Source organism: Nostoc sp. UHCC 0252 (assembly GCF_034931145.1).
In the GTDB taxonomy this organism is placed as follows: Bacteria; Cyanobacteriota; Cyanobacteriia; order Cyanobacteriales; family Nostocaceae; genus Nostoc.
The window spans coordinates 1-57,671 of record NZ_JAYGHE010000049.1 but is presented as its reverse complement, the minus strand read 5'-3'; the positions used below and the strand labels follow the sequence as shown (position 1 = coordinate 57,671).

Annotated in this window: 52 protein-coding genes and 2 pseudogenes; 15 read left to right on the top strand and 39 right to left on the bottom strand. The window is 41.5% G+C overall.

All coding sequences use genetic code 11. The features are described from left to right. The first annotated feature begins 565 nt into the window (after positions 1-565). Both VB732_RS23715 and rsmG read left to right on the top strand, forming a co-directional pair. Entirely contained in the window at positions 566-1,240 is a 675-nt protein-coding gene (locus tag VB732_RS23715; RefSeq protein WP_323233352.1) for an energy-coupling factor ABC transporter ATP-binding protein, read from the top strand. A gap of 101 nt (positions 1,241-1,341) precedes the next feature. Beyond that, a complete protein-coding gene (rsmG, locus tag VB732_RS23710) occupies positions 1,342-2,079 on the top strand; it encodes a 16S rRNA (guanine(527)-N(7))-methyltransferase RsmG (RefSeq protein WP_323233351.1) in 738 nt (245 codons plus the stop codon). Between the two features lie 115 nt (positions 2,080-2,194). Here the strand turns inward: rsmG and VB732_RS23705 are convergent, their stop codons facing one another. Together VB732_RS23705 and VB732_RS23700 are read right to left on the bottom strand one after the other, a co-directional pair. Further along, entirely contained in the window at positions 2,195-2,962 is a 768-nt protein-coding gene (locus VB732_RS23705; RefSeq protein WP_323233350.1) for a superoxide dismutase, read from the bottom strand. Between the two features lie 283 nt (positions 2,963-3,245). After that, positions 3,246-3,869 carry a Uma2 family endonuclease gene (locus VB732_RS23700; RefSeq protein WP_323233349.1) on the bottom strand — a complete coding sequence of 208 codons (624 nt, stop codon included), beginning with the start codon at positions 3,867-3,869 and terminating at the stop codon, positions 3,246-3,248. 77 nt (positions 3,870-3,946) lie between these two features. Between VB732_RS23700 and VB732_RS23695 the strand changes: the two genes are divergently transcribed. Continuing rightward, on the top strand, positions 3,947-4,102 hold the full coding sequence (locus VB732_RS23695; RefSeq protein ID WP_323233348.1) for a hypothetical protein: 156 nt from the start codon (positions 3,947-3,949) through the stop codon (positions 4,100-4,102). A gap of 126 nt (positions 4,103-4,228) precedes the next feature. On the opposite strand, the gene VB732_RS23690 is transcribed toward VB732_RS23695, so the two are convergent. From VB732_RS23690 to VB732_RS23675, 4 genes are read right to left on the bottom strand one after another with little or no spacing between them, the layout of a single operon-like run. After that, a complete protein-coding gene (locus VB732_RS23690; protein ID WP_323233347.1) occupies positions 4,229-5,326 on the bottom strand; it encodes an ABC transporter ATP-binding protein in 1,098 nt (365 codons plus the stop codon). 51 nt (positions 5,327-5,377) lie between these two features. After that, a complete protein-coding gene (locus VB732_RS23685; protein WP_323233346.1) occupies positions 5,378-5,644 on the bottom strand; it encodes a hypothetical protein in 267 nt (88 codons plus the stop codon). Next, positions 5,631-5,903, bottom strand: a complete 273-nt coding sequence (locus VB732_RS23680; RefSeq protein WP_323233345.1) for a BrnT family toxin — start codon at positions 5,901-5,903, stop codon at positions 5,631-5,633. The genes VB732_RS23685 and VB732_RS23680 overlap by 14 nt, the downstream gene beginning before the upstream one ends. Positions 5,904-5,913: 10 nt before the next feature. Continuing rightward, positions 5,914-6,642, bottom strand: a complete 729-nt coding sequence (locus VB732_RS23675) for a GUN4 domain-containing protein (protein WP_323233344.1) — start codon at positions 6,640-6,642, stop codon at positions 5,914-5,916. A 274-nt stretch (positions 6,643-6,916) separates the two neighbouring features. Between VB732_RS23675 and VB732_RS23670 the strand changes: the two genes are divergently transcribed. Then, complete coding sequence (locus VB732_RS23670) at positions 6,917-8,338, top strand: NADP-dependent isocitrate dehydrogenase (RefSeq protein WP_323233343.1); 1,422 nt, start codon at positions 6,917-6,919, stop codon at positions 8,336-8,338. Positions 8,339-8,486: 148 nt separating this feature from the next. On the opposite strand, the gene VB732_RS23665 is transcribed toward VB732_RS23670, so the two are convergent. The 8 genes from VB732_RS23665 to VB732_RS23630 form a co-directional block, all read right to left on the bottom strand. Next, positions 8,487-8,969 carry a GNAT family N-acetyltransferase gene (locus VB732_RS23665; protein ID WP_323233342.1) on the bottom strand — a complete coding sequence of 161 codons (483 nt, stop codon included), beginning with the start codon at positions 8,967-8,969 and terminating at the stop codon, positions 8,487-8,489. A 124-nt stretch (positions 8,970-9,093) separates the two neighbouring features. Further along, positions 9,094-10,155: an S-methyl-5-thioribose-1-phosphate isomerase gene (gene mtnA / locus VB732_RS23660; RefSeq protein ID WP_323233341.1), complete on the bottom strand. Its 1,062-nt coding sequence runs from the start codon at positions 10,153-10,155 to the stop codon at positions 9,094-9,096. A gap of 104 nt (positions 10,156-10,259) precedes the next feature. Then, positions 10,260-12,269: a cation:proton antiporter gene (locus VB732_RS23655; RefSeq protein ID WP_323233340.1), complete on the bottom strand. Its 2,010-nt coding sequence runs from the start codon at positions 12,267-12,269 to the stop codon at positions 10,260-10,262. An 844-nt stretch (positions 12,270-13,113) separates the two neighbouring features. Continuing rightward, positions 13,114-14,502, bottom strand: a complete 1,389-nt coding sequence (locus VB732_RS23650; RefSeq protein ID WP_323233339.1) for a cytochrome P450 — start codon at positions 14,500-14,502, stop codon at positions 13,114-13,116. 316 nt (positions 14,503-14,818) lie between these two features. Beyond that, positions 14,819-15,367: an opioid growth factor receptor-related protein gene (locus tag VB732_RS23645; RefSeq protein ID WP_323233338.1), complete on the bottom strand. Its 549-nt coding sequence runs from the start codon at positions 15,365-15,367 to the stop codon at positions 14,819-14,821. Positions 15,368-15,538: 171 nt separating this feature from the next. Then, the gene (gene aroH, locus VB732_RS23640) at positions 15,539-15,949 is read right to left on the bottom strand and encodes a chorismate mutase (RefSeq protein ID WP_323233337.1); all 411 of its coding nucleotides are present in this window, start codon (positions 15,947-15,949) and stop codon (positions 15,539-15,541) included. A gap of 102 nt (positions 15,950-16,051) precedes the next feature. Beyond that, positions 16,052-16,873 (bottom strand): signal peptide peptidase SppA, encoded by an 822-nt coding sequence (gene sppA, locus VB732_RS23635; RefSeq protein WP_323233336.1) that lies wholly within the window; start codon positions 16,871-16,873, stop codon positions 16,052-16,054. A 663-nt stretch (positions 16,874-17,536) separates the two neighbouring features. After that, entirely contained in the window at positions 17,537-17,833 is a 297-nt protein-coding gene (locus tag VB732_RS23630) for a hypothetical protein (protein ID WP_323233335.1), read from the bottom strand. Positions 17,834-18,255: 422 nt separating this feature from the next. On the opposite strand from VB732_RS23630, the gene VB732_RS23625 reads away from it, so the two are divergent. The 4 genes from VB732_RS23625 (at position 18,256) to plsY (ending at position 21,793) form a co-directional block, all read left to right on the top strand. Next, positions 18,256-19,050, top strand: a complete 795-nt coding sequence (locus VB732_RS23625) for an MlaE family lipid ABC transporter permease subunit (protein WP_323233334.1) — start codon at positions 18,256-18,258, stop codon at positions 19,048-19,050. Positions 19,051-19,169: 119 nt separating this feature from the next. Further along, the gene (locus VB732_RS23620) at positions 19,170-19,556 is read left to right on the top strand and encodes a DUF3119 family protein (RefSeq protein ID WP_323233333.1); all 387 of its coding nucleotides are present in this window, start codon (positions 19,170-19,172) and stop codon (positions 19,554-19,556) included. A 217-nt stretch (positions 19,557-19,773) separates the two neighbouring features. Continuing rightward, the gene (locus VB732_RS23615) at positions 19,774-21,039 is read left to right on the top strand and encodes a DUF3086 domain-containing protein (RefSeq protein ID WP_323233332.1); all 1,266 of its coding nucleotides are present in this window, start codon (positions 19,774-19,776) and stop codon (positions 21,037-21,039) included. A gap of 76 nt (positions 21,040-21,115) precedes the next feature. Beyond that, positions 21,116-21,793: a glycerol-3-phosphate 1-O-acyltransferase PlsY gene (gene plsY / locus VB732_RS23610; protein ID WP_323233331.1), complete on the top strand. Its 678-nt coding sequence runs from the start codon at positions 21,116-21,118 to the stop codon at positions 21,791-21,793. 108 nt (positions 21,794-21,901) lie between these two features. Here the strand turns inward: plsY and VB732_RS23605 are convergent, their stop codons facing one another. The 11 genes from VB732_RS23605 to VB732_RS23555 all read right to left on the bottom strand — a co-directional run bounded on the left by VB732_RS23605 (position 21,902) and on the right by VB732_RS23555 (position 32,700). Then, positions 21,902-22,159 (bottom strand): hypothetical protein, encoded by a 258-nt coding sequence (locus tag VB732_RS23605; protein WP_323233330.1) that lies wholly within the window; start codon positions 22,157-22,159, stop codon positions 21,902-21,904. Positions 22,160-22,218: 59 nt separating this feature from the next. Beyond that, a complete protein-coding gene (locus VB732_RS23600; RefSeq protein WP_323233329.1) occupies positions 22,219-22,458 on the bottom strand; it encodes a hypothetical protein in 240 nt (79 codons plus the stop codon). Positions 22,459-22,651: 193 nt separating this feature from the next. Then, a complete protein-coding gene (locus VB732_RS23595) occupies positions 22,652-23,221 on the bottom strand; it encodes a hypothetical protein (protein WP_323233328.1) in 570 nt (189 codons plus the stop codon). Positions 23,222-23,635: 414 nt separating this feature from the next. After that, positions 23,636-25,252, bottom strand: a complete 1,617-nt coding sequence (locus tag VB732_RS23590) for a hypothetical protein (RefSeq protein WP_323233327.1) — start codon at positions 25,250-25,252, stop codon at positions 23,636-23,638. Beyond that, on the bottom strand, positions 25,249-25,953 hold the full coding sequence (locus VB732_RS23585) for a hypothetical protein (protein WP_323233326.1): 705 nt from the start codon (positions 25,951-25,953) through the stop codon (positions 25,249-25,251). The genes VB732_RS23590 and VB732_RS23585 overlap by 4 nt, the downstream gene beginning before the upstream one ends. A 52-nt stretch (positions 25,954-26,005) precedes the next feature. Beyond that, on the bottom strand, positions 26,006-26,827 hold the full coding sequence (locus VB732_RS23580; protein ID WP_323233325.1) for a hypothetical protein: 822 nt from the start codon (positions 26,825-26,827) through the stop codon (positions 26,006-26,008). Between the two features lie 57 nt (positions 26,828-26,884). Next, complete coding sequence (locus VB732_RS23575; RefSeq protein WP_323233324.1) at positions 26,885-27,934, bottom strand: hypothetical protein; 1,050 nt, start codon at positions 27,932-27,934, stop codon at positions 26,885-26,887. A gap of 159 nt (positions 27,935-28,093) precedes the next feature. Continuing rightward, on the bottom strand, positions 28,094-28,903 hold the full coding sequence (locus VB732_RS23570; protein WP_323233323.1) for a hypothetical protein: 810 nt from the start codon (positions 28,901-28,903) through the stop codon (positions 28,094-28,096). Between the two features lie 88 nt (positions 28,904-28,991). After that, on the bottom strand, positions 28,992-31,739 hold the full coding sequence (locus tag VB732_RS23565) for a hypothetical protein (RefSeq protein WP_323233322.1): 2,748 nt from the start codon (positions 31,737-31,739) through the stop codon (positions 28,992-28,994). Next, positions 31,687-32,064: a hypothetical protein gene (locus tag VB732_RS23560; protein ID WP_323233321.1), complete on the bottom strand. Its 378-nt coding sequence runs from the start codon at positions 32,062-32,064 to the stop codon at positions 31,687-31,689. The genes VB732_RS23565 and VB732_RS23560 overlap by 53 nt, the downstream gene beginning before the upstream one ends. A gap of 18 nt (positions 32,065-32,082) precedes the next feature. Continuing rightward, a complete protein-coding gene (locus tag VB732_RS23555) occupies positions 32,083-32,700 on the bottom strand; it encodes a hypothetical protein (protein WP_323233320.1) in 618 nt (205 codons plus the stop codon). 916 nt (positions 32,701-33,616) lie between these two features. Here VB732_RS23555 and VB732_RS23550 point away from each other — a divergent pair. Together VB732_RS23550 and VB732_RS23545 are read left to right on the top strand one after the other, a co-directional pair. Continuing rightward, complete coding sequence (locus VB732_RS23550; protein ID WP_323233319.1) at positions 33,617-34,045, top strand: hypothetical protein; 429 nt, start codon at positions 33,617-33,619, stop codon at positions 34,043-34,045. 202 nt (positions 34,046-34,247) lie between these two features. Further along, positions 34,248-34,481: a DUF3134 domain-containing protein gene (locus VB732_RS23545; protein ID WP_323233318.1), complete on the top strand. Its 234-nt coding sequence runs from the start codon at positions 34,248-34,250 to the stop codon at positions 34,479-34,481. A 166-nt stretch (positions 34,482-34,647) separates the two neighbouring features. Here the strand turns inward: VB732_RS23545 and VB732_RS23540 are convergent, their stop codons facing one another. Then, positions 34,648-35,937 (bottom strand): murein transglycosylase A, encoded by a 1,290-nt coding sequence (locus tag VB732_RS23540; RefSeq protein WP_323233317.1) that lies wholly within the window; start codon positions 35,935-35,937, stop codon positions 34,648-34,650. Positions 35,938-36,023: 86 nt separating this feature from the next. Continuing rightward, the gene (locus VB732_RS23535) at positions 36,024-37,367 is read right to left on the bottom strand and encodes a proton extrusion protein PcxA (protein ID WP_416235771.1); all 1,344 of its coding nucleotides are present in this window, start codon (positions 37,365-37,367) and stop codon (positions 36,024-36,026) included. 87 nt (positions 37,368-37,454) lie between these two features. Here VB732_RS23535 and VB732_RS23530 point away from each other — a divergent pair, with 87 nt between their 5' ends. Then, positions 37,455-39,659 (top strand): recombinase family protein, encoded by a 2,205-nt coding sequence (locus VB732_RS23530; protein ID WP_323233315.1) that lies wholly within the window; start codon positions 37,455-37,457, stop codon positions 39,657-39,659. Between the two features lie 270 nt (positions 39,660-39,929). Here VB732_RS23530 and VB732_RS23525 read toward each other — a convergent pair. Then, positions 39,930-40,364 (bottom strand): annotated as a pseudogene (locus VB732_RS23525) (YidH family protein); the annotation flags it as partial. A gap of 164 nt (positions 40,365-40,528) precedes the next feature. On the opposite strand from VB732_RS23525, the gene msrA reads away from it, so the two are divergent. Beyond that, positions 40,529-41,194, top strand: coding sequence for a peptide-methionine (S)-S-oxide reductase MsrA (msrA, locus tag VB732_RS23520; protein ID WP_323233314.1), 666 nt, complete (start codon positions 40,529-40,531; stop codon positions 41,192-41,194). Between the two features lie 277 nt (positions 41,195-41,471). Here msrA and VB732_RS23515 read toward each other — a convergent pair whose 3' ends face one another. After that, a complete protein-coding gene (locus tag VB732_RS23515) occupies positions 41,472-42,098 on the bottom strand; it encodes a type I restriction endonuclease (protein ID WP_323233313.1) in 627 nt (208 codons plus the stop codon). A 64-nt stretch (positions 42,099-42,162) separates the two neighbouring features. Then, a complete protein-coding gene (locus tag VB732_RS23510; protein WP_323233312.1) occupies positions 42,163-43,356 on the bottom strand; it encodes a serine/threonine-protein kinase in 1,194 nt (397 codons plus the stop codon). 342 nt (positions 43,357-43,698) lie between these two features. Here VB732_RS23510 and VB732_RS23505 point away from each other — a divergent pair, with 342 nt between their 5' ends. After that, positions 43,699-43,959 (top strand): hypothetical protein, encoded by a 261-nt coding sequence (locus VB732_RS23505; protein ID WP_323233311.1) that lies wholly within the window; start codon positions 43,699-43,701, stop codon positions 43,957-43,959. Between the two features lie 34 nt (positions 43,960-43,993). On the opposite strand, the gene rfbB is transcribed toward VB732_RS23505, so the two are convergent. The 4 genes from rfbB to VB732_RS23485 all read right to left on the bottom strand — a co-directional run bounded on the left by rfbB (position 43,994) and on the right by VB732_RS23485 (position 47,589). Continuing rightward, positions 43,994-45,055, bottom strand: a complete 1,062-nt coding sequence (gene rfbB / locus VB732_RS23500) for a dTDP-glucose 4,6-dehydratase (protein WP_323233310.1) — start codon at positions 45,053-45,055, stop codon at positions 43,994-43,996. A 49-nt stretch (positions 45,056-45,104) separates the two neighbouring features. Beyond that, positions 45,105-46,103: a glycosyltransferase gene (locus tag VB732_RS23495; RefSeq protein WP_323233309.1), complete on the bottom strand. Its 999-nt coding sequence runs from the start codon at positions 46,101-46,103 to the stop codon at positions 45,105-45,107. 122 nt (positions 46,104-46,225) lie between these two features. Continuing rightward, complete coding sequence (locus VB732_RS23490; RefSeq protein WP_323233308.1) at positions 46,226-46,927, bottom strand: DUF6391 domain-containing protein; 702 nt, start codon at positions 46,925-46,927, stop codon at positions 46,226-46,228. Between the two features lie 398 nt (positions 46,928-47,325). Then, positions 47,326-47,589 carry a helix-turn-helix domain-containing protein gene (locus VB732_RS23485; RefSeq protein WP_012410583.1) on the bottom strand — a complete coding sequence of 88 codons (264 nt, stop codon included), beginning with the start codon at positions 47,587-47,589 and terminating at the stop codon, positions 47,326-47,328. A 363-nt stretch (positions 47,590-47,952) separates the two neighbouring features. Here VB732_RS23485 and VB732_RS23480 point away from each other — a divergent pair, with 363 nt between their 5' ends. After that, positions 47,953-48,930, top strand: coding sequence for a carbohydrate kinase (locus VB732_RS23480; RefSeq protein WP_323233307.1), 978 nt, complete (start codon positions 47,953-47,955; stop codon positions 48,928-48,930). Between the two features lie 61 nt (positions 48,931-48,991). Here VB732_RS23480 and crtR read toward each other — a convergent pair whose 3' ends face one another. Beyond that, a complete protein-coding gene (crtR, locus tag VB732_RS23475) occupies positions 48,992-49,882 on the bottom strand; it encodes a beta-carotene hydroxylase (RefSeq protein WP_323233356.1) in 891 nt (296 codons plus the stop codon). Positions 49,883-50,261: 379 nt separating this feature from the next. On the opposite strand from crtR, the gene pyk reads away from it, so the two are divergent. Further along, the gene (gene pyk, locus VB732_RS23470; RefSeq protein ID WP_323233306.1) at positions 50,262-52,031 is read left to right on the top strand and encodes a pyruvate kinase; all 1,770 of its coding nucleotides are present in this window, start codon (positions 50,262-50,264) and stop codon (positions 52,029-52,031) included. 121 nt (positions 52,032-52,152) lie between these two features. Here the strand turns inward: pyk and VB732_RS23465 are convergent, their stop codons facing one another. The 4 genes and pseudogenes from VB732_RS23465 to VB732_RS23450 all read right to left on the bottom strand — a co-directional run. Further along, positions 52,153-53,931, bottom strand: coding sequence for a M61 family metallopeptidase (locus tag VB732_RS23465; protein WP_323233305.1), 1,779 nt, complete (start codon positions 53,929-53,931; stop codon positions 52,153-52,155). A gap of 326 nt (positions 53,932-54,257) precedes the next feature. Further along, on the bottom strand, positions 54,258-56,009 hold the full coding sequence (locus tag VB732_RS23460) for an ABC transporter ATP-binding protein (protein WP_323233304.1): 1,752 nt from the start codon (positions 56,007-56,009) through the stop codon (positions 54,258-54,260). A gap of 123 nt (positions 56,010-56,132) precedes the next feature. After that, on the bottom strand, positions 56,133-57,350 hold the full coding sequence (locus VB732_RS23455; protein WP_323233303.1) for a lipid-A-disaccharide synthase-related protein: 1,218 nt from the start codon (positions 57,348-57,350) through the stop codon (positions 56,133-56,135). A 114-nt stretch (positions 57,351-57,464) separates the two neighbouring features. After that, positions 57,465-57,671 (bottom strand): annotated as a pseudogene (locus tag VB732_RS23450) (Crp/Fnr family transcriptional regulator); the annotation flags it as partial.

The following is a 57,671-nucleotide window of genomic DNA, read 5'->3' as shown; positions in this document are numbered from 1 at the left end:
AACCCTCAGAATAATTGCCGATGAAATAGTTGTATGTGTTACTTAGAATGCAAGAATGCAAAAAATGATTAATTTTTACACTGAGCGTATCGCTAAAGCGAAAGCTCCGCTAACGCGCAGCGTCTCGTAAAGAAGTCGAAGTGTTAACTTGCCTTGCCTCTGCCTCAACCCAAATTTTCTTATATAAAGGTTCACTTTGGTAATTTTTCCATATTTCCAGGCTCTTCATAGCCATTGTTTAATGGTGAGTCTGCCACAATGGAGAAAAATTGGATGATTCTTGCTGCTAGATTAAGCTGTTAATCCAGGTAATGCATTTTGAAGAAGAATTCAGAAGTCAGAATTCAGGAGTCAGAATCAAGACGCGACACTCGTTCGCCCTTGGCGTGCCGTCGGCGCTATCTGCTAAATTGATTCAGAATTCAATTCTGTTAGCGGATAGCTAAGATTTAGCCCATTCTGGTTTCTGACTCCTGAATTTTGTTTTATAAATTTTTCCAGAATTTTCCAGATCCTCTCAGTGTAGCTAATCAGTAATTTGCTGACTTTTTGGTAATCTTAACAAATGCTCTATCTCCGAAATGTAAATTATCACCCCACAGCGTGCCCAACAGCGATTCTTAAATCGATCAACTTGGAATTAGCACCCCAGCAGCTAGGTTTGATTATTGGCCCTAGTGGTTCAGGAAAAAGTACCTTACTAGAAATTTTATCGGGATTAGCCGAACCCACTGCTGGCGCACTCTTTTGGCGGGAACAAGAACTCATAGCCGAACAGCTACAACAATTAGCTGGGTTGGTGTTTCAGTTTCCAGAACGGCACTTTTGCGGTGGTTCAATTTTAGAAGAATTGCGTTTAGGGCATCCTGAGTTAGGGTCAGAACGAGTTAGAGAGGCCCTAACTGAGGTGGGATTAGAACATTTATCGCTTTCCGCCGCCCCTCATGCTTTGAGTGGTGGTCAGCAACGACGTTTAGCTTTGGCGGTGCAATTGATTCGCCAGCCAAACTTACTATTATTGGATGAACCCACTGCTGGATTAGATTGGTCAATGCGTCGGCAACTGGTAAATTTATTAGCGAAACTAAAACAAGATTGGACATTATTGATAGTGACACACGATGCTGGGGATCTTTTAGCGATCGCAGATCATTGCTGGACACTCAACCACGGCGAACTACAATCAGTAGACCCAAAAACACTAGAATCCAAAATCAAAGAACCTTTACCATCGGTATAAAAGAAGATTGAGGAGCAGGGAGCAGGGAGCAGGGAGCAGGGGAGAATAACTATTAATTATTGATCAATGCCCAATGACAAATGACAAATGACAAATGACAAATGACAAACCTATTGCCTGAGATGGCAGAAATCTGGCAGCAAACTCTAAATTGGCAACCAACTGTCCAACAGCAAGAACAATTCCAAAGACTTTATGAGTTAATCCTAGAAGGTAATCGTCAACTAAATTTAACTCGTATTACTGACCCCCAAGAGTTTTGGGAAAAACATCTCTGGGATTCTCTACGAGGAATTGCGCCCCTGTTATCAGAAAATTTATCCCCAACTTTCCCTAATATCATCGATATTGGTACAGGTGCAGGTTTTCCGGGTGTTCCAGTGGCAATGACAGTACCTAATTGCACAATTACTCTTCTCGATTCCACTCAGAAAAAAATTACTTTTATCGACGATATATTATTATCTAAACTTGCCCTTACTAATGCCAAAACTCTTGTTGGTAGGGCTGAGGAAATCGGTCAGCATCCTCAGCATCGGCTAGCTTATGATATTGCATTGATTCGTGCTGTAGGGGCAGCCTCTGTCTGTGCAGAATATACTTTACCACTGCTCAAACAGGGAGGTTTAGCCATAATTTATCGCGGTAATTGGACAGACGATGAAACAACAGCTTTGCAGAATGCTGTGAAGCTGTTGGGTGGAGTTATTGAATCAATCGAACAATTTACAACACCCTTGAGTCACAGCATCCGGCACTGTGTTTATTTGCGTAAGGTAGCTATCACACCGATTGATTTTCCTCGTGCTATTGGTGTACCTACTCAAAAGCCTCTTTGACTAATTCGTAATTCGTAATTCGTAATTCGTAATTCGTAATCGGAAAGAGTGCAAGCTTCCACTGGTTGTAATTACGAATTACATTGACGGGAATGGAATATCAACATCTCAATGTTTAAGCTAATTTACTTCCTGCTGCAAATCGTTTATTAATCTCATCCCAATTAACCACATTCCACCAAGCATTTAAATAATCGGCGCGGCGATTCTGGTAATTGAGATAATATGCGTGTTCCCATACGTCATTACCTAAAATGGGATATTTACCTGCACTTAAGGGACTATCTTGGTTAGCTGTAGTTGTCACTTCTAACTTGCCGCCTTTATTACGCACCAGCCAAACCCAACCACTACCAAAACGACCAGCACCAGCTTCATTAAACTGTTTTTTGAAAGCTGCAAAACTGCCAAAACTTTGATTAATTGCGGAAGCTATATTTCCGGTTGGTTCTCCTCCACCTTTCGGCTTCATAATTTCCCAGAACATCGAGTGGTTAACATGACCGCCGCCATTATTGCGTACTGTTCTGCGAATATCTTGTGGTACACTATCAAGTTTTTGCAACAGTTCTTCAATAGTTTTTCCTTTAAGTTCTGGGTGTTTATCTAACGCTGCATTTAGGTTTTTTACATAAGTTGCGTGGTGTTTATCGTGGTGAAATTGCATCGTTTTAGCATCAATATGTGGTTCAAGCGCTTCGTAGGCGTAAGGTAAAGGCGGTAGTTGGATAGCCCCTGTTATATTTGGTGTTGTATTTGGTGTTGTGGCGGAATTTGCAGTATTTTCTTGAGGAAATTTCTCTGCCGATGCACAAGCATTTAATGCAAAAGCACCCGCGCTTGCTGTGAGTAAGAACAAGAAATTGCGTCGATTAATAGTCATATAATTTTTTGCAGCGAATCAATCAAGTCTCTATTGCAGTTTTATTTTCTTAGATTCTGGCTACAAAAAATTGGAAATTGGCGATTATTTCTGGCAGTTTAAGAAACTCTTTATAAGACTTGTAATATTAAGTACTAACATTCAAAACATTGTGTATTTTTACTTAAACTATCTTTTTACAACTAATCATAGGTTCGCACCCAACCACCAAAAATAAACCCCGTCGCTACAAGAGACACTACGGGGTGTTAAGGGAATTATCGGAAAGATAACGTCTAATTCATCAATAACGCACTGAAAAAATTTGTTCAACAGTTAGATTTAAATCTGGAAATGTTGGAGACTCTATACGATCGTCTCCTCTCAACTGTTTCCCACGATATTCACCCTCATCACTTAAAGAGTAAATTGTGATTGTTGGCTGTTTGGGATCGCCTATCAATTCTTTGCTACCCAAAGCAGCATAATCCACAATCCAATATTCTTGAATACCCATTTCTTCATAGTCAGCAAACTTTTTATGATAATCATCTCTCCAGTTAGTACTGACTACTTCAATCACTAATGGAATTGAAGCTGGTTTACTAAGAATAGATTGTTTCTCCCATAATGGTTCATTACCCAAGTTAGAAAAATTTATTAATAAAACATCAGGATAGTACCCTGACATTTTATTTTCTGGCTTCACTGTGGCGGTTTTAGGTATACCGTAATTAAGTTTAAGACGAAGACACTCATACCCTAATATCATTGTTAAAAATGCTACTATTTGCTCGTGTTTGCCTGATGGTAGCGGCATTTGAATAATATCTCCATCGTGTAATTCATAACGAATGTTTTCCGGTTGTGTTTCTAAAAAGCCTAAATATTCATCAAATGTAAATAGTTTTTGTAGTGATTGAATCATTATTTCATCCTGATTATGAATATAAACAGTTCACACTGCTGTAACCTGAAAATTAAGAGTTAGTGTAGCGGCCAAAGGTGAAAGTAAATCGGCATGGATGCGCCAAGATTTTTACTCAGCAAGAGATACAGCAAATTGTCGATATTGGGTTAACAAATGACCGCGATGGCTACGCCTGCCGCAGGCATCGCACGATGCAGGGGCAAGGTCATTACGGTCAAAAATTGGATTAACGGCGGTGTGGTGATGATTCTGGATGCGATCGCTAACCTATCCCTCGCCACCAATTACAGCGATTGCCCCTACACTCCATCACAGCGATCGCACACAAAACAATTATATTTTAAACTCCGAAGCGCTTATAATATTCTGTCCCCAGTTTTGGGATCAAATACAAACAAGTAATTTAAATCGAGTTGTAGAGAAAGGCGATCGCTTGGACGCAGACGCACATCCCCACCCACCTGAATATTCAACATCACCGCCGAACCAGGTAAACCAGCACGAATCAAAGTTTCCCTTCCCAAAGGTTCCACCACCTTAACTTCCACAATCAGCTGACTCTCATTTCCTTCTTGGCGATTTTGCGGTTCCTTAATAAAAATATGCTCTGGACGAATCCCCAAATCATAACTGTGTCCCTGACGCAACTGTAATTTTTCTTTCACATCTGCTGGAATCATTAATAACTGTCCACTCACATCAAAACCGTTATTTTCATAGATTGCAGGCAAAATATTCATTGGTGGACTGCCTAAAAAACTTGCCACCATTTGATTAGCAGGACTTGCATAAATACTTTGGGGATCGCCGATTTGTTGAATTCGCCCGCGATTTAGCACAACAATTTTATCAGCCAAAGTCATTGCTTCAACTTGATCATGGGTGACGTAAATTGTGGTAATTCCTAATTCTTGATGTAACTGTTTTAATTCTGCCCTTGTATCGTCGCGTAATTGGGCATCTAAATTAGATAAAGGTTCATCAAGTAAAAAAACTTGGGGTTCACGAGCGATCGCTCTTCCTAATGCTACTCGTTGTTGCTGTCCCCCGGAGAGTTGTTTAGGTTTACGATCCAGTAGATGATCCAGAGAAAGCGATCGCGCCACATTCATCACGCGTTCTTGAATGATTTTCCGGTCAACCTTCCGCATTTGCAAGCCAAAGCCAATGTTTTCCGCCACACTCATGTGAGGATAGAGAGCGTAATTTTGGAACACCATTGCTACATCCCGTTGTCTGGCTGGGATATTATTCACCAAGCGATCGCCAATATAGAGTTTGCCAGATGTAGCGCTTTCTAAACCTGCGATCGTTCGCAAAATTGTAGATTTACCACAACCCGATGGCCCAACTAAAACCCAAAATTCGCCATCAGGAATTTCAAAGGTGATGTCCTCAATAGCAGTGACATTATTAAACCTACGTTTAATATCTTCTAGACGAACGTTTGCCATTATCTAATTTGATATTTTCAGTTTGGGATCTGCGGCACTTCCAACTAAAGATTAGGAGCTTTTATCCGCACCTTCCGAGGAACTGTGAGGCTGCTTTGTAAATGCAGAAACTTGGTTATCCTGCACAACTTTAATCAGAAATCTTAGAGCCTCATTAACGGCATCGGCATTGGGGAAAACCTCTGCAACATCCGGTTCTAAACGAATTGTTGTTTTCCCAAAGCTTTTTCGTTCCGGGCCGAACTTTCTGACCCTTAAACTTTTTAAATCATACTCTGATCGCAGATCATCTTCCATTTCTGGCTTACCCTTCTTCATAAATTTCTCGCTCAGATCGCGTTACTTGTCTTGCACTAATGAGACGAATCGAATTTCCTCTCTCTGTATACGACATGATTAGTAAGCGTCCCCGACTTGATTCTCCAATAATAAGGTAACGCTCCTCATTATCAGAGTGGTCTGGATCGTAGAAGTCAACATAAAGCGGATCATCGAAAACAGTTTTGGCTTCTTCAAACGAAACCTGATGTTTTAAAAGATTTATTGCTGCTTTGTTTTCGTCCCACTCGAACTTCATGAAATTATAATCATTTGTCTGGATTCTTCGACCAAGCTGGGTGAGAGAGTAAAGAAGCAAATACTCTTACTCCCCGAAGTTGATTAGAAAGGGGTAAGTGACCTCTAGGCGCACTCAAATCCCAGGTAAAGCTGTTAGGGTATCGCGTCCAATTATTACCTTCTTTCCAGCCAATTTTTGGCCAGAAGTTCTCCCAGTTTTTACCCAAACTCAACCAGATTTCTCGCTGTACTGAAAAGCCAAATTTACCTTCGGAGTGGACTAACCAGAGATTGTTAATGGTTTGCAAGTCAACAGCCGAGGTCTTTTCTACCTCAGTAAAGTACAACCATTTTCGTTGTACAGCCGTTGGGCCTGATAGTTCACACATTTTTTCGATGGTGACGCGATCGGCTGCTTGAAAGTCTTGAGCAGCAAGTAGCTGTTGCAAAGAATTGTAGTTAATCCCGCACTCTGATTTTAGAGGTACAATTCCTTCAGGAAAACAAGTGCGTAGAAATTCTTTGACTTGAGGTGCATCAGAGTTATAGAGGACTTGGTAAGCTTTGCCATCAATCCAAGTCGCTGGGTTCTCACGTCGTTTCAGTAAAAATTCCATCAACACGTCTAATCCCTCATTACCCAACTCAGCTAATTGTAGGATTATCTGTTGTTGGACTTTTTCAGACCCGGCGATTAACGGTCGTCGGAGGGATTCGATGTCATTTGCAGGGCCTGATAAAATCATTGGGTCTGTCATGCCATTCTTGTTTTAGCGGTCAGTGAAAGAGCGGTAAGCTATCGGGCTTTACTTAAAAAAAGCATTGATAGCGAAAAGTAGTTTACTATTTTTAATCGTACAAAATTGCGATCGCTTCACTGAATCCCACACTTAATCCCCAAATAATGTACAAGGAGAATAGGGGGAAAATCTTTGCCTTATGGCTTGGTGAACAAAAGACATAGCAAAATATACAAGCCTGCCACATAAGGTTTTTTTGACTAGCAGCGTATCGATTAGGAGTGTGTGAACGATGTACGAAAAGATTACCCCCCCCGCAGCCGGAGCAAAGATCACCTTCAAGAATGGTGAACCAATTATACCGGACAATCCAATTATCCCCTTTATTCGTGGCGATGGTACAGGTATCGACATCTGGCCTGCTACCCAAAAAGTTCTTGATGCTGCGGTAGCCAAAGCATATAAGGGTCAGCGTCAAATTAGCTGGTTTAAGGTTTATGCTGGGGACGAAGCTTGTGATTTATACGGAACTTATCAGTATTTACCTCAAGATACTCTAACAGCAATTGAAGAATACGGTGTGGCTATTAAAGGGCCTTTGACTACTCCCATTGGGGGAGGAATTCGTTCTTTAAATGTGGCACTACGACAAATTTTTGACTTGTATGCTTGCGTGCGTCCTTGCCGTTACTATGCAGGTACGCCCTCACCCCACAAAAATCCCGAAAAGCTGGATGTAATTGTTTATCGGGAGAATACGGAAGATATTTATTTAGGCATTGAGTGGCGACAAGGTAGCGAAATTGGCGATCGCTTAATTAAAATTCTCAATGAAGAATTAATCCCCGCCACCCCAGAACATGGGAAAAAACGTATTCCTCTTGATTCTGGTATTGGCATCAAACCCATCAGCAAAACTGGTTCCCAACGCCTAGTGAGACGTGCCATCAAACACGCTTTGCTATTGCCCAAAAACAAGCAACAAGTGACTTTGGTGCATAAGGGCAACATTATGAAGTACACCGAAGGCGCTTTTCGTGATTGGGGTTATGAACTAGCAACTAGTGAATTCCGCCAAGAAACGGTCACTGAACAAGAATCTTGGATTTTGAGTAACAAGGAAAAAAATCCGAATATTTCCTTGGAAGAAAACGCCCGTCAGATTGAACCTGGGTTTGATAATCTCACTCCAGACAAGAAAGCGCAAGTTGTCAAGGAAGTTGAAACTGTTCTTAACACAATTTGGGCAACCCACGGCGATGGCAAATGGAAAGAGAAGGTTTTGGTGAATGACCGGATTGCTGACAGTATTTTTCAACAAATCCAAACCAGACCAGATGAGTATTCGATTCTGGCGACGATGAACTTGAACGGCGATTACTTGTCTGATGCTGCTGCTGCGATCGTTGGGGGATTAGGAATGGGGCCAGGGGCAAATATTGGTGATTCTAGTGCCATATTTGAAGCTACCCACGGCACTGCACCCAAACACGCTGGATTAGATCGGATTAATCCAGGTTCAGTGATTTTGTCTGGTGTGATGATGCTGGAATTTATGGGTTGGCAAGAAGCCGCAGACCTAATTAAGAAAGGTTTAAGCGATGCGATCGCAAATAGTCAAGTCACCTACGATTTAGCCCGATTGCTAGAACCGCCTGTTGAACCCTTAAAATGTTCTGAATTTGCTGACGCAATTGTTCAACATTTTGGTTAAGTATACTAGGGGGAATTAGTCGAATAAAAAGACCTCTCCCTGGTTTTACTGTGTAAAACCTGTCCCTCTCCGACTCGGAGAGGGAAAGATAATCTCTGATCTAGATGGGGTGCGTTCAAATTCCCTAACTGGTTCCGCCGGTATTTAGCTAGAGCTTCTTGAAGTATCTGGCGATCGGTAACAGGCTGAAGCCCAGCTTTTCATAGGTGCGACGTGCTGGGGCATGACCGGGATCGCCTCCAGTTTCGACCATAGCAACAGACATTCCAGCATCTTTCATCCAATCAAGGGCGAATTGTGTCAGAGCGCTGCCAATGCCGTGACCTTGAAAGTCTGGATCGACAGCGACCATGTAGATTTCACCCATGCTGGTTTCTGAGTGTAGTTTCACGGCTACAAAGCCCACGGTTGAATCAGCATCGATAGCAACCCATACATTTGTGTCCTCTGCACCGCAGACACCCTCGACAGCTTTTTGCTGGCTCACACGCCAATCGGGATAGAATTCCTGGTAAACGTCAAAGTCCATCACTTTCTGAATCGAATCAAAGACCGGAGTCCATGCTCGAAGCGAAAGACGAATGACTGCATCAAGTTGATGAGCGTCGTAAGGTTCAATCCGCATTTCCATCTGAACTCCAGTTAACTCCGAAGGTTTCCAAGCAATGAAGCCACCGAACTATTATTTAAACCACTCCCTTCCAAACCCCGTGGAAAGTAAGAGTTAAAGACAGAGAGAGGTTCATCTAACTCACTTACACTAATTGCTTTACCTGCGATTTTGCTAATTTATCAGGTGCGATCGCTCCATTCTCTGTAATGATCGCTGTAATCAACTCAGCCGGAGTCACATCAAATGCTGGGTTGTAAAAATCTACGCCTTCAGGTGTGAGAATAGTATCACCAACTTGATAAATTTCTGTTGGATCGCGTTCTTCAATGGGAATTTGGCTGCCATCGGCTAATTCAAAATCAACAGTGGAAAGGGGCGCAGCGACAAAGAAGGGGATATTATGCGCTTTAGCTGCGATCGCAACACTATATGTACCAATTTTATTAGCAGTGTCACCATTAGCAGCAATTCGGTCAGCACCCACAACTACAGCATGAATTAAACCCTGTTTCATGCAATGGGCTGCCATATTATCAGTAATTAATGTAACTGGAATACCTTCTTGCACACATTCCCAAGTGGTGAGTTTTGCGCCTTGCAAGCGGGGACGAGTTTCGTCGGCAAATAAACGTTCTAAACGTCCTTCCCTCCAAGCGGAACGCACCACACCCAAAGCTGTGCCATATCCAGCCGTAGCTAATGCACCAGCGTTACAGTGAGTAAGCAGCGTCAGCTTTTCGGGAGTATTGGGTAAAACTGCCAAACCATGATCGCCGATCGCCTGACAAGTTTGCAAATCTTCAACATTGATTGCTTGGGCTGTTTGGAAAAGGGTTTCCCTAATCTCTTCTACCGTTCCCAGCGTTTCGTAGGCGGCTTTCATCATCCGGCTAATTGCCCAAAATAAATTTACTGCCGTCGGACGAGTAGAACGCAACAACTGGGCTACTTTATCTAAGCTATCTAAAAATTCATGGCGATCGCTAGTTTCAATTTCCCTTGCACCAAGATACATACCATAGGCCGCAGCCACACCAATTGCTGGCGCACCTCGAACAATCATCGTTTTAATTGCCCGCGCCATATCTTCACTGCGGTGAATTTCCACGAATGTATATTCGTTTGGTAGGCGGGTTTGATCAATTAGTGACACTGAGTCGTTGTGCCAAATAACGGGATAAACCTGGTTTAAAGAAGGTGTCACGTTGCTTCGCTCCGAATTCAAAATTAAAAATTCAAAATTTAAAAGTCATAGGAAGATATTGGGTATTGAGGATTGGACATTCTCACTTCTTCCTAATCTTGGGATTATTTGGGAAAGTAGGCAATAATCATAGCAACTTCAGGATGATTGCGAGCGATCGCTTCTGGTATCCGGCCTAAAAGTGGAGCTAGTTGAGTTTTCTGCTCAACAGACCCGTTTAAGACTAGCAGATCGTTGGTTGTTAGTAAACGAGAAACTTGCTGCACAAAATTGCCTCGCACGTTTTGAATGGGTGTATCTTCTGTCAATCCGGCATCACTCAAATCGATAGGTACTCCCCGCGCTGTTACAACCTGTAAAAGTTGTAGAGATGCTTTAAGTTCTGTTGCCAGACTTTTAGCTAATTGGATACTCTCTTTAAAAGAACTAGCATAAGTTTGCTGGGTGGTGAAAGCCAGAAAAACTCGTGTTGTATGCTGAATTGGCAATGGGAATCGAGTTACTAAAACAGGCACGCTACTGCGATTTACAATCTTGTCAATGACACCGCCAAAGAGATTTTCTTGATAAGTAGAGTAACCTTTCCAGCCGCAGACAATCACACTGGCCTGTTTTTCTTCTGCTACACGAGCAATTCCCTTATCAATTGATTCATCAATCCGACCAATGGGAATAACATTAGCGACCGCAGCATGGGCAATCATTTCTGCGGTTGAAAGTAATTGGCTTTGTCTAGCTTTGTCTTCTGGAGAAATAGGGGAATTTTGTTCAATTAAAATGTGGAGTGGTAATAAAGTACCTGTCGCTGATTTTGCTAAGAGTATTGCCAAATTGAGCAGGTTATCTTCAGTGCTGGGGTTAGCAACTGGTACTAAAACGCGATCGCCCAGATTTCCTACCTGATGACTTTGAATACTCGCTTGTCCTGGTTTGATTTTTCTTCCCCACCGATCTGTTACCCAAGGAGAAGCAATGCAGGTAACTAAAATCATAGCGATCGTGCCATTCACTGTTAACTGATCGACCAACTCGATTTTGTAAGCAACGGTGATTGCAGCCAGAGTGGAAGCTGCCTGAGCTACTGATAGCCCAAACATCAACATAATATTGTCAAAGTTGAATCCGAATAACTTGCCCGAACCCCATGCAGGAATGAACTTAGCGATAATGGCAACAGTTACCATGACACCTGATACTAAGAGCGATCGCGGTTCTTGAATCAGAATCAGGGGATTAACCAACATTCCCACAGAAATCAAGAAAAAGGGTATAAACAGCGTATTCCCAATAAATTGAATCCGATTCATCAGAGGGCTAAGTTGAGGAATTAGCTGGGTAATAGCAACTCCGGCTAAAAAAGCGCCAATAATTGGTTCAATTTGGATTAATTGTGCCCCATAGGAAACTATAAACAAGGTAGCTAGGACAAAGGTAAACTCTGCTCCTTCATCATGTCCAAATCGTTGAAAGAACCAGCGACCGATACGAGGTAGACCCCATAGTGTCAGAAATGTGTAGATAATCAGTGAAGGAATCAGGAATAACCAAAACTGTAGGCTTAAACTGCCTTGATGCGCTCTCACTACCACCGCTAACACCAAAAGTGCCAAAACATTGGTGATTAATGTGCCTCCGAGTGTGGTAGTCAATGTCTGAGAGCGCATAATTCCCAATTTACTGACAATTGGTAGTGCTAGTAGCGTATGGGAGGCAAAACAAGAAGCGACTAGAATTGCAGGTAATACACCATAGCCGATGGCCATCATAGCTACAGTACCTAATACCATCGGCACGGCAAAAGTAGATATTCCAAATATGGCTGCCTTATCAGCATTAGATTTCAGGTCATCTAAGCTAGTTTCCAATCCTGCCATGAACATGAGAAACAGCAAACCGACTGTGCCCAAAAGCACAATTGTGTTATCTCGTGCCAATAATCCCAGTCCATTAGGGCCAACTATGACCCCCGCCAGAATTAATCCCACAATACCTGGTAGTCGGATTTTCTCAAATAGCAGGGGTGCAATTAGCATAATCCCCAAAATCATCAGGAAAACTGCTACAGGGTCTTTAATCGGTGTAGATAATATGGAAGCTAGCAAAAAATTAGTCATACTCTGCCCTAGAGTTGCGTTAACATTTAATTCCATCTGTTAGCTTTAGTAGGGCAAAGCCCAGTATAGGCGCTTTCAGATTTTTACCTAGAGATTTAATGGACTATTGTTTTATATGCCCATGTTGCACAATCAGCATAAACATTTCTAACTCAATGGTGGAAAATACTGGCGACTTAACTCTATACCGCTTCTTGGTTGTGTGCAATCTACTCTGTAGGGTAAAAGATCGTTAGTAGTACACTGTGGCGAAAGTTGCCTACTTTTTTCAGGTAAATAGGCGACGCAATAGGGGCATAACATTGTTTATGCCCCTATATATCAGGTCGATTCAATTGAAACTCCCTGTATACAAGAGGTTTACTAAATTACACAGAGAGTTACTTTTCAAAAAATACAGCGTTTTTTAGGTAAATGAAGCACACAGGTAGGGGCACAGCACTAGGGTGTTGACTTTGATAAAATTTGGTGATTTTCGGTTCATGCTATTTTTGTGAGAGTCAAAAATATCTCTCCTGTCATTGCGAGCGAAGCGAAGCAATCGCCTGGGATTGCTTCGCTCCGCTCGCAATGACTACATAAATGTTGCATGAATTTTTACCCCCTCAAAAGGCATAGAGTCAACACACTAGCACAGCACTGCTGTGCCCTTAAGGTCATCTTTACTTCACTAAGTTGCAATCTGCTGTATTTGATGGCTCGGCTTTCATTATCCGACTAATTGCCCAAAAGAATTTACTTTAATCTACCCTGATAATTTCATTTCAGGACTTATCCAAACAATAGCCGAAAAGAAAAGCTTTTTGATAAGGGCAATTCATGAATTCCCTCTATGTGTAGTCTGCTAATAAGCAGTTTCTACTTGTTGATGTTTACCATCTTTAGAAGCATCTGACGCAATCTGCTTCAGTTGTACCTTCAGACCGTTTACTGGACGTAAGGTAATTGAAGGCTGTGGTACGATTGGGTATCCTGGCACTAAATCTATTTGGAAGCGTTGAGCGATCGTCGCCAATAATAAAGCCGCTTCCATCTGAGCAAAACCTTTACCTATACAAATCCTTGGCCCATCTCCAAAGGGAATATATACTCCTTTAGATAGTTGCTTTTCAAACTCCTGTGTCCATCTTTCTGGTTGAAAAGCTTCAGGATTCTCAAAATATTTTGGATGACGGTGCATTACCCATTGGCTAATCATGATTGCCATACCTTGGGGAATTTCATAATCACCAATGCGGGTATCTACTGCTGCCTCCCGCCCCATGAGAGGTACTGGAGGATATAACCGCATTGATTCTTTGATAATTTGCTGTGTATAAACTAATTGCCCAAGGTCTTCGAGAGTTGGTAACTTTCCTTGCAAGACTTGATTTAGTTCTGATTCTAATTTTTCACGGACTTCGGGATTTTGTGCCAAGAGCATCCATGTCCAAGATAAAGTATTTGCAGTAGTTTCATGCCCTGCCAACATTAAGGTAGCGACTTCATCCCGCAGCAGTTTATCATCCATCTGTTGACCTGTTTCTTCGTCTTTCGCTTCCATTAGCATTGTCAACAAATCATTGGTTTTTTCTTTACTGTTGCGACGCTCTTGAATCAGTTTATAAATAGCTGCATTCATTTGGGCAATAGCGTCACGATAACGGACGTTTTCAGGTCTTGGGAACCACTCCCATACCAAAAAATTTTGTCGCCGCTTACTTTCAAACCACTGCATTGCCACATCTAGGGCATTAGCAACAACTTTTGCTTCTCCTGCATCTACGTCAGCGCTAAATATGCACTTCATAACTATTTGCAGCGTCAGGTGCATCATATCTTCATGAACATCATGAGTTTCACCATCGTGCCAAGTTTGAAGCATTCGGTTGGTGTACTCTACCATTGTTTCACTATATGCATTAATGCGTTTTTGGTGAAATACTGGTTGAGCAAGGCGACGTTGCCAAAACCAAGATTCTCCTTCTGCGCTTAACAACCCTTCTCCCAATAAGCTTTTTAAGGCGCGTAAACCTCGGCTTTTAATAAAATCGTTGCGATTTTTGAGAACTTCTTCTATATATTCAGGATTAGTTACTAGACAACTAGATGTTAACCCTAACTGTAAAGGAACAATATCACCATAATCACGGCAACGAGTCAGAAATTCTAATGGATCTTGTCCAAGTTCGAATAAATGTCCAACAATAGAGTTAGCCGAGGGTGCTGACAAATCGAATACATCTTTAGCCACAGGGAAAAACCTCTAGACTTGTGTATATTCAAGAACATTAATTCACTGTTAATATTAAATTCCTCCCCCAATAGAAGGATTAGGTTAAGGCAAGACACGCGATGAATCGTCGTCTATACAATAATCAGTTTTTCGTCTTGACGGCGAACTAAAGTTCAGCTATGAGACTCGGAATTCATTCCGAGGCGGATAGAAACGCAGTGTGAAATTTTTTTAATAAAGATATAACTGCAACAAGACTTGTGTGTACACCGTAGCCTTTTAGGAGAGAGGAATGGAAGTGAGGTCAAAGTGTATTGCTTCCATTCGAGAAACGCTATATTGTCGTATTGGCTTTAATTGCACTTGTCCAATGCTGGAATGTTTCACCTCCAATGCGATCGCTATTCTCACGGTAGATTTGCCGCAAGCATTCATAAAATGCTTGGGCTTCATTCTCCAATCCAAATCTCATTAAGCACTTTAAAATCCGAGTGATGCGAAGATAATTGTGGTTAAATATAGAAACCCATTCGCCTTTCCGATTTGGATAGTCTTCTGATTGGCTGATAACTATTTTTCCGTCATTACTCTCGTGACGTTGTAACCCATAAAACTGAAGTATAACTGTCAAGGAGCGCAGCAAATTTTGACGGAGGCGTGGGTTGTTTTGAAATGCTTGAATTACTTCTTCGTCAACAATGGGTGCATTAGGATTAAATGCACTTCGCTCAGGTAAAGGAAACAACCACTGAATATAATCGTGGGTACACTCTAATTCTTCAAAATTCCAAGTCCATATTTCTTGAATAGTGCGACCTTGTGAATCTCTTTGCTCTCCTAAGTAGAATGGAACAAGGATTGCACTAATTTGTTCATGATTCATAAAGCAACATAAGTAGCTAATTTTGTAATTTTTTTACGCAATAAATTAAAGGTTTCAAATGTCGCCCCTTACATGCAAAAAAATTTTGTATTACAGAGTAGCTTAAAACATCGCTCCTTGTGGGCGACCTAGTTTTCCCTGTTACCTTTTATATAAATTTTCTTAAATAATTTACACTTTTGACTTAACTGCTGGCTGTGATGTCTGTATCTGAGGCAAACTCCAGTCAGGACGCAAGCTAGCGGCGTTGCGTAAATAAATATGATGAATTGAGGCGGAGGCTGGCAGATAAGCGTGAATTAAAAAACGAATGCAGCGCTGTAAGCTACCTTCAACGTGCATTTGCTGCACATCCAACATGGCGACATTATCCCAACCTGGACGCGCTCTAGCGATCGCAGCTGGAAAAATCGCATCTAAATCGCGTGTCACTGAAAAAGTCACACTAATCATGTCTGTAGGCTGAAATTCATTCCGATTTTCTAGTTCATCCAGTAGTTCTGTCACTACTTCTCGGATTGCCTCAACAGTATTTTCTGAAACGGTTGTTGCCCCACGAATAGCTCGCATTTGCCACTCCACGCCAAAATCCTCCTTAATTAGTCATTAGTCATTAGTCACTGGTCATTGGTCATTTGACCTGAACAAAGGACAAAGGACAAATGACCAATGACAAACAACCATTTATGGTCGATATAACCACAACGGTAAACCACTAGTAGACATTTCAAATTCGAGCCAATCAATACCAGATCGAATTCCTGATGAAACCTGACGACTCCCTGGTAAGAGGCGACTCAATAAGGGTTTACGTTCTTCTAGGGTATAGCAGAGAGTTTTTTCTGGATCGAGTCCGACCAATTCTGCTGCCCAGCGACGGGCATCTTCTTCTGTGCCTAAGCGATCTACAACACCCAACTCTAGGGCTTGCTGTCCAGTAAAAATCCGGCCATCGGCGAAACTTTTCACAGCTTCTACTGTTAAAGAACGGCCATCTGCTACCGTTTGGACAAACTGCTGATAACTTGTGTCAATCAACTCTTGCAGGATGTTTTCTTCTGGTTGAGTCAGCTGCCGATCAAAAGACAATATGTCTTTGTAAGGGCCAGACTTAATTACCTGGAAGGAAACACCGATTTTTTCTAGCAAGCGTTCCAAGTTATTTCCGCGCAGAATCACACCAATACTACCCGTAATCGTTCCTGGGTTAGCAACGATGTGTTCGGCTCCCACGCCGATATAGACTCCTCCAGAAGCCGAAATATTGCCAAAGCTTGCGACGATTTTAATTTTTTCGCGCAAACGCTTCAGGGCGCTGTAGATTTCTTGAGAATCTCCGACTGTACCGCCAGGGCTATCGATACGCAGCAATAATGCCGGAAACTTTTTTTCTTCTACAGTTTTCAGTGCTTCTAGGACACGTTTGCGAGTAGTGCTGGCGATCGCACCAGTAATTTCAATCCGCGCAATTTGTTTTCTAAACTTGGGCTTAAACGGCCAAACCATGAGCTGTAAACATACCTCGTAATAAACTCAATATAAGATCCCCAGAGGTCAGACGACCTCCTTTGCTCTGTTAAGAAACATGAGCAGGCATTGTGTTTATCAGGATTTTAAGGAAGTTTTTATATTTTGCAGTGAGTTTTATTTGATATTCTCGATGAATGCTAATAAATTCCTTAAAGATTGCAGCTAACACAAAATGCCAAACTCTAGTCTAGCGCCCAATGTGGTGATTTGGCACAGACTATTTTAGCTATTTTGCATAACTCAAAGTTTCAAAGCCTTTACTATTAAGGCTTTTTGACTGTTTTAAAATTGTTTTGCTAAAGTCGCACACTTGCACTAATTATCAGTAATTGGTAACTAATAACTAATAAGTACTCAGTCAATAATTTCGGTAATCAATTTAAGTAAAACGTTCGGAAAAAACCAACCTATGTTAACAAAATCAAAGTAGACCAAAACCCTCTTTACTCCTGCCTTCTGCCTCCTGTCTCTTGCCTTATCCTAATGATAAATATTCACACCGACCTACTTAATTAATAAAAATCCATTAAGCCACACTAATCCATATTTAGGTTAAGGCCAGTAGTACTTTCACTTTGGAAAATATCAACTTTCCTCGCTTGTAAAGCCAATAAACCCTGACAAAGCTATTAATATTACCTAAGAATCAATCCGTAAAATTTGATACCTATAGCAAACATACGTATCAAACAGTGCCCCGACGAAACTACAGGTCAAGCTAATGACAAATAATCCATGTAGGGGAGTTCCACTGCCAAAAATGGTGAGAAAATGCATAATTTGAGTAGCGATCGCTTCGCTTAACTCTTGTAAGCCGGGAAAAGAGCCGATGATGGATAAAAAGAGCATTCCACCGCCAACGAGGAAGATGGGAGCGACAAAACTAAAAACGATTGTAAGTAGTAAAGAGCGGAGAAAGTTAACGAAAATAGTCATTTAGGACAAACTCCGTGAGTAGAGATGACGCTAGCGAGATAGCGGTTTGTCATTTTCTACAATACGTGCGATCGCTCCTAAGTAGACAATCTGTCAAAAATCTTAAGTTTTCATTAAAAGAAGCGGTTACTAGTTACAGCACGTGCTGGGGCTTTCCAGAATTACTTAAATCTGTCAAACCCTTGCACGATAAGCTTTTGTTCAAGATTAGCATCTATTCATTGGTTTGCAGCACGTTTAATAATAGCTTTTTTTTCTGAGAGCATCTTTAATCTAAGTTAATATTCAGCCCTCTTTACATTCAGGGGCATAAGAGAAATGAGTTATAAATCCCATTCCCAATTCCCAATTCCCAATTCCCCATTCCCCATCCCATTGACTTCCGCTATTCTTAAGGCAGTTACCGAGTTAGCTACAGAACATTGAACCAGACTACATCCAAATCCAGTTTAGGAGAATGGAGCCAGCGATTGCTGGCAGCGATTTTTCTGGGTGGGCAAGTCCTAGTTCACCTATTGAAAGGCAGAATACACCGACGCAACACTTTAGAACAAATGGCAGCAGTTGGGCCAGATTCTTTATTTATTGCCCTATTGACGGCTATTTTCGTCGGCGCGGTGTTTACCATTCAAGTGGCGCGGGAGTTTATCAACTTTGGCGCAGGAAACATTATCGGCGGGGTGCTTTCTGTAGCGTTGACACGAGAACTCTCTCCTGTGTTGACAGCAGTGGTTTTGGCGGGGCGAGTCGGTTCTGCATTTGCAGCCGAAATTGGCACTATGCGAGTCACAGAACAAATCGATGCCATGTTGATGTTAAAAACAGATCCTATCGATTACCTAGTTATTCCCCGCGTTATTGCTTGCTGTTTAATGTTACCGATTTTAACCCTCCTATCTTTGGTGACAGGAATGTTCGGAGGATTCTTAGTTGCGACAAATATCTACAACCTATCTGATACGGTATTTCTAGACTCAGCCCGCAACTTTCTTGGTATCTGGGATATTTTTAGCGCCATGATTAAGGCGTGTTGCTTTGGCATTTTAATCGCCATAGTAGGTTGCAGTTGGGGGTTAACAACAACAGGAGGAGCCAAAGGTGTAGGACAGTCAACTACAACTGCTGTTGTGACTGCCTTACTGATTATATTTGTGATCAACTTTTTTCTTTCTTGGTTAATGTTTCAGGGGCTTGGCAGTGCATTCTTGAGTGGCTGATAAAAATTAAGATTTAGGAGTTAAGAGTTATGAGTTAAAATTCCGAATTCCTCACTACTAGTTCGTGACTCCTAAAATAGGAGATATGCCTACTAATAAATAAAGCAGGATTTAAGACTGTGACCAGTTCATTTGCTCCTAACTCCACATCAACTGTGGAACTCAAGCCTAGTTACAATATACCTATAGTGTTGGTGATTGCCGCTATTCCATTACTGTTAGTACAACCGTGGATAGGCTCTGTTTTCACACTGTTTGGTTTGTTTCTCATGTTTCAGGCGTTAACGCTGCGGTTGCAATTTACCGTCACCGACTTAGATATTTACAGAGGCGAAAAGTTGATTCGGCGCTTTCCCTACCAGGAATGGCAAAACTGGCGAATCTTCTGGAATGGAGTCCCCATCCTGTTTTACTTTAAAGAAATTAAAAGCATTCACTTTTTGCCGATTTTATTTGATCCCAACGCCTTGAAAACTTGCTTAGAACAACGTTGTCCGCGTATTTAGTGCTGATACCGATTACAGAACTTGGGGCAAAATCCCCAAGTCTTACCAAGCTTGATTTTGTGCAGCTTCACAAAGAATTAGGATCAGTGCCATCTGTGCTGAGTCGTTTTGATCTAAACTCATAACTCAGCACTCATTACTCACGACTTTTATGGCAGTTCGATTGTAATATTTCTGAAAGTTATTTATTCGCGTCATAGGAATTACACTATTGTTTATGAACCCAGAGGCATCTCAAACCCCAGAACCAATTGATGAGCGGTTGGCAGAAAAACAAGAAGAAAATAATGCGGTTGAATATCCAGTCAATCCATCTGTTGAGTCAGTGGGAGAAACGGGAGGCGTTAGCTCATCAGAAGACTACGCAACTTTTGAGCCACTCATCTCCAATGCAGAAGTGGTAGATACTACAGTAGAGCTAACAAAAAATTCAAATGGCGAGTTGATAGCGCAGTCGGAACCGGAAAATACCGCACTGGGGTCAGAAATCGGATCATCATTATATGCAGAAGCAGAGCAGCGAGTGGCAGAATTGCAGAGTACTGAAGCGGCTCTCAAGGAAGAAATAGCCAAGCTGCAAGCTTCTTACAAAACTCTTCAAACACAAGTTAGCGAAACCCAAACCTCACTAGGACGACTTGTGCAAGAGTCTTTGGTGCAGTTGGAACAACGCAAACAAACCCTGCAAATTTCTGTAGAACAACTAGAACGCCGCCAAGAACGTATTCGCAATGAGATGCGAACCACTTTTGCTGGTACATCCCAAGATTTGGCAATTCGGGTGCAGGGTTTTAAAGACTATCTCACAGGTAGCTTACAGGATTTGGCTGTTGCAGCTGAACAGTTGCAACTAACACCAACTGTAGTAGAACGCGAAAAACCATCTGTGAAAGAGGTTAAACCAGTTGAACCCCAATCTGGAATACCACAATTTGCCCAGCAACAGTTTCAAGACACTACAAAGCAAATTCGCCGCCTAATCGACCAATACCGTAATAAACCAGATTATTACGGCCCAGCCTGGCAACTTCGTCGTACTTTTGAACCAATCCATGCAGAACGAGTCTCCAACTGGTTTTTTACCCAAGGGGGACGGGGTGGTTTACGGACAATGGGTAGCCGCTTACAGAATATTCTGATTGCCTCAGCTGCAATTTCGATATTACACAAGCTGTATGGCGATCGCGTCCGTACTCTAGTTTTAGCTAATACACCGGAGCGATTAGGCGAATGGCGGCGTGGCTTGCAAGACTGTCTAGGAATAGGTCGCCCAGATTTCGGCCCAGACCGGGGTGTGGTATTATTTGAGGCATCTGATGCTCTGGCTCAAAAAGCAGACCGATTGACAAAAGCCAATCAACTGCCCTTAATTATCATTGACGATTCAGAGGAGCAAATCAGTTTGTCACTACTGCAATTTCCTCTGTGGTTAGCCTTTGCTCCTGACCCCAAAACCGTGAGAAACTATGATGATGATTTTTAATTAGTTATTGGGAATTGGGAATTGGTCAAGAGATATTACTCTTGACTTTTTTGAATTTTGAATTTTGAATTTTATTATGACTATTTGGTTAAGCGGATGTGCAGCAATTGTGGTCATAGCCTACCTGCTGGGTTCTTTTCCCACTGGCTACATTGCTGTGAAGCAGTTAAAAGGTATTGATATTCGGGAAGTTGGTTCAGGTTCTACTGGCGCAACTAATGTACTCAGAACCTTGGGGAAAGGGCCAGGAGCATTCGTTTTAGTACTTGATGCTTTAAAAGGAGTATTAGCGATCGCTCTAGTTTACTGGTTATTCAATTTCGCTTCTAGTCAAAATTTTATCCCCCCAAGTGTAGACGCGCAGATGTGGCAACCGTGGCTTATAACTTTAGTTGGGTTAGCTGCCATTCTGGGACATAGTAAATCGATTTTTTTGGGCTTTAGCGGTGGTAAATCTGTTGCTATCAGCTTGGGGATTTTATTGGCCATGAGTTGGCAGGTAGGTTTAGCAACAGCCGGTGTGTTTGCCGTCGTCGTAGCGATATCGCGGATTGTCTCTTTGAGTTCAATTACAGGTGCGATCGCAGTTCCCATTTTCATGGTAATTTTGCATCAACCGTTACCCTATATTCTGTTTGGTATTGCGGGTGGGCTATATGTGATTTTGCGCCATCGCACTAATATTGAACGATTGCTTGCTGGTACTGAGCCAAAGATTGGACAAAATGTAGCGACACCAGAAGAAACTGCATGATTGACTAACTGCAAACGGATAAAGATTTTTTAGTACCTACCTACCTCGCCCTGAGCAAGCCGTTAGGTAGACGTGATATCTCTTAAACTAATGACTAATGACCAATGACTAATGACTAACTTTGCCTTTAATTAAACGGTGGAAAAGGCGGCAAGGCCACAAAAAAGCTCCACAAATACTTACTGAGGCAATGGCGGCCACAACTCGCCAAGTCGAACTAGACTCAGTGGCAGACTCTGAAGAGTGATCTTGTGTGCTTTTAGCTAATTCTGGCACTGAATGAGATAGCTGACTGGCTGTAGTTACCCCTTCAATCGCTGCTCCAATGAGATAAGCTACTAGGGCAATTACTAGCCAGTGATTCATAATATTCAACTGTTTGAACTCTGAGCGTATGCTTGGCAGTGAGCAATCTATTCTTCGTCTTAATGATTGCCGCCTTGCCCGAAGGATAACCGACCTTCAGCCGTATCACGAATGAGAGGCAGTTTAGATTTAATGTAAGTATTGAGGCTGCTATCTGCCTGGGCATCAATTACCTGCTTCGCTTTTACCTGCTGGAGGAGCAATTGTACTAAAGCAGCATCGTCAAAATGCAGCAGGGTGTTGACTTGGGTAGACTCGATTACAGCCCAAAGCTGTTGCATCATTTTTGCTGTTACCATGAGCCTGTAACCTCTTAAGCTTTTCTTTATATTTACACAGATTTGGAATTTATGGTTGGTTTTTATCTGAAGAATTATAAAGATGGCGGCTGCAAAGGTCTGAGTAAGGCGATATGGCTGGGTTATGACGTTTTCAAAAGCTGGAAGGAAACTTGCGTCGTCTTCGCTGTCTTCGGGTGCTTTCGTTATATTATTAACGTTGTATTATACAAGGGGCTTCTTTACCAGCAGGATCGGGAAAAATAGCTAAAGTGTGATAATCAGGGCTACCTGTTCCATATAGGACTCGAAAAGTATACAACTTGTTTTTACCTTGCCCTTCGGTAACAACTGTTAAAAGTGTATTGCTAGTGGTAGGAAGTCCAGGAATATTCAGTTTTTTTATTCGTCTGAGTTGAATGACATTGGCAGCTGAATTTTTGCAATCTTCTGTATTAGTATTAGGTGTCGCACCAAACTGCATACATACTGGGCCATCAAAATCCATAATTACCTGTGATGGATCGTTTAACCAAACTTTTTTAATTACTTCTCCAGCCTGGATAAAGCTTAAGTTTGTTCCTTGTTGATACGACACATCAATAGTAGGTATTACTCCCCCTAAACCTTGTGCTTGGCAGGAAAACATGGAACGCAGAACAGCATTATTAGCTACAGCGCGGCCTACCACCAATAACATAGCAACCGAGAAAATTAAGGAAGCTATAGGTAGGAAATAAGAATTGTTTAGGGTATTTCCTGACAATTTAGTATTCTTTTTCATGGTTGCAAATGGGGAAAATGGTAGACAAAACAAAGATAAGTAGTTAAACATAATTAATTACACAATGTCATTGCGAATGTAGCGAAGCGAAATGAAGCAATCCCAGCCCTTGCGATTGCTTCGCTTCGCTCGCAATGACTGTAATTAATTTTGTGTGGTTACTTATATGAGAAAGATAGAAAACTAAGTACCTGGGTGGAAAAATTTATACTATGTCATTGCAAAGGGAGCAACCCGAAGTGTTCGCAGAGCGTTCCCGTTCCCGTTGGCGCAGCCTCTCGTAGAGAAGGGTAGCAATCGCAAGGGTTTCGATTTTTTACATAGTTTAGATTTATTTGAGCCAACCTACTTAATTTCCAATTACCATTACCCAATCAAAAATCAAAAATCTAAAATTGGTATCAGTTTTAGCTCTTAAAACTGCATTACTTGATTAACGTATATTTCAATATTTGTACCTGCTGGCAAAAACCAGACATTGCTTGGTTGAGACATTTGGGCGATCGCTTGTTGATTACGTTGTGAAATTTGGGGTACTACAGAATTTAGACCACCTTCCACAACGCCAGCCGCAAGGTTGCGTCTATTCCTAGTAACAGTAGTAAGAGTTGTAGTGGTGCCATTTGAATTACCGTCTTGGTCGGTAGTCTGTGTGGTAATTGGTTGGAGTTCAGTATCACTACGATTTATTAACTCTGCTGCTTTACTAATACCTCCCAAAACAAATAATCCTACATCCATTGATGCTATAGATGAACTTTTACCAGGAAATTTATTTGCTATCAAAGGTTTCCCTTGGGTACCACGAATAATAATTGCATTTTTGGGTAAGCTCTGTTCTGTAAGGTTGCCATTATTTTGCGAGATAAGTTTGACCACGTTCATCTGCAAAAGACCTTGTTCGGAAAGGGAACGAACCTCAGTTAAGAATTCGGTGTTGGCTGGTACAGCAATCTTACCATCCGTAGATTTTAGCGGTTCTTTCAACCGGATCACAAATACGTTTTTCGCTTCGTCTGTTTCATCATTCTTTCCTCTAGTCGTTTCCCCAAATACTGCTGTTGCCAACACAGCTTTGGCGCTAGTCCCTACTGCTACAGATTTTTGCCCCTGCTGTTGCACTTGACTAACCGCAGGAGCAGGAGTTGCCGGTTGTGGGCTTTGTTGTTGTTGCACCTGGGTATCCTTTGGAGGTGCATAAGTAGCAGATGCCACATTACTAGGTTGAGCGGTGACATTGACTTGACCGTAACTACCTAATTTCGCTAACCTTGCCCATTCTTCAAGTGGAGATGGTGGAGATGGTGGAGATGGTGGAGTTACATTAACCACTGGTTGAATGTCTGGCTTTACAACTGGTAGCTGGGGTATCGGCAAAGGTTGAGAAACAGGTACTTTAACGATGCGCTCGACTGTGACTGTCCGAGGTACGTAAGCTGTTGGTGGGGGTGTTGGTATCACTCTTGGTCTACCTCTGGAAGAAACTAATGGTTCTGCTTGTACGGCTACTGTAGGCGTTGATTTTGCTATTCTGAGCTTTTGTTGGGCGGCTTTGACTGACTCTGCTTGTTCAGTTAAGGCCAACTTCGTTTTAAGGGTATCTACTTCGCTTGCTAGCTGTTGAGAGATAGATTCATCGGTGGGCTGCTCCCGCGCTGGTGGAGAAACAATAGTTCTGGGTTTTTGACTGCTAGTGTTCATCAGTTGGGACAAAAACACACCAGCCACCAAAACTATAGCCAAGGTAGTAGCCCCCACCAAGGCCAATTTTGCAAAGGGATTAGATGATAGGGGTTCTTTAGTCTGAACTTCTTGCGGTTGAGATTGTGGTTCAGAAAGTGATGGTTGTGGTGTTGCAGAGTCTTCTGATGGTTGGGTATCGGGAAAAAAGGATTCTTCTTCAAAGCCCACCAACCTTGCCATCCGTGATTCCCAATCAAAAGATTCTGCGGATTCTAGTTTGCTATCGTCGGTAGTTAGAGTAAATAGATTTTGTGGAGGAGTTTCTGCGGGGACTGAATATCTAGTCATGGTAGAGCTTGGTTTGGATTACCAGAACAATTTTTATCTTGGATTTCACATACATTATAAATTTCTAATCTGGCTTCACCGAGGCGGTAAGCTGCGAAATACGATGGAAGTGCTGCATTCGGGAGTGAAGTTGCTGGTTCATCTATAGCTCTGACTAGAATTTGTTTATTAAAGGAAACTGATTTTCCCAACTTATCATACCCGCTAAAAATTAGTTGATTGGCCAGTATCTCCACTTTCCACTTTCCATCGCCTATTTTGGTAGGTTGGGAAACTTTTTGTATGACTAATACATTCTCGTTTCCTCTAGTAACATTTTCAAATTGGCTATCTGGATCTAAATTAGTAATTTCTGACTTAAGTTTTTGTTTAAAATCATCGGCTACCAGTTGGGAGCTAACTTCCCAGACTTGAGTTGGTGGCTGCTGTTGTGACCAAGTAAGCATTAGGCTCATAGCTTCACCTACAAAGCGCTGAATAGTCTCTGGTTGTCGCTCTAAATTTTGTTGAGGGTCTACCGTGATCACGCGACCGTCAACAAGTTGTACTAAACTTCGAGGTGTAAGTTTCTGACCTAGCTGTTGTAACATAGACCCGTTAAACATTAGTAATAGCAAGCTAAACAGATGTAACCCAAATGTTCCTACTGCCAAGACTGGTAAAGGGTTATTTTTCTTATGTTCTGGTTTAAGTAACTGCATGAATAATTTATTTGTTATATAAAATTTGGCTCTCAATAAAATTATTATTTTATTATCTTATAAAGCTACCACCACCTCTACTTCCGCATTCTTTTAAGTTTTCTTCATTCAAATTATTGTAGTCATCTAGCAAACATAAATTACGAATTTCATAAATTTCTAATTTATCAGCCCTAGTACTATAAATTGCTTTTTGTAAAGCGGTGCTATTGCCGACTTGGGGGTTAGCAAAATAATCTGTGGCACGAACAAGCAAATCTTTATTAAAAGGAGTTATGAGTCTCGTATCACCAATTCGTTTTTTTTGAATTAAGTCGGCTACCATACCCACTCGCCATTTACCTGGGGCAATTTGTTTTGGTGGATAAATTCGCTTTATAACTAATTGTGATGTCATAGCAAGGGTTGGATTTTCAGAAAAAACTTCTGGCGGTGTCATTTCTGCAACTGTGCCTAAGAAACCTTTGCGAAAGTCTTCTGATAAAGCAAAACTAGCTATCCAACTGCTGGTACTAATTTTTTGGCTACTGCCTTGAGGTGTTCTAATCGAAATTCCTAAATCTGTTTTTGGGTTGGCAACTTCTTCGATACTTTGTGCTGGCAAGGTTCCAGACCAACTAAACATTGATATCATCGTTTTGCTGATGAATCGGCGAATTGCTTCTGGTTCTCTTTCTAAATCATTAATATCAGCTACTGCTTTACCATCTATTAATTGTACAAAGTTGGGAGCTTTTCTTAGGCTGAGTTGACGAATATTTATGCCTTGAAGTATGAAGAAAAGTAAAACTAATATATGTAAACCAAAGGTAGCGATCGCAAAAACTGTCAAAACACTTCCCGTTTTTTGTCTTTTTTCTAGTAAACGCACCATTTACTCATTTCCTCCTCCAAAAAACTTCAGCTATTATATATGATGATTTGAATTATCTTATATCCTTTCCTTAACTAGAGAAGCCGTATTGCTGATAGCACTGAAAACAGCAAAACCGCCAGCAGCAGCCACAAGTATCGATAAAACTGGTGCTAAAATTCCCAGAAAAATTATGAACCACATTAAGTCTGGATCAACATTAACATCTTGACCTGGCCCATTGACAATAACTGCGGCAGTTAGCACAGCAATAATATTGAATGAAATCTTAGCGATTCCCATAGATAAAAATCCAGTCAGCCATGCAAAAATCGGTTTCCCAGCTACAGGTAGTAAAGAACCACCTACAGCTATTGGCCCTAAAGCTGCTATCAGCAACATAGTAGCTTCTATCAAGTTTTGAAAGGCATATTGCAAGGAAACTAAAAAGTTTTTGATGCTCGTTTGGACTGTAGAACCTAACAAGGAATTAAAAGACGCTTCTGATACAATGCCAGTGCCATATCTAATATTATCTACCTTATTTTGCATTCTATTTATCCAGCTTCTATTTCCATAAGTATCTCTATATTTCTGCCAGAGAATATTGACTTTTTCAGCAGCATTGACAAAGCATTGACTTTGTTGTTCGCCAGTTAGTGATTGACAAGGACGTAGCAAAGAACCAGCTATGTCTTCAGCAATACTCATATTCAGTGCTTGCTGATACACTTTGTCTGCATCTGCGGATACCACTACTTGCTGATTCACAGTGTTTAAAAAATTTCTTACTCCCAGTGTCAGATTAGAAAGGATACTTCCATTACCTGAATTACTTAATAGGATTACCACTAGAAAAGGCCAAATCAAAGCTGATATTGGACGGCTATATTCGTAGGATATTAAATCTTTCAGAAATTGTAGCATAAAAAATAACAACGTTCCGACTGCAAAAAAAATACCCAGGTTTGTTATAGCTCCATACAAGTTATTACTAGTATTATTTTGTAATAAATCTAGCCATTGTTGATCCCAACCTACAGCAATGCTTTGGGAAGTTGCGACACCATTATCGAGAACTTCATCAATGCCTACTTGGGCAAAAATTAGTTGAATAGCAAGTTGCATTTTGATTTATTGAATGGTTTTTAATTTTTTGCGATCGCAGAGTAACAACATTGTTGATATGAGGCGTTTCTTAAAGGAATTAAATTCACTTTGTTTTTAACCGCCGATTTAACTTTATGCTGCATCTCAACGAAATAAGAATGCTTTTATCATGAAATCTTACTGATTAACTTCTCTTCCAAATAAATCTAGTTGAGAAGTAGCTCGTAAAAGTCTTGCCGCCTCTGTAGATGTCTCTACTCTCCGAGCGCGATTTGCTTCTTCTGTTTGTTGAGAAATGGTTGCTAAGTTTAAGTTTGAATATTGCAAAGACTGCTCTAATTGCGTAGATTTTGCGTAAGATTCGCCAACAATTTTTATCTGCTCTTTTTGGATTTTAAGTGTTTCTTGGTTAGCAGTTAGCAATGCACCTAAACCCTGAGTAAGTAATTTTTCTGCGTTACTTATAACAGGGTTTGTTTGGTTGATGATACTTGAAATTTTACTAATATATTCGTCAACCTTAGTATCTAAATCACTATTATTGTTGACATTTGTAACCTGCTCAATAGCTTGTTGAATATTTTCTAACTTTGCTTTTGACCGAATTTGTCCATTTTCACCGAGAACACCTTCTGCTGCTCCACGGGTAATTACACGATTGAATTCATTACCAATTAAATTTCCACGCACGACGGAATTATTTTCAAACTTATCCGATCTTGAGTAGATAATAAAATCATCACGAACTTGTTTTCCCGCAGCAACAGGGTTAGGTATATTCAATTCTCCCCTGGCATTAATCAGAGCATTTTGACTTTGTGATTCTACAGTGTTGCTCAGATTAGATTGAAGGTAGTTTTGCAAATCTGTGGAATATGATTGAAAATCAGTCCAAACCTGGCCTAATCCGCCCGTCTGAACTTGTGCGATCGCTGGTATGATTGTCAGGGATAGCAATGTAAGAGTGAAAATGGTAGTTTTTCGCATATATCTATGCCTAAAAAGGTAGATGAGATTAAGTAGTAAATCAAAAGTTTGGTCTTTGAAGTCTTTTAAATCACTTTATAGAATCAGATTAACTACTACGTAAAGTAGCCACTAACTGACGGGCAAATGCAGAAATCGCCTCATACTTATCAGGATGAGATTGCATCATTTTGCTACGTGCAGTTTGTTCAGATGGGTTATTCGCAACTGCTGCCAATTGTTCGTAACCTGGATAATAACGGCAGAATGTATAAATCCCGTTATCATCTAGCAGCCATTGGCTATAAACGCCTTCTTTGCGCGGAAAAAAGCTTTCTGAGGCATTGCGAGAAATAATATTGCGGGGATATTTTAAGATATCTGCAAAACTATCTACTGCAACTGGCTGAATGCGTCCAATCAATCGGGTTGTCAAGTTTTGCAAAATTTTAGATGCAGCTTTAGATTTGGCAATGGTATCAGGATCTTGTCCTGATAAGATAACTCTGATACCGGCTTTAGCGCCGTTGGCACAAATTCTGCCAACTAAATCAGAGATTTGCTCAAATTCAAATAAGATTGGTGCTTCGTCAATGAAGAATATAGAGGCTGGACTACCTAATGCGCGGCGTAGTGCGGCTGAATAGGCACTCAAAGATAATACGGCTGCATCTTCACTATCTGATAAGTTCCTGAGAGCAAAAACTAAAAGTTGTGCATCGGTAGGAAAGCTAGATGGTGCAGAAATAGCTTGCCCTACGCGGCTAGAAAGCCAAAACCTTAAGCGCAACTGAATTTGACTCAGAGCATCTTCTACTCTGCCAGTTAAAGAACTTAGCTGCAAGTGTTCTGGTGAACAGAAATAGAGAAAATCTTTTAAAGTAGGGGTTTTTTGCCAAGCCAGAGTGCCAAATCCTCCCGCCATCGCCTGCCGATATCGCTCTCTGATGCCCTCATCTCTAAAGAAGGCTTCTAAAGCTAGGTTGAGCAGCGATCGCACGGTTTGCGATAAAATTTGACTTTCAGTTGATGATCCTAAAACCATTGTCATTAAGGCTGATTCTAGGAAGGCGGTATAATCGTTGAAGCGATCGCGCTGTTGTTCTGGTTCTAGCGATCGTAAATCTGGTTGTTCAAATAAGTTATTCGATTGTTTGGAAATATCAAAATAAGCTCCATTCCCCTCCATAAACTCTGTATAGTCTGTGAAAGTCGATGTCCCATCAGGTTTAGGGAAATCTAACGCCACTACAGGAATGCCATGCGCCAAAGCCTGAGTTAAAATCCCTGATACCAGCACCGATTTACCAGCACGAGTTGTCGCAAATAAGGCTAAATTTTTGTGTTGATTAAACAAATCTAAATGTATCGGTGTTCCGCCTTCTTCGGCAATCAATTCAAAGCCTTGTTTATCACCTTTTTTAGTTAAAACTAAAGGCATTAATCCGGGAACTTCACTTGTTAAATATAGCTGGCGACGGTTAAAGGGAGTTGCTAATAAACCTTCCCAAACTATCGGTAGAGTTTGCAGCCAAATTTTCCAAGCATACTCAACTTCTCTAATTACCCTGGCTGGACGTTGAAAACAGTTTTCGATGTATCTTGTTGCCTCATCCAACTTTTCTACAGTTGGACGATGCACCAAAATTGCGATACTAGTATAAATCGGGACTGCACCTTCATATAATTGCTCTTGTGCTGCTACCGATTTCTTCAACTTTAATTGGGCGTTGACATCAATTGTTTTGCTTTTTTCTTGAGCCAAGATTGTCGTCATGTTTGACTGCTTCAGCACTCGTTGCAAAGTAGTTTTTACTAATGCTGGATTTGCAGCAGTCAATTCGCAAAAAATTTCTGTATCTACTACTGTTTCTCTCGCTAATAGTTCCCATAAATAGCGTAGTTGAGTAGATTTATTTGGCCAGCCTCCGGGTTTTTCCAGAAATGACATTACGCCAATATAACGATTGTTAACATTAACCCAACGGCGATCGGCACAAGGTACGCTAGACTCCATCAGCAAAGTTGTGCCGTGGATATTGTCTATCAGCAATTTACTACTAGCTAAATCTGAATTAACTTCCTCGTGCAATCCTTGTTCATCTAAAGTCATTAACTGGGGAATCTCTATTGGCTGCGTATCATTAAACCTTTTCCAGATGCCTTCCCAGAGTTCCACAGCTGTCAAAGGTTTTACATCCAACCCCATTTGGTTAGATAATATTTGTTCCCATCGCAGAAAACCCTGCTTGTAAGCATTGCCGATTAGGGTTTCGATGCGCTGATTTTCTACCTCTGAGAGTTCATTTTTGAATTTCAACCACCATGATTCGGCTTTGACTAAAAGCTTCTCTATCCAATCATCTGCATGTTGCGAGTTAGATTCAATGGTGTAAGTTACATAAATCCGTAAAAATTTTGGTTTGCGAATACCAGAAATAGTCAGTTCTTTAACTCTGGCTCTTTCTGCCATCAACAAATATTTGATATCTCGTGATGGCGCATTTCTGATGAGCGATGATAATTCTTTTTGGCGCTCTTTGTCCGAACTAAAAGATCCTAAATGCAGTGTCATTCTTTCACCGCTAGGAATATCTTTTAATCCAGCTTCAATGTTATTAAAAAGTGTATCGATTTGTTCGGGTCTTAAAGTGGTATGAATTCCCTTACAGTCAAAACCAAAAACAAAGCAAAACCGATCTCTTTGAGTACCTTTTGTCAAAAGATACGCGCCAACATCGCGTCCATTCATGGCGACACGTAACATTGTTGCCAAGTGTAAGGCATCTTCAAATGGTGTTAATCTACTTTCGTTTCCGGCGATGCCGACGCTTTGTTTTCCGATTTTTTGCTTCATGGTTAACTTCCAATAAGCTTTGATAACGAGCAAAGCCTCTTGTCCAAGCGGGAACGCCAATAAATTTACTTAAAAAACTCCAACTCCTACCACCAGTTAAAATCCACCAAGTTCCGATTCCCCAACCAGTCATTAATATTGTCCACAACCACTTTTGAAACTCTTCTTGGAAAAGACCACCAAAAATTCCATTGATGATAAAGTAGGAGGCTAAGGCGATTACCGTCCAAGGAAGAATTTGATCGGCAGGGATTGGCCCTAGAGAAGGTTGGCTTCCTAGAACCTGATTTACTGGACGAAATTCTTGTTCCCGCTCTTGAGACATTTGAAATATCTGATTTATTTACTGCTGCTGTGGGCCAATTACAAAGCGTGTGAGTACATCAGCAATAGTAACAGCAACAACGACTAATAGGGGAGTTCTGGCAATGCTTTGCCAATCTTCATCTTTACGCACTGCGTTAATCACACCAACAAGAGAGATTGCAATATAGAGTAAGTAAATCGCCCGCAACACATTAAATATCAAACTTATTGCTGTCTCGCTACCACCACCAGTTGTTGCTGCACCACCTAAGTTTCTTTTGAAAAACCTTTCAGCTTCCCCAAAAAACTGTGCTTGTGCGGGGGTTGCAAAATAGTCTAACCAATATAAACTCAGGATAACGGCTGCTGCTAAAATTTGTAATATTATTAGCGATCGCCTGGGTAAATGCAACTGTTGCCCAATTTGCTGGGTAATGACTGCGATTAAACTACCAACTAGTAAACAAAAAAGCAGGATAGGACTTTTTAGGCTGATAACGCTTACAAGTACAGCACAAGCAATCAAAAAAGGTATAGATTCAACTAAAATAAATAAGCTAGATTTAAGCCCCAGTCTTAACTTATGAGATCCTTTGACAGCGCTACCAGTTAAAGCTTTGAAAAAGTTTCTCTTGTGAGAACTTTGTCTAAACATTTGCTAATTTTCCTATGATGTACTTGAGTGTTGCTTGTCTAAAATTTTACAACAATCAAATCAATTTAACATGAATTAACATTTCTTTTTAATCAAATCTCTTTCTGAGCTAAGAATTAAAGTCTTAAATTATATATATAACTATAATTAAGTTAACAAAATATTAATATTTCTTTAAAAACCACTATATGTACTTTGATAAACCAGGTTTTGACTCTCAAAGTAGAACTCCTACAGCCTTGAGACAGATTTTGCTTCAACTAGAGTTTGGGAAATTTAGTGGAAATAGCAGATTATTTTTGGGACTATATTTTAGTTCTGTTTTTCAGTTGCCAAAAACTATATTATACAAGTAAAACTTGCCAGAACTAGTAATATTTAATACACGCGTCTTATTTAGATATCTATATCTAATCATGCCATATTTTAAGTTATCTGAACGCTACAAGTTCGTAAGTATTTTCCCTCTTCTCTTAACTCTTATGGTAAAAATTGAAACTAGCGAGCCAAATATTTAGTTAGTTAAAAGTCACAATTGAATATCGCCTTAGTATTGTTGCTAGTCTAATATCTATCGGTCAGAATAGTTGAAAAAAGTTCGAGCGCCAAGTATGTTATAATTAAACAGTTGAGAAATATTTTCGGTTATGTAACTGACTATATAGACACCTCTCCGAATCTAAATCTCTACAAACTTTGATTCTGGAGGTGTTTTGTATCGATTTATATTGCCAATACATCCTTTACGGATAAGAGTCTTTCACTATTGCAAAAATTGAAACTTTTAGTGAGCAGAACTGTATTGCAATACCTTGGCTAAAATTGATACCTCTTAACTATCAAAAAATGTGCTAGAAATGACGGACAAGTTTAGTGTGTCACAAACCCAGACAATATACGGTTAGTAGTTTAATTTATGCCAACGGATATAATTACCCGTCCTGAGTCGCTTACAGAAGATTGTTTCTTTACTTACGCCCTTGGGACTGATTTGCATGATACTAATTCCACAGCCAAGTATTTACGCAGAATCAGAAAAGAAGATAAACCGTATATCGACATAGCTGTTTCTCCTAGACCTGGCTATCGGTTTGAGGTTTGCCTTATCCCTGTTGAAGGGTTTGCTCAGGAAACAATTTTGACAAAAGACGGGTTCGCCAAAGCTTTAGCGATTATTTGTGCTGTAGCTAACAAAGCTAGAAAGCGATTCCCTTCAGGAAATGGACAAGAGATTGTCCGGTGTCAATTTAGCAACTTAGCCGATGCAGTCGCTGTAGCGAACAGATTGTCTGCATTACCTTCTGATATGTATGAAACTATCGCCAAGCTACCAACTGCTTTGTGAGATTGCGTCTGCTTGAAGGTTTATGATTAAGACTGACGCAAAGACATTTTAATGGTAAGTAAGTAAACGGACAAGGGAATAAAAAACTCAATAGTTAATATTTCATCTGTTCAGAAAAGTCTTGGATAACAAGCTTTTTCACCTAAAATGTACAATTTTTTATTTTTGTACAGTGTCCCATAATTCAAAGTGAGTTTTTTTTATGCCTACAAGTCCTTTGCGTGAAGAACCTCGTAATCAACGAGCGCCTGTAATTCGTACAAGTAATGAATTTATTCTTTTGGAATGGCTAAAGTCAACCGGTCGTCTAATCGAGCGTGAACATCAAGAATCTGAGTATTTAACTGAAGTAGAAGAAATTTCAGAAATGATCGACCTTGACGATATTCCTTATGATCATGACGATGATGATGGTGAGATGGAGATAGAGGCGTAATTCGTAATTCGTAATAGAGCCTCCGGCACGCTACGCGGTTTTCATGCCCAAAGGGCTGTACGTAATTCGTAATTACCCCAAGCGTTTCATTAATGCCGAAAGGCTAAGAAGAATCCCGGCTTTTTTTAGAGAAGTCGGGAATTTTAGTATCAAAATGCGAGTGGGTTTAATTTTTGGATTTGAGTAATAAATAAAATAATTGTCCATTGCTGACCGTGACACCGGCGCGATCGCCTGCTATTTTCCCAGTACCTAAAAAATAATCTACCCTACCTGCACCTTTAATTGCACCGCCGGCATCTTGGTCAAGGACATAACGGCTAATAATCTGCTCCTCCATTCCGGTAGGATTAGCAAAGGGAATAGAAGCGCGAATCAACGCTAAAGCACCAGGAGGCATGAGAGATTTATCTGTAGCGATAGAACGCTCTGCTGTGAGTGGTACATTGATAGAACCTTGGGCTGGTTGACCGTAGTTTTCTTGAAAAAAAACAAAACTGCGATCGCGCGGAATATAAATATCTAATTCTTGGGGATGCTTTTGAAAATAATCGAGAATAGTTGGCATAGTTACACCTTCTTGCGGTAATTTGCCATCATCTATTAATTCTCGCCCAATACTTTTGTAGTTATAAGCGATATTACCCGCATAGCCGATTGTTGTCTGAGTTCCATCGGGAAGCTGAAGTTTTGCTGAACCTTGAATTTGAGCTAAATATGGTTCGAGGCGATCGCGGAACCAAAACAATTCTAATCCTCGTAATTTACCTTTTGCGCCTTGTAAACCATCTGCTCCTTCTAACTCTTCGCGGGTAGGATGAGGCTTAGGCCAGGATTTTAAATCAGGAGGTAATCGATAAACAGGATAACGATATTCTGCTGTCGGGACGCGGCTGGCTGCGTAAAGTGGTTCATAATAGGCGGTGAATAATACAGAACCTTTGGTGTTGTTACCGACTGACTGATAAAGAACAAATTCTCGCTCAATGGCTTGATGTAATTCTGTTGCAGAATTAGTTTTTAGTAAGAGTTCGCGGAATCTTGTCAAGCTTTTGAAGACGCGATCGCGTGTAATCCCAGCCACCGGATAGTTTTGATAAGCAGCCGCAGCATTAGCCGTTCGCAGATATTGGAGACTCCGAGCGATCGCACTCACTAACGCCTTTTTATCCGATATTTCTCCATAGAGAACTTCATCCAAACAAGAGGTATCACCTTGACAACAAGTGATTGGTAATCTCTCAATTAATGGTACTTTTTGCTTTTGTGGAAGTGCATTTTGATTTTCACCAGTCAATGAGACTGGTATATCCCACTTTTTCACACGGCATTCTAGCGGACTGAGTTCCTGATCCGCTAAAGATTGCATCCGCACCAAGAAAATTGACAAAACTACAGGTAAGCTGATGGCGACAAATTTACTCAACTTCCCTAACTCAGCAAGTGTATTTTTCATCAAAATTCAAAATCTTTGATCTTATCCCACTTCGATCAAATTCAAAAACCAAATAATTTATTTCCCAATCCCCAATTCCCAATCCCTTATTCATTCATATTCCGATAAGTGGCAACTGCCGAAGGCGATATCCGATTCAAATATCGGAATATCCAATATTTAAATATAGTATCTAAAATCACTGGAAATGTAGCAATAAATAAGAAGATAAAATCTCGATTTGCTGGTAATCCCCAATGACGTGATACACCTTCTAAAAGAACTTCCCAACCATGTGGAGAGTGAAATCCTACAAATATATCAGTAAACAAAATGATAATAAATGCCTTAGCGCTATCACTAAGCCCATAGACAATATGATCAAAGAAATCTTTGATTACAGCAATGGAAGACTTGCTGACAAGCAAAAGCCAGATAAAAGCAACCACTGAAAAGACATCTGCAAAAACATTTTTGATAGCATTAGAACTTTCTCGGCGAAATTCTTCAGCTATCTCTACAGCCTTATTTCTCATCTCAATTTCTATTTGCTCAGGGGACAGCGCTGGAGCATTTCTAATTAGATTTTGAAATTTGAGCCTTTCTTCATATCTTTGCAAGTTTACAAGTGCTTCCTCTTCCATTTCTGAGTTGAGGAATATCTGTATTCTTTCATCACTTCTAAAATGATCAACAGATGGGCCGACTACAAAAGCTTTTGCTATTTGATGCGTCAGTAGTGGTACAATAATTAATAGTAAAATAAACCTAATAGATATTATTGTTCTTCTTTGAGTTTGACGAAAATTCTGAATTACTTCTTTTTCAGCATTAGGGTCTAATTCAACTTGCAGACGACTAATAGTACTTAAAATAGAGCGAGGTAAAACCCCTGTCGTATCAGCTTTTAGCTTAGATTTTGGTTTTATATCCGAGTCTTGAGTTGGTAACTTGGGTGGCAAGGTTGGAGTATTAACGCTGAGTGAATTGTTATCAGATATTACAGAGCTAACGGGTATTTGAGGTTTGACGACTAAAGCTTTAGAAGTTATTTGATTGTCACTTGTTGTGTATTTGGATATAACTTGATCGATAAAGTTTAGCTTTTCCAAAACTAAAGAAGGACTGGGATGCTCTATACCTGCTTTCTGGGCAGCTTGTTGATCTTCTTCATCTAAAAACCAACGGCTTGCTCTAAACTCTGTAAGCCGCATTTTGGCAGTTTTTAATAGCTTCTTTAAGTCTGACTGAAAATAATCCATGACACTGTTACTGTACATGGTTGAGTTAATGTCTATTTTATTACCATTAAAATGCTTATTTTCTATTTCCTGAATCTTTAATGCTGCATCGTAAGCTTGATCTAAAGAACGTTCAGGAGTCTGTAAGTACCATCGATAAGTATCAAGTAAAAACGAATAGATTTTTTGACCAAAAACAGAGTTTTTCATTGGAAACAATCATCCAGAATTGTTTGGTGATTCTTAACCTTAAGTTAACGCACGAGGTATACTAGCAAATCTACAAGGAGAAAGTTTGTGGTTTCTCATTCGGTTTGGATTGTTGGCACTAGTCGCAGTGGTAAGACGGCTCGTTTGGTAGAGCAATTTTGTAGTTGGGTGCAACCTGAGAAGCAGTATAGTGAATCATTTTATACTAAAAGCCAAGCACGTAAAAAAGGCGGTCGCATACCCGAATTTTTATATCTTAAACAAACAGAGCCAGGAGTTTTAGTCTTAGCTGCCAATGATGATAATCGTCGAGAACTAGGAGATATAATTGTTACATCAACATTAGGGAAATATCCGGTGCGTGCCAAGACACCACTAGGTTTTTTCCAGGATGAAGTTATTTTATTTTGGCCACTGTTAATTAACTCATTGAACCTAGAGGCCCAGTTTCCGGTAAGATTGCGACCAGAAACAGAACAAGAATTAGCAACCAAACTCTGGCGTTCCCAATTAGACGAAGAAATTTTACGAATTGCGGGAATGAATGAGTCTCGCTTGGTGCGTCGCATTTTAGACTTGTTGCAATTAGCTGCTTACAGTGGTGTACATTGCGAAGATATTGCCCAGATTTTGACAAGGGGACTGGGGGAAAATTCTACAACTTTAGAGCCGGAATTTTTGGCATCTTTGCTCAGTGATTGGCGTAACTGGTGTTTAGAAAGGGGGTTACTAACTTATGGCATTATTACCGAACTCTATAGTCAATATTTATTAAGCGATCGCAACTACCAACAGCACTTAACTAAACGCTATCAGGCGGTATTGGCGGATGATGTTGACGATTATCCTAGCGTAGCGCGTCTTTTGTTTGAATTGCTATTAGATCAAGGGGCAATTGGGGCCTTTAGCTACAATCCCGATGGTGCAGTGCGATTGGGATTGGGAGCAGATCCGACTTATTTAGAAGGGTTAGCAAAGCGTTGTCGGGTAGAAATCTTGACTGGGCCGCCTCCAGAGTCTCTTGGAGAGCAAGCTAAACAGATGGTGGAATTAGTCACAGAACCAATGGTGCTGGTAAGTTTACCTGAAATTGTGCATTCCATTCAAACCACCTCTCGCGCTCAATTATTGCGCCAAACAGCCGAGGTAATTGCTAATGCCATCCAATCACAGCAAGTACAAGCAGAAGAAGTGGCGATTATTGCACCAGGTTTAGATGCGATCGCTCGTTATACTCTAGTAGAAATCCTCATCAAGCAAAACATCCAAGTAGAATCGCTCAATGACCAACGTCCCTTAATTAGTTCACCCGTCATTCGCGCCTTACTCACCATGCTGGCGCTAGTTTATCCCGGCTTGGGACGACTCGTAGACCGGGATGCCGTCGCAGAAATGCTGGTTGTATTAAGTAGGAAACAACAACCACCAGAAAACCCCACACTCCTAACTTCTAACTCCTCACTCAGCACTCACAACTCAGCACTCAGCACTCAAATTGATCCGGTACGCGCTGGTTTGATTGCAGATTACTGCTTTGTACCCCATCCCGATCGCCCCAACTTGCTACCAGTGTCAGCCTTCGAGCGTTGGGATAGAATCGGCTATGCGGCTACTACAGCTTATAATGAGATACTGGAGTGGTTAGAACAGCAGCGATCGCAACAAGAACTGCGGTTAATTCCCAGTCCCATTTCCTTGTTAGACAGAGCGATTCAACGTTTTTTGTGGAATGGTAGCAATCTCCCCTACGAACAACTAGCAGCATTGCGGGAATTATTAGAAACCGCCCAACATTACTGGGAAATTGACACCAGATTACGACAAATTGCCCCAGTTGAGACAACGCCTCATACAACTATTATCGAATTCATTCAATTGCTGCGACGTGGTACAATCACCGCCAACCCTTACCCCGTGCGTCCCATAGGTGGGGCGAGAAAGGCCGTCACCTTAGCAACTATATTTCAATATCGGTCTAGTAGGCGATCGCACCGTTGGCATTTTTGGCTGGATGCTGGTTCACCTCTTTGGGCCAAAGGTGGCGCGGCGACGTTATTCGGTGCGCCGTTTTTTCTGCAAGATAGGTTAGGCGAACCTTGGACAGCAGAAGACGAGAAATTGGCAGAAGAACAAAGACTGCAAAGGATTTTGACAGATTTATTGTCTCGTGTATCCGAGAGAGTTTATTTGTGTCACAGCGATTTAGCAGTGAATGGACAAGAACAAATAGGGCCGCTGTTACCTTTGGTGAATGCTTGTGTAACGGTTATTTCTGAAGCTAATACTAAGTAAAAAGTTGTTTGAAAAATTACTCACCGGGCGACTGGAAGTCGCGGCTACACAGTCAAAACCCACCTCCGTGGGTTAAAACCATTGATTTTCTTTTAGACTTAGTTTGTGTAGTAGCGTTCGCCCTTGGCGTGCCAGAGGCTCTATTCTATTCGCCTAAAACTTTTCTCAGATTCCCAATTTTTTTAACAAGTCGGGTATTTTTTTGTAATAGATTTGTTTGTATTTAGTAGTAATTGCCCCCTTTTTAAGATTGAACTTTAAAGTTGATCTTTGCAAATTTCGGGATTGTGGTTGAGTTGGAACAGGAAAACGAGGAGGAACTCGATCGCGCCTTAAGAGCAAAGGAATACTGAGAAGTCCCAAAACAATTACTACTCCGGTCATTATCCAAACCATTAACCTATTTGGTTTATAATCTGCTCGTTCAATTTGCCAGAAAACTTGGTTGTATCGCCATGCGGCTAACGCAACAGCCAAAATCCCAAAAACTACCAAAGCAAGACCTAAATTTTCCGAGTTGGATAATGGATTGACCGGAGTTTCTTGTTGAGTAATAGCAATATTCAGCTGTTGCAGAAATATACCAAATCGCGCGATCGCAAAACCAAAACCAATCAATGAAATAGAAGTGCGTAGCCAAGCTAGAAAAGTACGTTCGTTCGCTTGATGTTCCCTTTGACGGTCAATTTTTGGTATTTTATCCATGAGTACTTCTGGCAACTATTTGCTCTTAAAAAATAATGATGAATAGCGTGAACTACCGCCACAAGGACAAGATAGTACAGCTAGGACTCTGAGAAAACCCCAAGCGATCGCCAGAATCTTTACAATAGGAAATAAGGTAAAGATATATATCAGAGTCAAAATCAATGGCACTATTCGGATTTGGCAAAAAGTCAGTTATGCCCACACCTGAAGAAGCTTTGTCAGGAAGGGCGCAGTCTATGTCAGTACCTGCGGCTCATTATGTCAACAAAAATCCTTTAAAAGCTCCTTATCCCGATGGATTAGAGAAGGCAATTTTTGGCTTGGGCTGTTTTTGGGGTGCAGAACGCAAATTCTGGCAACTTAAAGGAGTTTACACCACCGCAGTCGGTTACGCTGCTGGATTCACACCCAACCCCACTTACGAAGAGGTATGTAGTGGGCGAACCGGTCACAATGAAGTGGTGTTGGTTGTATTTGATCCCAAAGTAATTAGTTTTGCTGAACTGCTCAAAGTCTTCTGGGAAAGCCATAACCCCACCCAAGGGATGCGCCAAGGTAATGATACTGGCACTCAATACCGTTCGGGAATTTATGTATATTCCGAAAGCCAAAAGCAGCAAGCAGAAGCATCGCAGGAAGCTTATCAGCAAGCTCTCAATGATGCAGGTTATGGCAAGATTACAACAGAAATCTTGGATGCGCCGGAATTCTACTACGCTGAAGCTTACCATCAGCAATACCTGGCTAAAAATCCTAACGGGTATTGTGGTTTAGGAGGGACAAACGTATCTTGTCCCGTGGGTGTAGTTGAATCGCAAGTGAGTTGATAGGGTAGGGTAGTCAACTTAACGTGAGTTCGACGAACCTCTGCCTGCCACTAAAGTTCAAGTCTGTCCCTCTCCGACTCGGAGAGGGATATATTTTGTTTAGTTAAGAATACTCGTAGAATATTTGTAGGTTGGGTCGAGGCTTTGCGAAACCCAACAAACCGCGTAAAAAGTTGGGTTTTGTTCCTCAACCCAACCTACACTTAAGGGAACTGTATTGCATGATATAGCGGTTTATGCCCTTGGCTAACGCACTTACAAGATTACGAATTACGAATTACGAATTACGAATTAAATGAGCTATGCGTTTTAAAACTTTGACAACAGTATGTAAGTCATCCCCACGATTTAGTGACAGTGTGTAAGATAATGCATATCTCGGTGTACCCTGTTTCGTCAACTTAATAAATCTAAATTCATTACCATTGGCGATAAACCCAAAAACAGGTTTAGCCAAAGTTGCATCTGATAACATATAAGCCAATGCTTGGGGAATTGCTGGCACTAATGAATATTCTGCTCGTTTTGCCTCAATAACCAAAACCCAAAATGGAGGATGCAACACCAAGATGTCAATACGTCCTCTGATAATCTTGCCTTCGTCTTCAGAAGAGATTTTTACCTCCTGTTCTGAAGCAATGTAGAAAGGCGGTTGATAAAAACCTGCTAGACGCAATAGTGGAGATAGCACCACCATTTTGACTACAGGTTCCAAAATAGGATATTTCGATAGATGCAAATATTCTGCTTTGACTTCGTTGAGAGATTGCTTTTCTAAGTCACTCAACTCAGGTAAATCATACCGCCATTCTGAAAAAAAATCTTCGTCGTCTGCAAGTTGTAGGCCAAATTCATCAATCAGTTGGGCTAGGGTGATATCTTTTCCTTGAAGAATTTGAACCATTTGTTAAACCCTTATACTTTTCTGCCTAAAAAATCTTCGCTTGATATTTACCCAAAAGACTGCCTTACAGTGCTGCTTTCAGCAAAGCGATCGCAGCAACCCACAAGATAATACTAATAGGCCCTCCAATTAGAATACCCGCGATCGCCCAGCCTCTTTGATGGGCTTTGAATTGTTCAATACTGTTCCACCGTCTACTTCTCCAAGCCCATTCATTGCCTTTAGCACCGAGTGCGATCGCCATCAATCCAGAAATTTGGGGTATAAAACAGAATATTCCACACCACACTTGATTCGGCCACATCCAGAACCAAGGCATCAAAAATGCGCCCCAGTTCCAACCGAGAATTTCCTCTGGGACTGTTTCATGCAGATTATTTATCCCGCATCCAGAATTGTTGATTATTTCTCTTACTGATAAAAGCTGATTTCTGTTTGCAGATTTCACAGCCAGACCAGATTTAAGAGCATTTAGTGCTTGGCGGGCATCAGTAAAACGTTGTTCTGGAGCAGGTTCTATCAACTTTTGTAGCCAACTGCTAAAACTGGGACTGAGATTAACTCGATCTGTAAATTGCAGCCGCAAATCCTGCTGGGGTAAATCAGACGGGGAAGTTCCAGTTAACAAATGAATCAGAGTCGCTCCCAGTGCATAGAGGTCTGAAGCTGGAACTGCTCGACCACCAAATTGTTCCATTGGGGCATAACCATAAGTACCCACAACGGTGAAAGTAACGCCCTCTCTCGCCGCTTTATCTTGAACTGCGCCAAAATCAACCAAATAAATCCGATCGTCTTCGCCCCAGATTAAATTACTCGGTTTAATATCTCTATGTAACACCCCTGGATTGAACTCATGTAGATATATGAGGATATTTAAAATCTCACTAGCGATTTTTCTCGTTCGCTTTTCAGTAAACCTTTTGCCAAGAGCAAGTTTTTCCTTAAGCGACTCCCCAGGAATATATTGTTGGATTAAACCAAACCAGAGAGTGCGATCGTCGATACAAAAATAATCGATATATCGAGGAATGCGGGGATGACTTAGTTGTTTAAGAATTTGTGCTTCTCTCTCAAAAAGTTTTAAATCATCCCACTGTACAGTACCGCCAAAGGCTAAAAGTTTAACCACAACGGTCGAATTTTCGCCATCAGAGGCTTGCAAATCCTTGGCTAGCCAAGTTTGACGAATTCCATTGTTACCGAGTTGGCGCTGGATTTGATAACGATCTTGTAATATTTGTTCTGGTTGCAGCATCTTACACCTGCTGGCAGTTTACGCTGATCTGATTCCCTTATATTCAAGGATAGTCATTATCTAGAGAAACTGTGAGAGCCAGATAATTTATATAAAGCAGTTGAAGATTTCGGCTTTGGGGTTCACTATCAAATAAGCGCGAATGACGCAAAAGCTTGTACCAGTTTTGTATGAAGATGCGCTAAACCATATTTAAGTACAAGAAAAAAGAAAGAAACACGAACCGCAAAAGGCGCATAGACGCGGAGCGGCTTCCCATAGGGTAGGACACAAAGAAAGAAGTTAAAAGGGTTTGGCGCAGCCTCACAAGGAAGTGGTATTACGGGAAGGAGTATCCAAGCCGTGAGAAAATTTAGAACACTTGATGATTTTGAAGAATATTCAGAAGACGACGATTCCGGCGCTTTGTTGGCATCATTGCGCGTTGTAGCCCGTGTACAGGGAATTACTGAAATATCCGAGCAAACAGATATGACTCGTTGGGGATTACAAAAAGCTTTATCTACTAATGGCAACCCGCGCCTTGAAAACATCAATTCCATCATGAAGGCACTAGGATATTGTCTCACACCGCAAAAAATCATTCCTCCAGTCGCAGAGTGAATCACAATAGTAATTACTGGATAGGGAATATGGGTTACAGATAATTTTTGCGATAGTAAGCTTGATATTCCGCAGACAGCAGAGGTTCCCACCAATCACGATGATTGAGATACCACTCAACAGTTAAACGCAAACCCTCAGAAATGGTTACAGAAGGTGTCCAACCAAGCTGAGTTTTAATCTTGTTCGCATTAATTGCATATCTTCTGTCATGTCCCTGTCTATCTTTAACAAAAGTAATCAATTCCTTTGCTGGACGGATTGGTAAATCAGGCGCTAATTCATCCATCATCTGACACAAAAGTTGCACCAGGTTGAGATTTTCTACCTCATTGTTGCCACCAATATTGTACATTTCCCCTGGTTGACCATGATTGATTACCACATCTAAAGCACGACAATGATCGCCCACATAAAGCCAATCCCGCACATTTTTACCATCGCCATAAACAGGTAATGGTTTACCTATTAAGGTGTTGATGCACATTAGTGGAATTAGCTTTTCAGGAAATTGATAAGGCCCGTAATTATTAGAGCAATTCGTGATAATAGTTGGAAGTTTATAAGTATGATAATAAGCACGCACTAAATGGTCACTTCCCGCTTTCGAGGCTGAATAAGGACTATTAGGAGCGTAAGGTGTAGTTTCAGAAAAAGCTGCGTCATCTGCCCCCAAACTACCGTAGACTTCATCAGTCGAAACGTGTAAAAAACGATAATCCGATGGTTGTGCTTTAGCCTCCCAGTATTGGCGAAAAGCTTCCAGTAGTGTGAAAGTTCCTACTACATTGGTTTGTACGAAAGCGGCTGGGCCAAGAATTGAACGATCGACATGAGATTCAGCAGCAAAATGGGCGATGGTATCTATATTTTCCGTTGCTAGTAGCTGATCTACGATGGTGCGATCGCAAATATCCCCTTGCACAAACCGAAAATTCTCTTTTCCCTCAACCATCGCCAAGTTTAGACGATTTCCCGCGTATGTAAGCGCATCCAAAACCACCACTCGATCATTTGGATAAACCTGACACCAGTGATGGACAAAATTCGCCCCAATAAACCCTGCACCCCCAGTAACCAATAACCGCCGACTCATTCCATTTCCTCTCTTCTCTCTGTGTTCTCAGTGTCTCTGCGGTTCGTTTCTATGACTTAAAATATTTCTTCCTCAATTTACCATATATCCTCTGAGCAAGTAATTTCGCCATCCGTATTTTCGTCAAACTCTTAATATTAGATGGCTGCTGAATTTTATGATCAAAAAACTCATTTAGCTCATTCAGAATAACTTGAAAACGCTTAATAATATTTTCAGTGCGATGCTCAACCAAAAATTCTTCAGATAAACTAAAAGCTACTGAAGAATCAATCACCTTCAGAATCCGTTGGACATCATATTCTTGAGAATATCCAGCAATTTTATAGCAATTAAATCCAGGGTCTAAGTAATCAGCCAGTCCACCATTGACACTAGAAAATACTTGACAACCACAAGCAAGAGCTTCCATTGGTTGTAGACCAAATCCTTCGCTAACACCCTGTTGCGCCCAGTACTCAGCCGAATCATATAGGTAAACCTTCGCTCGGTTGAATAATCCCGGTAAATCCTCTATATAAGAGTCAACAACCAATACTTTACAACGTTTTTGTAACGCTGGAATCAATTCTTTCATTAAATACTCAGAAGACTTCCGAGCTTGAACTAAAACATCAATATCCCGTTCCAGTCCTAAATTTTGAAATTCATCAGAAATTTGATTCGGCAAATAATAAATCAGAGAATTGGGCGATTTTTCTCCCCAATATCCCATTGTATAGCGGCTAACAGTGATAATCGGAATATTCGGAGGTAGTGTAAATGGATAACCTGCGCTATGTGCATGGTAAATGACATTGTATTGCTTGAGTTTAGCCACGAGTTCAGCTATATGAAATCCCCAACTAATGACAAAAATTACATCATTTAAATTTTTCTCTTTAAGCAAATCATCAAGAAAAAGCTTATCTTTTTCTCGTTGACGATAAGTTACAACATCAGCACTAGAGAAATTCTGAGCCAGTTTAAGTGCTTTTAACTCAGCCCAAAGACCACCACAGGCAAATTTACCATCTGTGCCGGGAAGTAAGAAGTAAAGTTTTCTCATAATTTATTTAGGTAATGGGGAATTGGGAATTGGGAATGGGAAAGACTTGTTGTAAGTTCTAAACTTTTGTCACCTTGTCATCTTGTAATCTTGTCACCCTGCCCCCTGCTCCCTGCTCCCTCTCATTCTTCCCAGCCCACTTTAACAAAATGTGCATCACGCCCCCAAACATCGCGTGTACGGGTAATATTTTCAATCGTTAGGTTAAAAGGAATGGCAGTTGTTAGGTAACGCTGTGCCATAGAACCTAAATCAGGAGAGAGTTCAGCTGCTGTCGTTGCTGCTAACCCCAAACCTATAAGTTGTTCGATTGGTCGAAATGGTAGTAACAAATGCACACCGACAGCTAGTCCAGCTGTTAAGAGCATTGCTACTGATAAATTTGTGCCACAACGGGGATGTATAGCCAAATCCCATTCTCCATTTGTAATACGATGTCGAGCAAGTGCGATCGCACGCCGTAAATCACTAATATTTACTTCACCATAAAGGTAAAATCCATGCTCGGTAGACAGACCGCCTAACAGTTCGTTATCTGGTTGAACGTTAGTAGCTTCTCGTTTAGCGGGTTGGCCACTTTGTGATTCACTAAGAACCCAAACAGTAGCGTGTTCTAAGGCATGAACCTGCCGGATCATCAGAATTTCTTTCAACCCTGGAATAAATGATAGTTGCTTGAGTAAGTCGGCATCCTGTGTCGGTTGCGGAAAGTCTAAGGGGCGGTATTCTAGTACTGGAACTTTCTCAGATACAGGTGTCGCAAAATCAAAGTTAAAAAATTCAAAGGGAGACGAGCCACCCTGAAAAGAAGCAGAAGTATTCATTGGAACACCGCTCTCCAAGCCGATGGAGCAATATAGATTTCTCTCAAATGTAACGCTTGCACCACTGAATTGTTGCTAATTTTTATGGATAATTTTGAATTTGGTATAGGGATTGGATATGGGGCATTTGTAGATGCTTCTCCCCATTCCCAATCCCCAGTCCCCAGCGCTACATCTATTCTGCTGAACTTGGAAAGGAATTCTGATATGAATTATAGTTTCCGAGTCCGAGGGTCAGCTGGCTCCACTAACATAAACTCCGGCTGAGTGAAGGACTCGGAATTGGTAGAGTGTTCACACTGAAAACTTAGGCGTGAAGAGGGAAACAATCAGTAAACCTCAAAATTGGCTTGTCAGCATACCAGACCAGAGCAATTACGTTGCTACTAGTAGATTGTTTATTCGATCTGGTTAGGCAGAAGACAGCAATTGACATCATTCAAGCAGACTTTGCCCCACTGTAAAGCCCAGCGCACAAGAGCTACTCGATTTTCTGTCTCGGTCTTGGTCAGAATATTACTGATATGGTTATCAACTGTACGTTTGCTAATCTCCAGTTTTCCTGCAATCTCTTGGTTAGTTAAGCCAGCGGCCACTAGGTCGATAATTTGCAGTTCTCTGTCTGATAGACTAACGGGGGTCTCAGACTTGCCACCAGCCATGACTATTTCTATCCTCCTTTGGTATATCTACTTAATCGCTCTTTCTAATTCTAGAAGATTCTTTTGTTGGTAGGGGTTTCAAGTGTTAGCAGTAATACTATTGTCAATATTTTCTTTGGATTTCAAGTTGGCAAAAATATAAATCAAGACAATACACAAGTATTATACAACACTTGTTGCAGGTTAAAAACTAGTATAAATATTTAGATAGGTTAGGCAATTATTAGAAGCAGATAGATGTTATGGAGTAGTAAAAATTGCTATTGAATTCTATGAAGGACTGGCGACAGATTAGCAAAAATTGTTGTAGATTTTATACTGTAAATTCTTAATCCAAAATCGAAATCTAAAATCTAAAATGAAATGAGCAATTCCCGTGTTTTGTGCCTCGGTGAAATTTTGTTTGATTGTTTAGCCGATCAATTAGGATTAAAGCTGGAAGAAGTTAAATCTTGGACTCCCTACCCAGGAGGGGCACCAGCTAACGTAGCCTGTGCTTTAGTGAAGCTGGGGACGACAGCAGGATTTATTGGAGCCGTTGGTGAAGATGAACCAGGAAATGCGCTGGTTAAGCTATTAGAAGATGTGGGTGTAGATACAACAGGGGTACAACGCCATCCCACAGCACCAACGCGGCAAGTTTATGTTACACGGGATCTGGCTGGCGATCGCACCTTTGCCGGATTTGGTGAGTATGACACCGCAGAATTTGCCGATACTCGCTTGCAAGCCAAACAATTGCCAGATTCGCTGTTTCAAGAGGCAGATTTTCTGGTTTTGGGTACTTTAGAATTAGCCTATCCTGAAAGTGAAAAGGCAATTTACCGCGCTCTAGAGTTAGCAGAACATTACGATCTGAAGATTGTCCTAGATGTCAACTGGCGGCCTGTATTTTGGGATGAGCCAAACATCGCTCATCAAAAAATTCCAGAATTATTTAAGCGAGTCGATTTCCTCAAACTTTCTAAAGAAGAAGCGGAATGGCTATTTGAAACCGCAGATCCCGGAGCCATTACTTACCGCTTGGCTTCAATTGAAGGAGTGTTAGTGACAGATGGAGAAAATGGTTGCGCCTATTGTTTGGGTGAGAATGAAGGCAAATTACCTTCTTTTTCCATCCCCGTAGTTGATACCACCGGTGCAGGGGATAGCTTTTTAGCAGGATTCATCCACCAACTAAGTCAGAATGGCATCCACAGCTTGCGGGATACCGAAACAGCAAAACGCATTGTTACCTACGCTAGTGCTGTTGGGGCACTGACTACCACTAAACCAGGTGCGATCGCTTCCCAGCCAACAAATGCGGAAGTCGAAGCGTTTTTAAGCACACACAAACTTTAAAACCTAGCAAAACTAACAAGAATATCAGCCACTAAAGACTGATATTCTTGGCAAAAATTATCTATTCTTTTTGGTGATGTAACCGAATTCCTAAAAAGATGTCATAAACAAACTCAAAAAAGTCCTTTTTCTGTAATAATCCTGAACTTTGATAACATCCTTTTTCATCTAAAAGTGGCTTCATAACATAGTATGCAGGTTGGTAATTATACCAAGGAATCGAAGGCCACAAATGATGAATTAAGTGGTAATTCTGTCCCATAATTAGAATATTGAGAACTGGATTTGGGTAGACGCGAGCATTTTTCCAGCGATCGCGCTCTGCAAAAGGACGATGGGGTAAATAGTCAAAAAATAATCCCAGTGCTATCCCCACTACAAAAGCTGGTATAAACCAAAAATTCAGAATGTAACCCAAAAAGTGGTATTGCACTGCTATATAAACAATTACACTGACAATTAAGCGGCTGATGAACCATTCTAGTAGTTCATATTTACGCCATAATCGCCGTTGAAAGAAAAACACCTCGTGGTACAAAAACCGCACCGCAATCAACCATAGCGGCCCACCCGTGGAGACATAATGATCTGGATCATCTTTGGGATGGTTGACATGGCCGTGATGCTGTAAATGCACCCGCGTAAATACTGGAAAAGCAAAAGCTAGCATCAATGCACTACCATGCCCTAACATCGCATTCATTACCCGGTTGCGATGGGCTGATTGGTGACAAGCGTCGTGAATAACTGTCCCAGCACAATGCAAAGCAATAGTGTTCACGCTAAAGCAAAGCCAGTGCGGCCATTCCCAAAGCCAGTAACCAAAGTTAGATAACACCAGCATTGCTACAGCTACCAAAAACAGCAGTAGCGTGGGATTAAAATCACCAGGAGGCGCTAAAAATTCCTTTGGCGGGATTGTCAGTGGCTTTTGTGCCTCCGATGCGATCATTTCTAACATTGACTCCTTCTTAATCAAACATTACGAATATACGACAAATATTAGGAAAGAATAAAGTTTTGTAACCTTTTGTATCGCAATATTTATCCACAGCTTTGCATATCAATAGATGAATCACGCTATGATTCAAGACTTGAACTAATCTTGACTGATAAATGGGGTATGGTAATTGCCAAAAAGTTGACGGGATAAACTCTTTCGTTGGAAGGATAGATACAAGATTGATGTACTATATCTAGTCTATCCCACAGCCCTCACTCTCCCATAAAACCTCTCTAACTGCTTACATTTATTGGTATAGCAGTGACTGAAAAGGAGATTCAACTTAAGTTACGATGACTTCCCAGATAGCTCCCTCACTTCAGCCCCTATGCAATTAAGAGATTCTCTGCGCCGGACAAAAATTGTCGCTACTATTGGCCCTGCCACTAGCAGTCCTGAAATGCTCAAGGCAATTATTGAAGCGGGAGCCACGACGCTACGGCTAAACTTCTCCCACGGAACTCATGCCGACCATCAGCGTAGTATTCGCTTAATTCGGCAAACCGCCTTTGAACTAAATCAACCAGTAGCTATTCTCCAAGACTTGCAGGGCCCAAAAATTCGCTTGGGGAAGTTTGACAACGGATCGATTATTTTGGCAAAAGGCGATCGCTTTACCTTGACAAATCGCCCGGTAGTAGGGACACAGGAAATTAGCTGCGTCACCTATGATTATTTAGCCGAAGAAGTCCCGGTTGGCGCAAAAATTCTCCTTGATGATGGACGAGTAGAAATGGTTGTAGAGGAGATTAACAAGGACAAAGGTGATTTGCATTGTCGCATCACCGTACCTGGTAAACTTTCTAACAACAAAGGCGTAAACTTTCCCGGCGTTTACCTGTCAATTAAGGCAATGACCGACAAAGATCGAGAGGATCTGATGTTTGGTCTAGATCAAGGTGTAGATTGGGTGGCACTTTCCTTTGTCCGCAATCCGCAGGACATGATCGAAATTAAAGAACTAATTTCCAGCACAGGCAAACAAGTGCCAGTGGTTGCCAAAATTGAAAAACATGAAGCCATTGAACAAATGGAAGCAGTTCTGGCTTTATGTGATGGTGTAATGGTTGCTAGAGGCGACTTAGGCGTAGAACTACCAGCAGAAGATGTTCCCGTACTTCAAAAGCGGCTAATTGCTACAGCAAATCGCTTGGGGATTCCGATCATCACCGCCACCCAGATGTTAGACAGCATGGTGAGCAATCCTCGCCCCACCCGTGCGGAAGTGTCGGATGTGGCAAATGCGATTTTGGATGGCACGGATGCGGTGATGCTCTCCAATGAAACTGCCGTGGGTAGCTTCCCTGTAGAAGCAGTAGCGACAATGGCGCGGATTGCCGAGCGGATGGAGCAGGAAGAAGCCCAACATTTAAACTTGCGTTCTGTAAGAGATGCTAGGCGCTCCATTCCCAATGCCATTAGCCAAGCGGTAGGTCAAATTGCCGAACAACTAGGCGCAGCAGCAATCATGACCTTAACGCAAACTGGGGCAACTGCTCGCAATGTCTCTAAGTTCCGTCCCAATACACCGATTTTGGCTGTTACCCCCCATGTGAATGTAGCGCGGCAGCTACAGATGGTGTGGGGAGTAAAACCGCTATTGGTACTAGGATTACCTTCCACTGGTCAGACATTTCAAGCTGCGATTAATGTGGCTCAGGAGTTGAAATTACTGTCTGAGGGAGATTTAGTAGTGATGACTGCTGGTACACTCCAGGGAATTTCCGGCTCTACAGATTTGATTAAGGTAGAGGTGGTGACGGCGGTACTAGGTCACGGAATTGGACTCGGACAAGGTTTAGTGAGTGGTCGCGCACGGGTGGCTAATACTGGCATGGATGTTAGTAACTTTAATCCTGGAGACATATTAGTTGCACCGCGCACTAGTGCCGATTTTGTTGAGGCTATTCGGAAATCTGCCGGAATTATTACGGAAGAAGAAAGTCTCACAAGTCACGCGGCGGTGATTGGCTTGCGTCTCGGTGTACCAGTGATTGTTGGCGTGAAACAGGCAACACAGGTGATTCGAGATGGAGCGATTATAACCCTGGATCTGCAACGGGGTTTGATTTACTCTGGAGCGGTGAGAACGCCTTAAAATTGGGGACTGGGGAAGAAGCAAGGGGGCAGGGAGCAGGGAGCAGGGGGAAGAAAAACAACTGATTATAAGCCCATTTGCAATTCCCAATGCCCAATGCCCAATGCCCAATTCCCTAAAATTAAACAGTTGCGATCGCAAATCCAAGCCATCCAGCAAAGTTTTTCTGCTGTGTAGAGTTTGGATACTCAACAGGTTTTACCTGATATCGAGTGGGATTTGGTGAGGCGAGGGTAATGGAATAAGTACGCAGTTCGTCTTGGTGGAAAACTGTAACTTGGATCTTATCGTTTGGTTGGTAATCTTTCAGGCGATCGCTTAAACTATTCCCTGTCACCTTAATCCCATCAATTGCTAACAACTCATCACCTGCATCAATTCCCCCTACTTGTGCAGGTGAACCAGTTTCCACAAACTTAATCATCTCCCGCCCATTCTCTGTATTTATTCTCACACCCAAGTAAGGTTCTTCTTGCTGTTCAGCTACCAGCTGTAAACCAAAAGGTTCCAAATACTGATTAAAAGGTAAATCTTCTGTACTATCAATGTAGCGTTTAAAGAAATCAGTCAAATCGATTCCGGCAACAGATTCAATAACTTCCTGCAACTGTTCTGGGGTATAGCCAATTTCATCTTTACCAAATTGCTGCCACATTTTCAGCATCACGTCATCAAGGGAACGCTGATTGTCGTGAGTTGAACGAATCAGTAAATCCAGCAACAACGATACCATCTCTCCTTTTAAATAGTAAGAAATTTGGGAATTACCACTATTAGCATCGGGGCGATAAAGTTTAATCCAGGCATCAAAACTCGACTCGGAAACGGGTTGTACCTTGCGCCCCGGTGTCACTTCATATCTGGTAATTTCTTTACTCAAGTTATTTAAAAACGACTTAATATCATAAATCCCTGCACGTAAAGGAATTAATACATCGTAGTAACTAGTAGTACCCTCACAAAACCACAATGACGGTGTGTAGTTTTCTCGATCGTAATCAAAAACCTCTAATGCTTTTGGGCGAATTCGTTTGACGTTCCACAAGTGAAAAAACTCGTGCGCTACCAATTGCATAAAGCGATCGTATTTTTCCTGAGCGCGAAACCCAAAACGTTGATAAATTAACGAGCAAGAGTCTTTATGCTCCAAACCGCCAAAAGCTTGACTAAATAAATGTAGCAGAAACACGTATCGTTCATAAGGCAAACCGCCGAACATCTGCGCTTCTACCTGAATAATTTTTTGGATATCAGCAATTAACTGCTCAACTTCGTAATTACCTTTCCCCCAAATTGCCAGTTCATGGGGTTTTCCTAAAACTTCAAATTTATACAATTGGTGGCTACCAATCTCAAAGGGAGTATCCACTAGAGTATCAAAATCGCTAGCTAAGAAAGTATTTTCTTCAGCAACGGGAGTGAGAGCAGTAGTTACCTGCCATTCCGGGTGTGGTGGTACAATGGTGACGCGAATAGGTTGCTTATCCCAGCCCGGTATTCTAAAAAATAGTGCTGCCCCATTAAAATAGCCGTGAGTAGCATCCAAGTGATTTGTCCGTACCGATAGCTCATTGGCAAAAATGCGGTAACGTACAGTTAATTCTGAAACACCAGTTTTGTCTACTTGCCAGTGATTTTTACTGATTTTTCGCCAAGGTAAAGGCTTATCTTCTGCAAAAGCCACGAAATCTTGTAAATTCTTGGCATATTCCCGAACTAAATAGGAACCGGGTGTCCACACCGGCAATTTTAAATCGAGAATCGGTGAGGAATGATTGACAAGGTGCAAAGTTACTTCAAACAGATGGGTTTCTGGTTGAGACATTGCCACCAAGTAATGAATAGTTGGCCCGGCTTCCTGAATGTAGGCGTTGGGACGGGTTGCTGTTGCTTCAGTCATCTTGGGTGCTGAGGTAATTGTGAATGGGGTATCCCCCTTTGCGATCGCAGAGCGTTTTGTAAAAAAATATAGTAATTAGTAATTAAGACCCTACGGATAAATCCGTTTGCTCTCAAATAAAGATTACAGTTTATTTCTTTTGCGTAACTAATATATTACTTATGCATTGTACATAATTATTACAGGTCGTTTGGGTGTTTCAACCATATTTAGCAGCCTGCAATATTTACGATGGGCTACGCGATCGCACCAAAATCTGCACTGGCGGAAGGTTCTCAGATGTTTGATTTCCCTTCCCGTACAGACGCGATTAATCGCCTCTCTCCCTACTCCCTATTCCCTTGCTCATCTGTAGAGTAAAACTGTTGGGCATAAAAACGGGCATAGCGTCCTTCCTGTGACAGAAGTGAGGTGTGAGTACCAGTTTCAACCAACTTTCCTTGCTCTAGTACAAGAATGCAGTCAGCCCTACGAACACTACTCAAGCGATGGGCGATAACAAACACGGTACGGTTTTGCATCACTCGCTCGATCGCTTCTTGAACTAATGCTTCCGACTCCGAATCTAAGGCAGAAGTGGCTTCATCCAGGATGAGAATTCGAGGATCGTTGACGATCGCTCTGGCGATCGCTAATCTTTGGCGTTGTCCTCCCGATAGGTTAACTCCGCGCTCTCCCACCCAGGTATGATAACCCTGGGAAAACTGGGTGATAAAGGAGTGAGCGTTGGCAATCTTTGCTGCTTCCTGAATCGCTGCCAAATCTAATTTTTCCTGACCGTAACCGATATTTTCAGCGATCGTTCCTGAAAAAAGGGTAACGTCTTGGGGAACAATGCCAATTTGATGGCGGAGGCTGGTGAGTTTGACATCACGGATATCAATATCATCAATGAGAATTTCGCCCTCTTGAGGGTCATAGAAGCGAAGTAAAAGGTTAATTAAAGTCGATTTGCCCGCCCCAGAAGAACCAACCAAGGCAATCACATTACCAGGAGAAGCGTGCAGGCAGAGATCCTTGAGTACTGGCTGATCGGGATTGTAAGCAAAATCGACATGACGATACTCTACCTTGCCCATAACTCGTGGCATTGCCTGAGCATTCGATTTTTCGCTGATACTAGGTTCCTTAGCCATCAGTTCAAAGATGCGTTCAACAGAAGCTTCGGTCTGTTTGTACTCGTTGTAATTGCTAATTAGCATGTCGATTGGCTGAATCAGTATAGCCACAGCAGCTAAGAAACTGATAAACCCTTGAGATGTCAACTGCCCCTGAGAAATCTGCCATCCTCCCAATAAAAACAGCAGTATAATACTAACTGCTTCCAAAAAACCGACAACGGGAAACTGAATGGATTTGAGTTGTAGAGCGCGATACTTAGCTTGGCGATTGATTTCTGCTTCTTTATTGAATCGCTTTACTTCATATTCTTGGGCTGCAAAAGCTTGAACAACGCGAATCCCACTAAATACTTCAGTTAGCAGCGCAGATAAATTGGAAACCTGATTTTGGCTCTGGCGAGATAGCACGAGTAATCGCTGACCAAATTGCCCGATCAACCAAGCCATTAAAGGAGCCAAAATCAAACCCGCAAGAGTGAGGGGCCAATTTAGGTAGAGCATGTAAATGGGAATCGCAATTAACTGCAACAAATTGGAAAGAAACTGATGAGATAACTTATCAATAATTTCGCCGACGCGATCTATATCTTCAGTCAGGCGATAAGTCAAGTCTCCCGTCTGTGTCGTTTCAAAGTAATCTAATCCAAGTTTGTGCAGGTGGGCATAAACGCGCTTACGCAAGTTTAAAACCATGTTCAGAGTAGCAGCGATCATAAAGACATTCTGCCCGTATTGACAAAGCCCTCGAACAAAAAATACCAAAGTGGCTAGTCCGAGCCAGTAGGCAATCTGGTTGACATTTCCCTGACCAAGAAAAAAAGCGACCTGACCTGCTAAATAGGGCACTGCTAGGGTGAATAACACAAATCCCAAGATACAAGCTAATCCCCGAATTAACAGCGGCCATTGGGGCCAGAGATAAGGCAACAGTTGCCAGTAACTAGAGCGGACTTTCATAGGTAAGTAAGAATTCAGGAGTCGGGAGTCAGAATTCAGGATTCAGAATTCAGGTGTATTAAGGCGTTAGCCTACCACACCATGTTACCGAACCGTGCCGACTCCTGAATTATGACGCAATTTCTACTCAGTTTCTCCTAGAGAGTTTAGTATAAAGCGGGCAATTCTCTCAGATGCACCGGGTGGGCCAAATCGCTCAGGGCCATTTTCTTTGCACTTAGCGAGGTAGTCTGAATCTTGTAAAGTTTCAACTACTCGTTTAGCTGCTTGCTTGAGAATCTCAGGGGTTGCTGGCTTAGTGCCGATGGTTTGGGCAGAACTGCCCAACAGCCGCGTTTGCGCTTCTGCAAATTGATAGGTAAATTGAGGGCCCTCACCGGGAATCTGGATGACAGGTTTCCCGATCGCTACAGCTTGCTCCACTGCCAAACCTGCCATACCAATGACGAGAGTAGAGTAACATAGGATGTCACTGAAGGCATCTGAATAACATCTCACTTCTACAAGTGGTGATTCCTCAGTAGAACTTCCTGGAGGAGAATAAGTGAGTATGCCTTGAGTCAGCTGCCAACCTTGACTTTTGGCAATGTCGTCTAGTTGCTCGATTAAACTCGGTATCAAGGCTGCACGAAACTGTAATCCTGACTCAGGCATCACCTTGGCGATTTCTACCACTAGTTGTAACAGCAAACAAAAATTTCGCGCGGCTTCCGGCATCCGCGATCCTGGTAAGATTGCGATCGCTCTCTCATCCGGTTTCAGGTGCAAGTCTTTGCCCGTAGGGACGAGCCTATCTAAAGCCGGAATACCAGCCAACAGAGCTTTAGTTAAACCTTGCCGTTCGAGGTCATAAGCCGTATGGGAATCCTTGGTGAAAACTGCCAGACATCGAGAAGAATTAAGATCGTGCCACAACAGTGGATTGAGACGCAATCGCCCTTCATAGAGGGCAGAAAGACAAGAGATAAACGAGACAAAAGGACGCTTTGTTAAGTAAGCAAATGTCTGGGAGACAAAATCCCCGGTAGCCATAATTAAATCGCAGTTGGGAGCATACTCCAACACCGCTTGCAACTGTCGCCACGTTAACCCAATTAATCCTGACTGAAAATCTTTGAGCAAATAGAGGCGCTTCATGTAAAAGAATCCTCCAGAGGGCATCGTTTGGGTCGGGCCAATAATGGGAACGTCCAAGCTGCGGTAAGCTTTTCCTTCCCCCACAATCGGCATTGCTGCCATCTCAAGAGAAGGACACAATTGGCGCAGGGTCTGAATCACATGAGAGGTGTGGTTGTCTTCTCCGTGGCCGTTACTGATAAATAAGATTCGCTTAGAGGGCATCTTGGGATTTGGATAGGTCTAAAATGCTTGCTTGGTGAAGATTTTAAACCTACATTGGGTGACTAATCCAAGAGAGTCAAAAATATTTATTTGTAGCGCTGAATAAATAAAGCATCACACTTTGCCAGCCAAGTTCATCAACTGTTTGAAGTTCACAAGATAAGTGATGTTGTTGTCACTATCAATTTTGATCCAGCCTTTTTCATGAAGTTTTTCCATGATTTTGGTTGTTTCTTCAACGCCTATTTCTGTAACCTCTGCTAAATCTTTAAAGGGAATGTTAAAAATTTCTCTCCCTAAGTCTGATTCTTGACCATAGCA

Excerpts from the sequence above, each read along its gene's own strand:
- VB732_RS23715 (WP_323233352.1), top strand. The coding sequence starts at position 566 with ATGCTCTATCTCCGAAATGTAAATTATCACCCCACAGCGTGCCCAACA.
- rsmG (WP_323233351.1), top strand. The coding sequence starts at position 1,342 with ATGACAAACCTATTGCCTGAGATGGCAGAAATCTGGCAGCAAACTCTA.
- VB732_RS23705 (WP_323233350.1), bottom strand. The coding sequence starts at position 2,962 with ATGACTATTAATCGACGCAATTTCTTGTTCTTACTCACAGCAAGCGCG.
- VB732_RS23700 (WP_323233349.1), bottom strand. The coding sequence starts at position 3,869 with ATGATTCAATCACTACAAAAACTATTTACATTTGATGAATATTTAGGC.
- VB732_RS23690 (WP_323233347.1), bottom strand. The coding sequence starts at position 5,326 with ATGGCAAACGTTCGTCTAGAAGATATTAAACGTAGGTTTAATAATGTC.
- VB732_RS23685 (WP_323233346.1), bottom strand. The coding sequence starts at position 5,644 with ATGAAGAAGGGTAAGCCAGAAATGGAAGATGATCTGCGATCAGAGTAT.
- VB732_RS23680 (WP_323233345.1), bottom strand. The coding sequence starts at position 5,903 with ATGAAGTTCGAGTGGGACGAAAACAAAGCAGCAATAAATCTTTTAAAA.
- VB732_RS23675 (WP_323233344.1), bottom strand. The coding sequence starts at position 6,642 with ATGACAGACCCAATGATTTTATCAGGCCCTGCAAATGACATCGAATCC.
- VB732_RS23670 (WP_323233343.1), top strand. The coding sequence starts at position 6,917 with ATGTACGAAAAGATTACCCCCCCCGCAGCCGGAGCAAAGATCACCTTC.
- VB732_RS23665 (WP_323233342.1), bottom strand. The coding sequence starts at position 8,969 with ATGGAAATGCGGATTGAACCTTACGACGCTCATCAACTTGATGCAGTC.
- VB732_RS23655 (WP_323233340.1), bottom strand. The coding sequence starts at position 12,269 with ATGACTAATTTTTTGCTAGCTTCCATATTATCTACACCGATTAAAGAC.
- VB732_RS23645 (WP_323233338.1), bottom strand. The coding sequence starts at position 15,367 with ATGAATCATGAACAAATTAGTGCAATCCTTGTTCCATTCTACTTAGGA.
- sppA (WP_323233336.1), bottom strand. The coding sequence starts at position 16,873 with ATGGTTTGGCCGTTTAAGCCCAAGTTTAGAAAACAAATTGCGCGGATT.
- VB732_RS23630 (WP_323233335.1), bottom strand. The coding sequence starts at position 17,833 with ATGACTATTTTCGTTAACTTTCTCCGCTCTTTACTACTTACAATCGTT.
- VB732_RS23615 (WP_323233332.1), top strand. The coding sequence starts at position 19,774 with ATGAACCCAGAGGCATCTCAAACCCCAGAACCAATTGATGAGCGGTTG.
- plsY (WP_323233331.1), top strand. The coding sequence starts at position 21,116 with ATGACTATTTGGTTAAGCGGATGTGCAGCAATTGTGGTCATAGCCTAC.
- VB732_RS23605 (WP_323233330.1), bottom strand. The coding sequence starts at position 22,159 with ATGAATCACTGGCTAGTAATTGCCCTAGTAGCTTATCTCATTGGAGCA.
- VB732_RS23600 (WP_323233329.1), bottom strand. The coding sequence starts at position 22,458 with ATGGTAACAGCAAAAATGATGCAACAGCTTTGGGCTGTAATCGAGTCT.
- VB732_RS23595 (WP_323233328.1), bottom strand. The coding sequence starts at position 23,221 with ATGAAAAAGAATACTAAATTGTCAGGAAATACCCTAAACAATTCTTAT.
- VB732_RS23590 (WP_323233327.1), bottom strand. The coding sequence starts at position 25,252 with ATGACTAGATATTCAGTCCCCGCAGAAACTCCTCCACAAAATCTATTT.
- VB732_RS23585 (WP_323233326.1), bottom strand. The coding sequence starts at position 25,953 with ATGCAGTTACTTAAACCAGAACATAAGAAAAATAACCCTTTACCAGTC.
- VB732_RS23580 (WP_323233325.1), bottom strand. The coding sequence starts at position 26,827 with ATGGTGCGTTTACTAGAAAAAAGACAAAAAACGGGAAGTGTTTTGACA.
- VB732_RS23575 (WP_323233324.1), bottom strand. The coding sequence starts at position 27,934 with ATGCAACTTGCTATTCAACTAATTTTTGCCCAAGTAGGCATTGATGAA.
- VB732_RS23570 (WP_323233323.1), bottom strand. The coding sequence starts at position 28,903 with ATGCGAAAAACTACCATTTTCACTCTTACATTGCTATCCCTGACAATC.
- VB732_RS23565 (WP_323233322.1), bottom strand. The coding sequence starts at position 31,739 with ATGAAGCAAAAAATCGGAAAACAAAGCGTCGGCATCGCCGGAAACGAA.
- VB732_RS23560 (WP_323233321.1), bottom strand. The coding sequence starts at position 32,064 with ATGTCTCAAGAGCGGGAACAAGAATTTCGTCCAGTAAATCAGGTTCTA.
- VB732_RS23555 (WP_323233320.1), bottom strand. The coding sequence starts at position 32,700 with ATGTTTAGACAAAGTTCTCACAAGAGAAACTTTTTCAAAGCTTTAACT.
- VB732_RS23550 (WP_323233319.1), top strand. The coding sequence starts at position 33,617 with ATGCCAACGGATATAATTACCCGTCCTGAGTCGCTTACAGAAGATTGT.
- VB732_RS23545 (WP_323233318.1), top strand. The coding sequence starts at position 34,248 with ATGCCTACAAGTCCTTTGCGTGAAGAACCTCGTAATCAACGAGCGCCT.
- VB732_RS23540 (WP_323233317.1), bottom strand. The coding sequence starts at position 35,937 with ATGAAAAATACACTTGCTGAGTTAGGGAAGTTGAGTAAATTTGTCGCC.
- VB732_RS23535 (WP_416235771.1), bottom strand. The coding sequence starts at position 37,367 with ATGAAAAACTCTGTTTTTGGTCAAAAAATCTATTCGTTTTTACTTGAT.
- msrA (WP_323233314.1), top strand. The coding sequence starts at position 40,529 with ATGGCACTATTCGGATTTGGCAAAAAGTCAGTTATGCCCACACCTGAA.
- VB732_RS23515 (WP_323233313.1), bottom strand. The coding sequence starts at position 42,098 with ATGGTTCAAATTCTTCAAGGAAAAGATATCACCCTAGCCCAACTGATT.
- VB732_RS23510 (WP_323233312.1), bottom strand. The coding sequence starts at position 43,356 with ATGCTGCAACCAGAACAAATATTACAAGATCGTTATCAAATCCAGCGC.
- rfbB (WP_323233310.1), bottom strand. The coding sequence starts at position 45,055 with ATGAGTCGGCGGTTATTGGTTACTGGGGGTGCAGGGTTTATTGGGGCG.
- VB732_RS23495 (WP_323233309.1), bottom strand. The coding sequence starts at position 46,103 with ATGAGAAAACTTTACTTCTTACTTCCCGGCACAGATGGTAAATTTGCC.
- VB732_RS23490 (WP_323233308.1), bottom strand. The coding sequence starts at position 46,927 with ATGAATACTTCTGCTTCTTTTCAGGGTGGCTCGTCTCCCTTTGAATTT.
- VB732_RS23485 (WP_012410583.1), bottom strand. The coding sequence starts at position 47,589 with ATGGCTGGTGGCAAGTCTGAGACCCCCGTTAGTCTATCAGACAGAGAA.
- VB732_RS23480 (WP_323233307.1), top strand. The coding sequence starts at position 47,953 with ATGAGCAATTCCCGTGTTTTGTGCCTCGGTGAAATTTTGTTTGATTGT.
- crtR (WP_323233356.1), bottom strand. The coding sequence starts at position 49,882 with ATGATCGCATCGGAGGCACAAAAGCCACTGACAATCCCGCCAAAGGAA.
- pyk (WP_323233306.1), top strand. The coding sequence starts at position 50,262 with ATGCAATTAAGAGATTCTCTGCGCCGGACAAAAATTGTCGCTACTATT.
- VB732_RS23465 (WP_323233305.1), bottom strand. The coding sequence starts at position 53,931 with ATGACTGAAGCAACAGCAACCCGTCCCAACGCCTACATTCAGGAAGCC.
- VB732_RS23460 (WP_323233304.1), bottom strand. The coding sequence starts at position 56,009 with ATGAAAGTCCGCTCTAGTTACTGGCAACTGTTGCCTTATCTCTGGCCC.
- VB732_RS23455 (WP_323233303.1), bottom strand. The coding sequence starts at position 57,350 with ATGCCCTCTAAGCGAATCTTATTTATCAGTAACGGCCACGGAGAAGAC.